The sequence below is a fragment of the Enterobacter asburiae genome (assembly GCF_008080435.1).
GTDB classification, from domain to species: Bacteria; Pseudomonadota; Gammaproteobacteria; order Enterobacterales; family Enterobacteriaceae; genus Enterobacter; species Enterobacter asburiae_C.
The window spans coordinates 228,332-285,011 of sequence record NZ_VRKN01000004.1; the positions used below are offsets into that span (position 1 = coordinate 228,332).

Annotated in this window: 55 protein-coding genes and 1 other RNA gene (2 of these 56 cut by a window edge); 29 read left to right on the forward strand and 27 right to left on the reverse strand. The window is 55.3% G+C overall.

Annotated elements, in window-relative coordinates; translation table 11 throughout:
• A protein-coding gene (locus FU672_RS09755; RefSeq protein WP_010430258.1) for an amino acid ABC transporter permease crosses the window boundary here: on the forward strand, positions 1–187 show its 3' portion. 500 nt of this gene lie to the left of the window's left edge; 187 of the gene's 687 nt are visible here — the last part of the coding sequence; its start codon lies off the left edge, out of view; its stop codon occupies positions 185–187.
• Here the strand turns inward: FU672_RS09755 and fumD are convergent.
• The 4 genes from fumD to FU672_RS09775 form a co-directional block, all read right to left on the reverse strand.
• Complete coding sequence (gene fumD, locus FU672_RS09760; RefSeq protein ID WP_008500615.1) at positions 168–377, reverse strand: fumarate hydratase FumD; 210 nt, start codon at positions 375–377, stop codon at positions 168–170. The genes FU672_RS09755 and fumD overlap by 20 nt on opposite strands.
• Positions 378–487: 110 nt before the next feature.
• Entirely contained in the window at positions 488–1,300 is an 813-nt protein-coding gene (locus FU672_RS09765; protein ID WP_148243105.1) for a MetQ/NlpA family ABC transporter substrate-binding protein, read from the reverse strand.
• Positions 1,301–1,328: 28 nt separating this feature from the next.
• Entirely contained in the window at positions 1,329–1,997 is a 669-nt protein-coding gene (locus tag FU672_RS09770) for a methionine ABC transporter permease (protein WP_008500617.1), read from the reverse strand.
• A complete protein-coding gene (locus FU672_RS09775; protein ID WP_148243106.1) occupies positions 1,990–3,012 on the reverse strand; it encodes a methionine ABC transporter ATP-binding protein in 1,023 nt (340 codons plus the stop codon). Before FU672_RS09775 ends, FU672_RS09770 begins: the two co-directional genes overlap by 8 nt.
• A 400-nt stretch (positions 3,013–3,412) precedes the next feature.
• On the opposite strand from FU672_RS09775, the gene FU672_RS09780 reads away from it, so the two are divergent.
• The 5 genes from FU672_RS09780 to lpp all read left to right on the forward strand — a co-directional run bounded on the left by FU672_RS09780 (position 3,413) and on the right by lpp (position 8,285).
• The gene (locus tag FU672_RS09780) at positions 3,413–4,783 is read left to right on the forward strand and encodes a pyridoxal-phosphate dependent enzyme (protein WP_148243107.1); all 1,371 of its coding nucleotides are present in this window, start codon (positions 3,413–3,415) and stop codon (positions 4,781–4,783) included.
• A gap of 11 nt (positions 4,784–4,794) precedes the next feature.
• Positions 4,795–5,940 (forward strand): trans-sulfuration enzyme family protein, encoded by a 1,146-nt coding sequence (locus FU672_RS09785; RefSeq protein WP_148243278.1) that lies wholly within the window; start codon positions 4,795–4,797, stop codon positions 5,938–5,940.
• Positions 5,941–6,115: 175 nt separating this feature from the next.
• Positions 6,116–6,310, forward strand: coding sequence for a protein YnhH (gene ynhH, locus FU672_RS25560; RefSeq protein WP_418721936.1), 195 nt, complete (start codon positions 6,116–6,118; stop codon positions 6,308–6,310).
• A gap of 7 nt (positions 6,311–6,317) precedes the next feature.
• Complete coding sequence (gene pykF / locus FU672_RS09790) at positions 6,318–7,739, forward strand: pyruvate kinase PykF (RefSeq protein ID WP_023335415.1); 1,422 nt, start codon at positions 6,318–6,320, stop codon at positions 7,737–7,739.
• Between the two features lie 309 nt (positions 7,740–8,048).
• A complete protein-coding gene (lpp, locus tag FU672_RS09795; RefSeq protein WP_001082307.1) occupies positions 8,049–8,285 on the forward strand; it encodes a murein lipoprotein Lpp in 237 nt (78 codons plus the stop codon).
• Between the two features lie 60 nt (positions 8,286–8,345).
• Here lpp and ldtE read toward each other — a convergent pair whose 3' ends face one another.
• From ldtE to sufA, 7 genes are all read right to left on the reverse strand, one after another.
• Positions 8,346–9,359, reverse strand: a complete 1,014-nt coding sequence (gene ldtE / locus FU672_RS09800) for a L,D-transpeptidase LdtE (protein WP_148243108.1) — start codon at positions 9,357–9,359, stop codon at positions 8,346–8,348.
• Positions 9,360–9,456: 97 nt separating this feature from the next.
• Entirely contained in the window at positions 9,457–9,873 is a 417-nt protein-coding gene (gene sufE / locus FU672_RS09805) for a cysteine desulfuration protein SufE (protein WP_148243109.1), read from the reverse strand.
• 14 nt (positions 9,874–9,887) lie between these two features.
• Entirely contained in the window at positions 9,888–11,108 is a 1,221-nt protein-coding gene (gene sufS / locus FU672_RS09810; RefSeq protein WP_148243110.1) for a cysteine desulfurase SufS, read from the reverse strand.
• Positions 11,105–12,376 (reverse strand): Fe-S cluster assembly protein SufD, encoded by a 1,272-nt coding sequence (gene sufD, locus FU672_RS09815; protein WP_148243111.1) that lies wholly within the window; start codon positions 12,374–12,376, stop codon positions 11,105–11,107. Before sufD ends, sufS begins: the two co-directional genes overlap by 4 nt.
• Positions 12,351–13,097, reverse strand: a complete 747-nt coding sequence (gene sufC, locus FU672_RS09820; RefSeq protein WP_148243112.1) for a Fe-S cluster assembly ATPase SufC — start codon at positions 13,095–13,097, stop codon at positions 12,351–12,353. The genes sufD and sufC overlap by 26 nt, the downstream gene beginning before the upstream one ends.
• 9 nt (positions 13,098–13,106) lie before the next feature.
• Positions 13,107–14,597, reverse strand: coding sequence for a Fe-S cluster assembly protein SufB (gene sufB, locus FU672_RS09825; protein WP_148243113.1), 1,491 nt, complete (start codon positions 14,595–14,597; stop codon positions 13,107–13,109).
• Between the two features lie 8 nt (positions 14,598–14,605).
• On the reverse strand, positions 14,606–14,974 hold the full coding sequence (gene sufA, locus FU672_RS09830; protein WP_148243114.1) for a Fe-S cluster assembly scaffold SufA: 369 nt from the start codon (positions 14,972–14,974) through the stop codon (positions 14,606–14,608).
• Between the two features lie 471 nt (positions 14,975–15,445).
• Here sufA and FU672_RS09840 point away from each other — a divergent pair, with 471 nt between their 5' ends.
• Genes FU672_RS09840 through FU672_RS09850 form a run of 3 tightly spaced genes read left to right on the forward strand, consistent with a single transcriptional unit; the run spans position 15,446 to position 16,704 of the window.
• Entirely contained in the window at positions 15,446–15,970 is a 525-nt protein-coding gene (locus FU672_RS09840) for a DUF2778 domain-containing protein (RefSeq protein WP_148243116.1), read from the forward strand.
• Positions 15,942–16,211: a hypothetical protein gene (locus tag FU672_RS09845; RefSeq protein WP_262349009.1), complete on the forward strand. Its 270-nt coding sequence runs from the start codon at positions 15,942–15,944 to the stop codon at positions 16,209–16,211. Before FU672_RS09840 ends, FU672_RS09845 begins: the two co-directional genes overlap by 29 nt.
• A gap of 1 nt (position 16,212) precedes the next feature.
• Positions 16,213–16,704 carry an Hcp family type VI secretion system effector gene (locus tag FU672_RS09850; protein WP_148243117.1) on the forward strand — a complete coding sequence of 164 codons (492 nt, stop codon included), beginning with the start codon at positions 16,213–16,215 and terminating at the stop codon, positions 16,702–16,704.
• Positions 16,705–16,893: 189 nt separating this feature from the next.
• Here FU672_RS09850 and FU672_RS09855 read toward each other — a convergent pair whose 3' ends face one another.
• On the reverse strand, positions 16,894–17,622 hold the full coding sequence (locus FU672_RS09855) for a MerR family transcriptional regulator (protein ID WP_148243118.1): 729 nt from the start codon (positions 17,620–17,622) through the stop codon (positions 16,894–16,896).
• Positions 17,623–17,810: 188 nt separating this feature from the next.
• Positions 17,811–19,031: a diguanylate phosphodiesterase gene (locus tag FU672_RS09860; RefSeq protein ID WP_148243119.1), complete on the reverse strand. Its 1,221-nt coding sequence runs from the start codon at positions 19,029–19,031 to the stop codon at positions 17,811–17,813.
• A 338-nt stretch (positions 19,032–19,369) separates the two neighbouring features.
• Here FU672_RS09860 and ycgZ point away from each other — a divergent pair, with 338 nt between their 5' ends.
• From ycgZ to fdhF, 4 genes are all read left to right on the forward strand, one after another.
• On the forward strand, positions 19,370–19,609 hold the full coding sequence (gene ycgZ, locus FU672_RS09865; protein ID WP_008500634.1) for a regulatory protein YcgZ: 240 nt from the start codon (positions 19,370–19,372) through the stop codon (positions 19,607–19,609).
• A gap of 4 nt (positions 19,610–19,613) precedes the next feature.
• Entirely contained in the window at positions 19,614–19,934 is a 321-nt protein-coding gene (locus FU672_RS09870; protein WP_148243280.1) for a hypothetical protein, read from the forward strand.
• 29 nt (positions 19,935–19,963) lie between these two features.
• Positions 19,964–20,242, forward strand: a complete 279-nt coding sequence (locus tag FU672_RS09875; protein WP_023311323.1) for a biofilm/acid-resistance regulator YmgB/AriR — start codon at positions 19,964–19,966, stop codon at positions 20,240–20,242.
• A gap of 190 nt (positions 20,243–20,432) precedes the next feature.
• Positions 20,433–22,583: a formate dehydrogenase subunit alpha gene (gene fdhF / locus FU672_RS09880; protein ID WP_148243120.1), complete on the forward strand. Its 2,151-nt coding sequence runs from the start codon at positions 20,433–20,435 to the stop codon at positions 22,581–22,583.
• Between the two features lie 44 nt (positions 22,584–22,627).
• Here fdhF and fliB read toward each other — a convergent pair whose 3' ends face one another.
• The 7 genes from fliB to FU672_RS09915 form a co-directional block, all read right to left on the reverse strand.
• Positions 22,628–23,845, reverse strand: a complete 1,218-nt coding sequence (gene fliB / locus FU672_RS09885) for a flagellin lysine-N-methylase (protein WP_148243121.1) — start codon at positions 23,843–23,845, stop codon at positions 22,628–22,630.
• A 108-nt stretch (positions 23,846–23,953) separates the two neighbouring features.
• Positions 23,954–24,595, reverse strand: a complete 642-nt coding sequence (locus tag FU672_RS09890; RefSeq protein ID WP_148243122.1) for a helix-turn-helix transcriptional regulator — start codon at positions 24,593–24,595, stop codon at positions 23,954–23,956.
• A 238-nt stretch (positions 24,596–24,833) separates the two neighbouring features.
• Complete coding sequence (locus FU672_RS09895) at positions 24,834–25,346, reverse strand: fimbrial protein (RefSeq protein ID WP_148243123.1); 513 nt, start codon at positions 25,344–25,346, stop codon at positions 24,834–24,836.
• 11 nt (positions 25,347–25,357) lie between these two features.
• Entirely contained in the window at positions 25,358–26,305 is a 948-nt protein-coding gene (locus FU672_RS09900; protein ID WP_148243124.1) for a fimbrial protein, read from the reverse strand.
• A gap of 11 nt (positions 26,306–26,316) precedes the next feature.
• Positions 26,317–28,845 (reverse strand): fimbria/pilus outer membrane usher protein, encoded by a 2,529-nt coding sequence (locus FU672_RS09905; RefSeq protein WP_148243281.1) that lies wholly within the window; start codon positions 28,843–28,845, stop codon positions 26,317–26,319.
• 44 nt (positions 28,846–28,889) lie between these two features.
• A complete protein-coding gene (locus tag FU672_RS09910) occupies positions 28,890–29,567 on the reverse strand; it encodes a fimbrial biogenesis chaperone (protein ID WP_148243125.1) in 678 nt (225 codons plus the stop codon).
• 79 nt (positions 29,568–29,646) lie between these two features.
• Complete coding sequence (locus tag FU672_RS09915) at positions 29,647–30,177, reverse strand: fimbrial protein (protein ID WP_148243126.1); 531 nt, start codon at positions 30,175–30,177, stop codon at positions 29,647–29,649.
• A 418-nt stretch (positions 30,178–30,595) separates the two neighbouring features.
• Between FU672_RS09915 and FU672_RS09920 the strand changes: the two genes are divergently transcribed.
• Together FU672_RS09920 and FU672_RS09925 are read left to right on the forward strand one after the other, a co-directional pair.
• Complete coding sequence (locus FU672_RS09920) at positions 30,596–31,255, forward strand: helix-turn-helix domain-containing protein (protein ID WP_148243127.1); 660 nt, start codon at positions 30,596–30,598, stop codon at positions 31,253–31,255.
• Positions 31,256–31,324: 69 nt separating this feature from the next.
• Positions 31,325–31,954, forward strand: coding sequence for a helix-turn-helix domain-containing protein (locus FU672_RS09925; RefSeq protein WP_148243128.1), 630 nt, complete (start codon positions 31,325–31,327; stop codon positions 31,952–31,954).
• 50 nt (positions 31,955–32,004) lie between these two features.
• Here the strand turns inward: FU672_RS09925 and FU672_RS09930 are convergent, their stop codons facing one another.
• The 3 genes from FU672_RS09930 to ydiJ all read right to left on the reverse strand — a co-directional run bounded on the left by FU672_RS09930 (position 32,005) and on the right by ydiJ (position 35,748).
• Positions 32,005–32,199, reverse strand: a complete 195-nt coding sequence (locus tag FU672_RS09930; protein WP_003857766.1) for a YdiH family protein — start codon at positions 32,197–32,199, stop codon at positions 32,005–32,007.
• 85 nt (positions 32,200–32,284) lie between these two features.
• Positions 32,285–32,695, reverse strand: coding sequence for a 1,4-dihydroxy-2-naphthoyl-CoA hydrolase (gene menI, locus FU672_RS09935; protein ID WP_148243129.1), 411 nt, complete (start codon positions 32,693–32,695; stop codon positions 32,285–32,287).
• Positions 32,692–35,748 (reverse strand): D-2-hydroxyglutarate dehydrogenase YdiJ, encoded by a 3,057-nt coding sequence (gene ydiJ, locus FU672_RS09940; protein WP_148243130.1) that lies wholly within the window; start codon positions 35,746–35,748, stop codon positions 32,692–32,694. Before ydiJ ends, menI begins: the two co-directional genes overlap by 4 nt.
• 199 nt (positions 35,749–35,947) lie before the next feature.
• Between ydiJ and ydiK the strand changes: the two genes are divergently transcribed.
• Positions 35,948–37,063: an AI-2E family transporter YdiK gene (gene ydiK / locus FU672_RS09945; protein WP_148243131.1), complete on the forward strand. Its 1,116-nt coding sequence runs from the start codon at positions 35,948–35,950 to the stop codon at positions 37,061–37,063.
• Between the two features lie 209 nt (positions 37,064–37,272).
• An RNA gene (rprA, locus tag FU672_RS09950) (antisense sRNA RprA) lies at positions 37,273–37,380 on the forward strand.
• Positions 37,381–37,385: 5 nt separating this feature from the next.
• Here rprA and FU672_RS09955 read toward each other — a convergent pair.
• From FU672_RS09955 to ppsA, 3 genes are all read right to left on the reverse strand, one after another.
• Positions 37,386–39,761 carry a glycoside hydrolase family 3 N-terminal domain-containing protein gene (locus FU672_RS09955; protein WP_148243132.1) on the reverse strand — a complete coding sequence of 792 codons (2,376 nt, stop codon included), beginning with the start codon at positions 39,759–39,761 and terminating at the stop codon, positions 37,386–37,388.
• Positions 39,762–39,764: 3 nt separating this feature from the next.
• Complete coding sequence (locus FU672_RS09960; RefSeq protein WP_148243133.1) at positions 39,765–41,165, reverse strand: MFS transporter; 1,401 nt, start codon at positions 41,163–41,165, stop codon at positions 39,765–39,767.
• Between the two features lie 232 nt (positions 41,166–41,397).
• A complete protein-coding gene (gene ppsA, locus FU672_RS09965; RefSeq protein WP_148243134.1) occupies positions 41,398–43,776 on the reverse strand; it encodes a phosphoenolpyruvate synthase in 2,379 nt (792 codons plus the stop codon).
• Positions 43,777–44,111: 335 nt separating this feature from the next.
• Here ppsA and ppsR point away from each other — a divergent pair, with 335 nt between their 5' ends.
• The 8 genes from ppsR (at position 44,112) to FU672_RS10005 (ending at position 52,242) form a co-directional block, all read left to right on the forward strand.
• Positions 44,112–44,945, forward strand: coding sequence for a posphoenolpyruvate synthetase regulatory kinase/phosphorylase PpsR (ppsR, locus tag FU672_RS09970; protein WP_148243135.1), 834 nt, complete (start codon positions 44,112–44,114; stop codon positions 44,943–44,945).
• Positions 44,946–45,097: 152 nt separating this feature from the next.
• A complete protein-coding gene (gene aroH / locus FU672_RS09975; RefSeq protein ID WP_148243136.1) occupies positions 45,098–46,144 on the forward strand; it encodes a 3-deoxy-7-phosphoheptulonate synthase AroH in 1,047 nt (348 codons plus the stop codon).
• 209 nt (positions 46,145–46,353) lie between these two features.
• A complete protein-coding gene (gene hemP, locus FU672_RS09980) occupies positions 46,354–46,536 on the forward strand; it encodes a hemin uptake protein HemP (protein ID WP_148243137.1) in 183 nt (60 codons plus the stop codon).
• 77 nt (positions 46,537–46,613) lie between these two features.
• On the forward strand, positions 46,614–48,596 hold the full coding sequence (locus FU672_RS09985) for a TonB-dependent hemoglobin/transferrin/lactoferrin family receptor (protein WP_148243138.1): 1,983 nt from the start codon (positions 46,614–46,616) through the stop codon (positions 48,594–48,596).
• Positions 48,597–48,631: 35 nt separating this feature from the next.
• Positions 48,632–49,660, forward strand: a complete 1,029-nt coding sequence (chuS, locus tag FU672_RS09990; RefSeq protein ID WP_148243139.1) for a hematinate-forming heme oxygenase ChuS — start codon at positions 48,632–48,634, stop codon at positions 49,658–49,660.
• Entirely contained in the window at positions 49,657–50,478 is an 822-nt protein-coding gene (locus FU672_RS09995) for a heme/hemin ABC transporter substrate-binding protein (protein WP_148243140.1), read from the forward strand. The genes chuS and FU672_RS09995 overlap by 4 nt, the downstream gene beginning before the upstream one ends.
• Positions 50,478–51,470 (forward strand): FecCD family ABC transporter permease, encoded by a 993-nt coding sequence (locus tag FU672_RS10000; protein WP_148243141.1) that lies wholly within the window; start codon positions 50,478–50,480, stop codon positions 51,468–51,470. Before FU672_RS09995 ends, FU672_RS10000 begins: the two co-directional genes overlap by 1 nt.
• A complete protein-coding gene (locus FU672_RS10005) occupies positions 51,463–52,242 on the forward strand; it encodes a heme ABC transporter ATP-binding protein (RefSeq protein WP_148243142.1) in 780 nt (259 codons plus the stop codon). Before FU672_RS10000 ends, FU672_RS10005 begins: the two co-directional genes overlap by 8 nt.
• On the opposite strand, the gene FU672_RS10010 is transcribed toward FU672_RS10005, so the two are convergent.
• Positions 52,209–53,132, reverse strand: coding sequence for a LysR family transcriptional regulator (locus FU672_RS10010; RefSeq protein WP_187360795.1), 924 nt, complete (start codon positions 53,130–53,132; stop codon positions 52,209–52,211). The genes FU672_RS10005 and FU672_RS10010 overlap by 34 nt on opposite strands.
• 140 nt (positions 53,133–53,272) lie before the next feature.
• Between FU672_RS10010 and FU672_RS10015 the strand changes: the two genes are divergently transcribed.
• The 4 genes in view from FU672_RS10015 to FU672_RS10030 are tightly spaced (at most 44 nt apart) and all read left to right on the forward strand, a layout consistent with a single transcriptional unit that may run on beyond the window.
• Positions 53,273–53,980 carry a CoA transferase subunit A gene (locus tag FU672_RS10015; RefSeq protein ID WP_148243143.1) on the forward strand — a complete coding sequence of 236 codons (708 nt, stop codon included), beginning with the start codon at positions 53,273–53,275 and terminating at the stop codon, positions 53,978–53,980.
• A 2-nt stretch (positions 53,981–53,982) separates the two neighbouring features.
• Positions 53,983–54,639 carry a CoA transferase subunit B gene (locus FU672_RS10020; RefSeq protein WP_148243144.1) on the forward strand — a complete coding sequence of 219 codons (657 nt, stop codon included), beginning with the start codon at positions 53,983–53,985 and terminating at the stop codon, positions 54,637–54,639.
• Positions 54,640–54,648: 9 nt separating this feature from the next.
• Positions 54,649–55,830, forward strand: a complete 1,182-nt coding sequence (locus FU672_RS10025; RefSeq protein WP_148243145.1) for an acetyl-CoA C-acetyltransferase — start codon at positions 54,649–54,651, stop codon at positions 55,828–55,830.
• 44 nt (positions 55,831–55,874) lie between these two features.
• Positions 55,875–56,680 carry the 5' portion of a GntP family permease gene (locus FU672_RS10030; RefSeq protein WP_148243146.1) on the forward strand. 586 nt of this gene lie beyond the right edge of the window, so the window shows 806 of its 1,392 coding nt (coding positions 1–806); it begins with the start codon at positions 55,875–55,877; the stop codon falls past the right edge of the window.

Here is a 56,680-nt window from a genome sequence, read left to right on the forward strand (position 1 = left end):
GAAGGATACGTCGCTGGCGTTTATCGTGAACGTACCGGAACTGACCACGGTGGCAGGACAGGTCAACAACCGGGTGCAAATCTACCCGGCGGCCATTTTTATCTTTACGGGCGTGGTCTACTACCTGCTCTGCTGCTCGCTTGAGCAGCTTGCGAAGCGCTGGCGCATTACCCGGCCAGCGCTTTAACCACCGTTTCCATCGCTTCGGTTGTCAATTCACTGCGCTTAACGCGCTGGTTCGCCAGCGCGGTACGCAGGACTCCGGCAATGACAATATGCTTTGGCTCCTGCCCTAAATCACGCATCTCAAGCACCACCTTCCCAACCACCCGGCACATCTCCTGATACAGCGCTTCATCTTTGGTCACGTTACCCATCGTCATCACTCCATTGCCTTTTAAACGTTGAGCTTAAATGATTCTCCTGCCGGATACAAAAAAGAAGCCCGGCGAGAGACTCACCGGGCTTCATCTGTAAAATCAGTAAATTAGTTGTTTACTGGAATGACCGCGCCTTTGTATTTGGTGCGGATCCAGTCCTGAATCTCTTTCGAGTGCAGCACGTCCACCAGCGCGACGATATCTTTCTTCTTCTCGTCACCGCGATGCACGGTAATGATGTTGGCGTACGGGTTATTTTCACCGCTCTCCACCGCAATCGGGTCGTGAACCGGATCCAGACCTGCGTCAATCGCGTAGTTGGCGTTGATCACCACCGCAGCGCCTTCATCGTTGTTGTACATCTGCGGCAGCAGGGACGCTTCAACGTTAGGGGTGAACTGCAGCTTTTTCGGGTTCTCGACGATGTCGCTGATGCGCGCGGTCACTTTATCGATGCCCGGCTTCAGCTTGATCACGCCCTCTTTCTCGAAGATGGAGAGAATTCGGCCCTCTTCAGAAACCGCGTCACGCATGATGATCTTGCCACCCTCCGGCAGGTCTTTCAGCGACTTGTATTTTTTGGAGTAGATGCCGATTGGCTCAATGTGGATCGCGCCTGCACTGACAAAATCGTAGTCTTTATCGCCCGCATGATCTTTCAGCACGCTGTTCAGGTAAGGAATGTGCTGGAAATAGTTCGCGTCGATGTCATGACCCGCCAGCGCGGTGTTCGGCAGAATGTAGTCCTGGAACGGTTTAATCTCCAGGTCGATACCCTGCTTCGCCAGAATCGGCTTTGCCTGCTCCAGAATTTCGGCGTGCGGCGTGTTGGATGCGCCCACGGTCAGGGTGTCGGCCCAGGAGGCGAAGCTCAGGGCGCTCAGGGTTGCGGCGGCGATCAGTGTCAGTGTCTTTTTCATGATGATGGTTCCTGTGTGTTATTAGAGATTATCTTTTGTCTAACAGTGAAGTAATGACATCGCCGCAGAACTGGATAATGAAAACGATGATTAAAATGGTCACCGTTGCCACCAGCGTGACGTCACCATGGTTGCGCTGGAATCCTTCCAGATAAGCCAGATTTCCCAAACCACCGGCACCAATCACCCCCGCCATTGCGCTGTAGCTCACCAGCGCAATCAGCGTCACCGTAATACCTGAAACCAGTGCAGGTGATGATTCCGGCAGTAAAACCCGAAACACTAACGTGCTCAGTCGTGCGCCCATCGAGCGCGTTGCTTCTATGACGCCTTTATCCACTTCACGCAGGGCGATCTCCACCAGGCGTGCGTAGAACGGTGCGGCGCCCACAATCAGCGCCGGCAGCGCCGCGTTCGCGCCAAGAATGGTGCCTACGACGGTCTTGGTGAACGGGATCAGCAGGACAATCAGAATGATGAACGGAATCGAGCGGAACACGTTCACCACAATCGAAATGACGCTGTAGACCGTGCGGTTGTGGAACAGCCCGCCGCGCGCGGTTAAAAACAGCGCCAGCCCCAGCACGATACCCAGCACAAACGTCGCCACGCCGGACAGTGCGGTCATATACAGCGTCTCCAGCGTCGCCGCCCAGAGCTGATCCCACTTGAGATGCGGAAAGAGGTTCTCAGCCATGTTTAATTACCTCGCCTTCAATATCGCTGTGCTGCAGGTCGGCGAGGATATTGTTCAGTTGTTCATCGGAAGCCACGACGTGAACCCAAAGCTGCCCGAAAACACCGTGGGCGGTTTGCGTCATTTTCCCGTGCAGGATGTTAAACGGCAGGCCGTAGCGCAGGGTCAGTTCACCCACGATAGGCTTATGGGTGCTGTGCCCGGTAAAGGTCAGTCTGATGACCGTGCCTTCCAGATCGTTTGCCAGTTCGGTATTGAAGGTTTCCTCTTCGGCATACTGGCTCACCTGGCGGACAAACTGCTGCGTAATCGGCTGCTGCGGATGGGTAAAGACGCTCAGCACGTCGCCCTCTTCCACCACTTTACCGTTCTCCATCACCGCCACGCGGTCGCAGATTTTGCGCACCACATGCATCTCGTGCGTGATCAGCACGATGGTCAGTTTGAAACGACGGTTAATATCCAGCAGCAGATCGAGGATCTGATCGGTGGTCTGCGGGTCAAGCGCGGAGGTGGCTTCATCGCAGAGCAGCACGTCAGGGTTGTTAGCCAGCGCACGCGCAATACCCACGCGCTGCTTTTGTCCGCCGCTCAGCTGGGACGGGTAGGCATTCTCACGCCCCTTCAGGCCAACCAGCGCCACCAGCTCGGCAACGCGCGTCCTGATGTTGGCTTTTGGCACACCGGCGATTTGCATCGAGAAAGCGATATTCTCGCTCACCGTGCGCGACCACAGCAGGTTGAAGTGCTGGAACACCATGCTGATTTTCAGACGCGCCTGGCGCAGCGCTTCACCCTTTGCAGCAGAGATATCCTGACCGTTAATGGTAACGCTTCCGGCGCTGGGTTTTTCCAGGCCGTTCAGCAGACGAATCAGCGTGCTTTTCCCGGCCCCGCTGTAGCCAATAATTCCGTAAATCTGTCCCTGCTCTATCGTCAAATTAACGTTATCAACGGCAGTCAGCGCGACCTTTCCGTTGTCAAAAACCTTCGAAATATTCCTGAGTACGATCATTCTTATTCTTTATCCGTTTCGCGCATGGCTGTTTAGCAGTATGGATGTCCAAACGATAGTAAACAGGCGTTATCAGCTTTTAAATGAACAAAAAAGAATTTGTTATAACTTTCGGAGATAAACAGGGGATTTACCGGGTGGGGAGCATTTAGACCAATTTCAGCAATGATTATCTGCCGGATGCATATCTGCTGGTAGATGCCCGCGAAAAATGGTCATTTTTTCAGCGTTTCATGCCGATATAGCCATCCTCACATCCAGACAACTTTACGTCTTGCTGTCCTGACTTCCAGAAATGGCATTTATATTCTTTTCTGTTCTAAAGGGCAGTGAATGGTTCTTTATTGAGAAAATTTCACCGCCCTATCATCCCGTCATGACATCCAGAAAGGAAAACATCATGACGATTTATCACTCCGTCACTGAACTGATTGGTCGTACCCCGCTTATCCAGCTGCATAAGCTTGATACCGGTCCCTGCTCGCTGTTTCTGAAGCTGGAAAATCAGAATCCGGGCGGTTCTATTAAGGATCGCGTTGCGCTGTCGATGATTAATGAAGCGGAGCGTACCGGACAGCTGCAGCCGGGCGGCACGATTATTGAAGCAACGGCGGGGAATACCGGTCTCGGCCTGGCGCTGATCGCCGCCCAGAAAGGCTACTCGCTGATCCTGGTGGTGCCGGACAAAATGAGCCGCGAGAAGATTTTTCACCTGCGCGCGCTGGGTGCCCAGGTGGTGCTGACCCGCTCCGACGTTAACAAGGGCCACCCCGCCTATTACCAGGATTACGCCCAGCGCCTGGCCAATGAACTGCCCGGCGCGTTTTACATCGACCAGTTCAATAACGAAGCCAACCCGCTGGCGCACCGCACCACCACGGCACCGGAACTGTATGAGCAGCTGGACGGCAGGATCGACGCCATCGTGGTGGGCGTCGGCTCAGGCGGTACGCTGGGCGGCCTGCAGGCGTGGTTCGCCGAGCACTCTCCGCACACGGAGTTTGTCCTGGCCGATCCGGCCGGGTCGGTGCTTGCCGACCAGGTGGAAACTGGACGCTACCACGACGCGGGCTCCTGGCTGGTTGAGGGTATTGGCGAAGACTTTATTCCGCCGCTGGCTCACATTGAAGGGGTGAATCGCGCCTGGCGCATCACCGACCGCGAAGCCTTCACCACCGCACGCGATCTGCTGAAAACGGAAGGCATTCTGGCGGGCTCCTCCAGCGGCACGCTGTTGGCGGCCGCGCTGAAATATTGCCAGGCGCAGACCACGCCGAAACGCGTGGTGACCTTCGCCTGCGACAGCGGCAACAAGTACCTCTCGAAGATGTTTAACGACGACTGGATGCGTCAGCAAGGGCTCATCACGCGCCCTCAGGTCGGCGACCTCTCCGACTACATCGCCCTGCGTCATGATGAAGGTGCCACCGTCACCGCCGCCCCGGACGACACGCTTTCCACCGTACTGGCACGCATGCGCCTGTATGACATCTCCCAGTTGCCGGTGCTGGAGAACGGCAAGGTGGTGGGCATTATCGACGAGTGGGACCTCCTGCGGCATATCGGCGGCGACGGCGATCGCTTCGCGCTTCCGGTGACGGCAGCCATGACGCGTCAGGTGGAGTTCCTCGATAAACACGCCCCGGAAAGCGCCCTGAACGCCATCTTCGACCGCGGTCTGGTGGCCGTGATTAATGACAACGACCGTTTTCTCGGTCTGATTACGCGCAGCGACGTTCTGACCGCCTGGCGCAACCGTCTTAAGCAATAAAGGAACAGATGATGAAAAACCTGGCTACCCTGAGCGTACACAGCGGCGAGTTCAACGACCAGCACGGCGCCGTCATGCCGCCGATTTACGCCACCTCGACGTTTGCACAACCGTCACCCGGCGAGCATACCGGCTATGAGTATTCCCGCAGCGGTAACCCCACCCGTCACGCGCTGGAAACCGCCATCGCCGAACTGGAAGGCGGCACGCGCGGCTACGCCTTCGCCTCCGGTCTGGCGGCCATCTCCACGGTGCTCGAACTGCTGGATAAAGACAGCCATATTGTTGCCATTGATGACGTTTACGGTGGGACGTACCGCCTGATTGAAAACGTGCGCAAGCGCAGCACCGGCCTGCAGGTCAGTTGGGTTAAACCGGACGACTTAGCCGGGCTTGAGGCCGCCATCCGCCCGGATACTCGTATGGTATGGGTCGAAACGCCAACTAACCCGCTGCTGAAGCTGGCGGATCTGGCGGCCATTGCGGCGATCGCTCGTCGTCATAACGTCATCAGCGTGGCGGATAACACCTTCGCGTCGCCGGTGATCCTCCGTCCGCTGGCGTCGGGTTTCGATATCGTGGTGCACTCCGCCACCAAATACCTGAACGGCCATTCTGACGTGGTGGCCGGGCTGGCGATTGTCGGGGACAACAAGGAACTGGCGGATAAGCTGGGCTATCTGCAAAACGCCGTGGGCGGCGTACTGGATCCGTTCAGCAGCTTCCTGACGCTGCGCGGTATACGCACGCTTGCGCTGAGGGTAGAAAAGCACAGCACCAACGCGCTGGCGATTGCGCAATGGCTCGATCAGCATCCTCTGGTCGAAAAGGTGTTCTATCCCGGCCTGGAATCGCATCCACAGTATCAGCTTGCCCGCACGCAGATGGCGCTTCCCGGTGGGATGATCTCTGTCGTAGTAAAAGGTGATGCGCAACGCGCCACCGAGGTGATTCGCAACCTGAAGTTGTTCACCCTCGCGGAGAGCCTGGGCGGCGTGGAAAGTCTGGTGAGCCAGCCCTACAGCATGACGCATGCCTCGATTCCGCTGGAGCAACGCCTGGCAAACGGCATTGTGCCGCAGCTGATCCGTCTGTCAGTCGGGATTGAAGATCCGAAAGACCTGATTGCCGACCTCAGCCAGGCGCTGCAAAAATAAGCAAAATGCGGCAGGTCAATCACCTGCCGCCATAAGTTGTCATCATGGCTTAACGCCTTGATAACAATATTATGTGAAACTGCATTGATTATTTCTGAAACAGCGTTTCCATTTTCCTTTTATCTTAAAATCAGCGTATAATGCGCGCCTAATCCCTGGTGAATGGTTTCAGCGCTTGGAATACAAAAAACAACGTACAACTTCTCCTCTCCTTCGTTGGGCTGTCACTCAGGCACACTTTCTTCTGCACGCTCATTTGATGTCTCCTATCCTTAGTGCGTGTCATATACTCTTTTGCAACACAGGTTTGACTCCGCGGCGGTGCGCCCCCGGAGCGAGATTTCCATATCCTTCCCAACTTAAAGACTAAGACTGTCATGAAAAAGACGAAAATTGTTTGTACTATCGGCCCGAAAACCGAATCTGAAGAGATGCTGACCAAAATGCTGGACGCCGGCATGAACGTGATGCGTCTGAACTTTTCCCACGGTGACTACGCAGAACACGGTCAGCGTATCCAGAACTTGCGCAACGTGATGAGCAAGACCGGTAAAAAAGCCGCCATCCTGCTGGATACCAAAGGTCCAGAAATCCGTACCATCAAACTGGAAGGCGGTAACGACGTCTCTCTGAAAGCGGGCCAGACCTTCACCTTCACCACCGACAAATCCGTTGTCGGCAACAGCGAAATCGTTGCAGTGACCTACGAAGGCTTCACCAGCGATCTGTCCGTCGGTAACACCGTGCTGGTAGACGATGGTCTGATCGGTATGGAAGTCACCGCGATTGAAGGTAACAAGGTTATCTGTAAAGTGCTGAACAACGGCGATCTGGGCGAAAACAAAGGCGTTAACCTGCCGGGCGTTTCCATCGCGCTGCCAGCCCTGGCTGAAAAAGACAAGCAAGACCTGATCTTCGGTTGCGAGCAAGGCGTTGACTTCGTTGCCGCTTCCTTCATCCGTAAACGTTCCGACGTGGTTGAAATTCGTGAGCACCTGAAAGCGCACGGCGGCGAGAAGATCCAGATCATCTCCAAAATTGAAAACCAGGAAGGCCTGAACAACTTCGACGAAATCCTCGAAGCGTCTGACGGCATCATGGTTGCACGTGGCGACCTGGGCGTAGAAATCCCGGTTGAAGAAGTGATCTTCGCGCAGAAGATGATGATCGAGAAATGTGTTCGCGCGCGTAAAGTGGTTATCACCGCAACGCAGATGCTGGACTCCATGATCAAAAACCCACGCCCAACCCGCGCAGAAGCAGGCGACGTGGCAAACGCCATCCTCGACGGTACTGATGCCGTTATGCTGTCCGGCGAATCCGCAAAAGGTAAATATCCGCTGGAAGCGGTGTCCATCATGGCCACCATCTGCGAACGTACCGACCGCGTAATGAAAAGCCGTCTGGACTACAACAACGACAGCCGCAAGCTGCGCATCACCGAAGCGGTATGCCGCGGTGCAGTAGAAACAGCTGAGAAACTGGAAGCACCACTGATCGTGGTTGCCACTCAGGGCGGTAAATCTGCTCGCGCGGTGCGTAAATACTTCCCGGATGCGACTATCCTGGCGCTGACCACCAACGAAACCACGGCCCGTCAGCTGGTGCTGAGCAAAGGCGTGATCCCTCACCTGGTGAAAGAGATCGCTTCTACGGATGATTTCTACCGTCTGGGTAAAGAAGTGGCGCTGGAGCTGGTTGATCGTGGTCTGGCACAGAAAGGTGACGTTGTGGTCATGGTTTCTGGCGCGCTGGTACCAAGCGGAACCACCAATACCGCATCTGTTCACGTGCTGTAATAATTCCCGAACGAATTAATTTTGATAAAAAGCGCCCTCCGGGCGCTTTTTTTATTCCTCGCATTAGCCAAAGTCATTCAAATTGCAAATCGGGTTTCTCTATTTAATTGCGAATTATCTAAGATGAATCCGATGATAAATGCCTTTTTTTACATAGATTTTTGCCCAAAAAGGGCTGATTCGATGCTTCTTTGAGCGAACGATCAAAAATAGGTGTATTCCCATCAAAAAAATATTCTCAACCCAAAAAACTTTGTGTAATACTTGTAACGCTACATGGAGATTAACTCAATCTAGAGGGTATTAATAATGAATCGTACTAAACTGGTACTGGGCGCGGTAATCCTGGGTTCTACTCTGCTGGCTGGTTGCTCCAGCAACGCTAAAATCGATCAGCTGTCTTCTGACGTTCAGACTCTGAACGCTAAAGTTGACCAGCTGAGCAACGACGTGAACGCAATGCGTTCCGACGTTCAGGCTGCTAAAGACGACGCAGCTCGCGCTAACCAGCGTCTGGACAACCAGGCTACTAAATACCGTAAGTAATAGTACCTGTTAATAAAATGGCGCACATTGTGCGCCATTTTTTTTGCCTGCATCAAACGGCTACTGCGTGACCTTCTCCCCTTCATCTTCCGCTACCGCTGCGGACACCCGACTGTTCTGCACCGACAACACGCTATTGCTGGCCGACGGGCCGCTTCCTGACGACACGATAACCGGTATCCCGGCACGGCGTGACAGGGCACGATCAATCAGCGCCTTATCGCTTCCCGCCTGAGAAACAAAGGTCGCAAAATCTGCGGAATGGGTAATGGGCGAGACCTGCGGGTTTTCGCCCTCAGCCTGCGCCAGCGGACGGTGGACTTCAATATAGCGTTTACCATCCGGCTCTACGGAGAACTTCACGGGTTCATTGATAATCTGTACCCGCGTGCCAACCCGCACCTGTTCGAACAGGGCTTTAATATCCGGGGCATTCATCCGCATACAGCCGGAGCTGACCCGCAGGCCAACGCTGTCCGGCGCGCTGGTGCCGTGAATGAGATATTCCCCATTACCCACGCCCAGACGCAGTGCGAAGCGTCCCAGAGGATTATTTGGCCCGGCAGGTACTACCGGCGGTAATTTAATTCCCTGCTCCAGAGAGCGTGCTCTGATGCCCGGCGTGGGTGTCCAGGTGGGATTAGGGATTTTCTGGCTCACGCGCGTGGTCGTGACCGGTGTTTCCAGCCCCAACTGTCCGATGCCGAGCGGGAAGACCTGAACGATGTTTTCTCCCGGCGGGAAGTAGTAGAGCCGTAGCTCAGCGAGGTTCACCACGATGCCCTCGCGCGGCGTGTCTGGCAGCAGCATTTGCGACGGGATGGTGATGACGGTTCCCGGCGCAGGGTTGACCGGCGCAATGGTATTGTTTGTTTCCAGGATCACCTGCGCCGCAGTATTAAACCGGCGGGCGATAGTCTGCAGCTTATTATCCCCTTCCTGTATCGTGTAGGTTTGATTTTGCCCAATCAGACGACTGCCTGCGGGCGGCAACGGATAGTCCATCGCGCGGGCCGAATTAAGTGCGCCGAGCGAACTGAGGAGTAATAGAGTTATTAGAGACGCGCGCTTCATGCTGAGATTCCTTATTCACTGACAGAACGCCAGAAAGCTGAAAAACCAGCGAGGCGGGAACCACCTCGCGAAACAGAATGAATGCTGTTCTGTAAGTCTAGCTAAGGAATGCCGCTTTGGCGCGAATGGCGCGAATCATCGCTTCCAGTCCCTGGGAACGAGACGGGGTGAGGTGTTGGGTCAGGGCCATTTTTTCAAACCACGGGCGGACATCGAACGCGACAATATCCTGCGCCGACATCCGGTGATAAAGAATAAAGACGACCGCAATAAGCCCTTTTACAATTGCCGCATCGCTGTCGCCGTGCAATTCGATAGTGCCGTCATCCGACTGCGTCATCACAATCCACACCTGGCTCTGACAGCCCTGAATACTATTCTCGGGAGTATACGCCTCTTCGCTGAGCGGCGGTAAGCGCTGACCCAGTTCAATGATATAGAGATACTTCTCTTCCCAGTTTGCGCAACGCGAGAAGTTACGCAGTAATTTATCTTTATCCGGCAGTTCCGCCATCTTTTGCCTCTCCGTTAGCCCAGTAGCTGATGGATGCGCTTAAGCCCCGCCACCAGCCTGTCGACCTCTTCCGTTGTGTTGTACATCACCAGCGACGCGCGGCACATTGCCGGTACCTGATAAAACGCCATCAGCGGCATGGCGCAGTGGTGCCCGGTACGGACAGCCACGCCGTAGTTATCGAGGAAACTGCCCACGTCATAGGCGTGATGTTTCCCGAGATTAAACGCAATCACCCCTTGCCGGTCGGCAGGCCCGTAGAGGGTCAGATCCGGCACGCTGGCAAGCTCCGCAAGCGCATAGTGCATCAGCAGCTGTTCGTACTCCTGAATGCTATCAAGGCCGATTGCGGAGACATAAGAAACCGCCGCGCCCAGCCCGATAATGCCGCCGGTGTTGGGCGTACCCGCCTCAAAACGCCACGGCGCGCGGGCATAGGTGGTACCTTCCGTCAGGCTAACGGTGGCGATCATCGACCCGCCCCCTTCCCACGGCGGCATCGCCTGCAGAATTGCCTCTTTCACGTACAGCACACCAATCCCGGTCGGGCCATAGAGTTTATGGCCTGAAAAGACGTAGAAATCACAGTCCAGCGCCTGGACGTCAACCGCGTGGTGCATCACCGCCTGAGCGCCGTCAATCAGCACCTTCGCGCCCGCAAGATGGGCCTTTTCGACAATCTCTGCCACCGGGTTTTCCGTCCCCAGCACGTTGGAGACCTGGGTGACCGCCACCAGCCGCGTGCGGTCATCCAGCAATGCGTCAAGCTGCTCGAGCTGCAGCGTCCCGTCGGCGTTCAGCGGGATCACCCGCAGCTGCGCGCCAATGCGCTCGCAGAGCATCTGCCACGGCACGATATTGGCGTGGTGCTCCATCTGGGTGATGATGATGTTATCCCCCGCGTGGACCTCCGCGTTGCCCCAGCTGTTCGCGACAAGGTTGATCCCTTCGGTGGTTCCACGTACGAAGACCAGCTCTTCAGGTGAACGTGCATTGAGGAAGGCGGCCAGCTGCGTACGCACGTTTTCCATACGCTGCGTCGCCTCGGCGCTCAGGGTATGAATACCGCGATGCACGGCAGCGTAGCCGTGGCGATAAAACTCGGCCTCCGCATCCACCACCTGATTCGGCTTCTGGGCGCTGGCCGCGCTGTCCAGATAGGCCAGAGGAAGACCGTTTACTTCGCGGGTCAGAACCGGGAAATCTGCCCGTACTTTCTCGACGGGAAAACTCATGCTTCGCCTCCAGGCAGACGCTGACCGATACGCGCCAGCACCTGCTGTTTTAACTGACCATCGTGCAGCGCTTCCGTCAGTTCGGCGGCAAACGCATAGATAATCATTTTCTGTGCCGCCTGCTTGTCGATGCCGCGGGAACGCAGGTAGAACATCTGCTCGTCGTCGATGCGCCCGACCGTCGCACCGTGGCTGCATTTCACGTCGTCGGCGTAGATCTCCAGCTGCGGTTTGGTGTCCACTTCCGCCAGGCGCCCTAACAGCAGATTATTGTTGGTCATCTGCCCGTCGGTTTTAATGGCGTGCTGCGCCACGTTAATCAGTCCGTTAAACACCGCGCGTCCTCTATCGCTGACGATAGTTTTATGTAGCTGACGGCTGTTGCAGTAGCCCTTGTTGTGCTCCAGCCAGGTGCGCGTGTCGCACACTTCTGATTTAACCGGCATCGCCAGGCTATTGATGCGCAGCGTGGTATTTTCACCGTTAAGCTGCGTGCTGGTGTTGTGGCGCAGCACCGACCCGCCGAGCAGGAAGCTATGGCTGTACGCCGCGGCATCCTGACCGAGCACAATGTCGTTATGGGCAAAGTGGTGGCTCTGCGCATTCTCAAACGCCAGCTTGATGTGGTGTAGCTGCGCATTCGCGGCAACATTCATTGTCAGACGCGACCCGGTAAAGTGTCGGGTATCGTTGAGGCTGACGTAATGTTCGATTACCGTGGCCTCCGCCCCCTCCGCCAGCTCAAGATGGTGCCGATAGTGCGCGGTATTGATTTCATCGCCGTCCAGCCCCTGGGTGATGTGCATCAGCAGCAGCGGTTTTGCAGGACGCTGATTACGCTTCACGCGGATGTGCGTCACGCCGCGGGCCAGGCTCTCGGTCAGGTGCAGGAAAACCTCAGGCTGAACCGGGGCGCTCAGAGGCTGGCGATCGTCGTTTATCTCAATCTCAAATCCGCTCGCCTGGAGAGCGTCGCTCAGATCCGAACGGAACTCGCCATCGACAAACACCAGGCGCACGGCATCCACGTGTACTGCCAGCGCATCACGCTGCGCAGAAGTGAGATCCGCCAGACGGGTCACAAACTCGCCGTTCAGCAGGCCATCAAGCGGGGTGTACTTCCAGTTCTCATGCTTACGCGTCGGCAGGCCGAGACGCAGCATCTGCTGCAGATGCTGCTGCGCCTGCTCAGAGCGCGTGCCGCCCTGGGTTTCAAACAGCCTGTGCCACTGCTGGAGCGCATTACTGCTGTTCGGTAAGCCAGCCATAACCCTGCTCCTCCAGTTGTTTAACCAGCGTGAAATCACCGGATTTCACAATACGCCCCTGGTAAAGCACGTGGACGTAATCCGGCTTGATGTAGTCCAGAATGCGCTGGTAGTGGGTGACGATAATGAACGAACGCTTGCCGTTGCGCAGGGAGTTCACCCCGTCAGCGACAATCTTCAGGGCGTCGATATCCAGTCCGGAGTCGGTCTCATCCAGAATGCACAGCTCGGGCTCCAGAACTGCCATCTGCAGAATGTCGTTACGCTTTTTCTCGCCGCCGGAGAAGCCAACGTTCACCGAACGGGTCAACAGATCTTCCGGCATTTTCAGCAGCTTGATCTTCTCTTCCATCAGGTCCTGGAAGTCGAATCGGTCCAGCGCCTCCAGGCCGCGATACTTGCGCACCGCATTCAGCGCCGTCTGCAGGAAGAACTGGTTGCTGACGCCCGGAATTTCGACCGGGTACTGGAAGGCCATAAAGATACCCTCCCCCGCGCGGTCTTCCGGTGACATCTCCAGCAGATCTTTGCCGTTAAACTCGACCGAGCCTTGGGTTACCTCATAATCTTCGCGTCCCGCCAGCGTCGCAGAAAGCGTACTCTTCCCGGAACCGTTCGGCCCCATGATGGCGTGGACTTCACCCGGCTTGACGTCAATATTGAGGCCACGCAGGATGGCTTTGTCTTCTACGCTAACCTGTAAATCTTTAATACGTAACATGTGCTTTCCTTAACCGACGCTGTGTTCAAGACTAATGGCGAGGAGTTTCTGGGCTTCAACGGCAAATTCCAGCGGCAGTTCAGAGAACACATCCTTACAGAAGCCGTTAACGATCATCGAGATGGCGTCTTCTTCGCTGATCCCGCGCTGCAGGCAGTAGAAGAGCTGATCTTCCCCAATCCGTGACGTCGTCGCCTCGTGCTCAAGCTGGGCCGTGTTGTTACGGCACTCAACGTACGGGAAGGTATGCGCCCCGCAGTCTGCGCCAATCAGCATCGAGTCACACTGGGTAAAGTTTCGCGCATTGGTGGCCGTCGGCATGATTTTCACCAGCCCGCGATAGCTGTTCTGGCTGTGCCCGGCGGAGATCCCTTTCGAGATGATGGTGGATTTGGTGTTTTTACCAATGTGGATCATCTTAGTGCCGGTATCGGCCTGTTGATGGCCGCTGGTCAGCGCCACCGAGTAAAACTCGCCGATGGAGTTATCCCCACGCAGAATGCAGCTCGGGTATTTCCAGGTGATGGCAGAGCCGGTTTCAGACTGGGTCCACGACATCTTGCTGTTTTCGCCTTCACACAGCGCGCGCTTGGTGACGAAGTTCAGGATACCGCCGGTATTGCCGTCACCCGGGAACCAGTTTTGCACCGTGGAGTATTTCACCTCGGCATCTTTGTGGATGATGACCTCCACTACAGCCGCATGCAGCTGGTAGCTGTCGCGAACCGGGGCGGAGCACCCTTCGATGTAGCTGACGTAGCTGCCTTCATCCGCGACCAGAATCGTGCGTTCGAACTGGCCGGTTTTTTCGGCATTGATACGGAAATAGGTGGAGAGCTCCATCGGACAGCGCACGCCTTTCGGCACATAAATAAAGGTGCCGTCAGAGGCTACCGCCGCGTTGAGCGCCGCAAAGAAGTTGTCGTTAGAGGGCACCACGGTCCCAATGTACTTTTTCACCAGTTCCGGATGCTCGTGAATCGCTTCACCGAAGGAGCAGAAAATGATCCCCTGCTCTGCCAGCTTCTCGCGGTAGGTGGTCGCCACCGAGACGGAGTCAAAAATGGCGTCCACCGCCACCTCTTTCCCCTCACGCACGGGCACGCCCAGCTGATTAAAGGCTTCTTCCACCTCTTTGCTGAGGAAGCTATTCTCCGCGCCGGTTTGCTGCACCGCACCGGGCTGCGAGACGCAGGTGTCGTCACAGCTGCCGCAGGACGGCGCAGAGTAGTAGCTGTAGTCCTGATAGTTCAGCTTGTCATAATGCGCTTTCAGCCAGTGCGGCTCTTCCATCTCCAGCCAGGCGCGGAAGGCGCTCAGGCGAAACGCCAGCATCCACTCAGGCTCGTTACGTTTCGCCGAGATCGCCCGCACGACATCTTCGTTAATGCCTTTCGCCAGCTCATCGGTCTGCAGTTGGGTGAAGAACCCCTCTTTATAGTTGAGGTGCCCACCGCTCCAGGTATTTACTTCACTCGTTGCTTCAGTATTACGAGACATAGTACCGCCTATACCCCAAAGCTTTCGCCGCAGCCGCATTCGTTCTGGGCTTTTGGGTTATGAAATTTGAATAACTGGTTTAAGCCTTCGCGGACGTAGTCCACTTCGGTGCCATCAATAAACGGCATGGCCTGCAGCGCGACGTACAGTTTCGCGCCGTCAGTCTCGAACACCAGGTCATCTTTCTCGGGTTCGGTGACGGTATCGAGCACGTAGCCGAAACCTGCGCAACCGGTCTGTTTGACACCCAACCGCACGCCGAGGAGCTCGGGCTTTTTCGCCACCAGCTCGTGAATATGTGCCGCCGCCGCTGGCGTGAGCGTTAAACCGCGCCAGGCAAAATCGGCAGGATTAAAGGTTTCTGAATGCAGTTCCATAGGTCCACCTCATCTGATAAGCCATCAGGGCATAACACCATGTTAGTGATAACGATTATCACTTCAACCCTCTGTCAGCAGGGGCATTCGGCTAAACCGCCCTTTTTGCCTACTTTTATTAAGCATAGACCCTATGGCAGGATGCAGTCAGGATGGATGTATTTGTTCAATGCATTGATTATTAATGCATTTCATCGCGGTATTTATGACGGAGAAGAGAAAAGTAAAATATGCATCGGAAATGCCTATTTTTGAGATAGCTTCTTTAACTGTAGTAAACACAGTTAAGCAGAAGCGATTTGGCGCACAGAAAGAAGGCAAGCCTCTCCAGGTGCGCAACGGGATAGCATTTCTCAGCAGTAAAAAACCGGGTAATTAGAGTCTTTTTCTGAAAATCATACACTCACTCTGGATCACATTATTAATCGCTGTAGCATTAACCACACACATTTCAAGGAAATTAGGTGTCATATGGCGTTACAGGGAAAGATGATTCTGAACGGCGCAGATTACGCGCCTTTCGATCTGTATGGGGTGGGCGTGTTCATGGCGCACTCCGGGTTGGGGACCAACAGAAACAATGCCAGTTGCGGACATGTCGCAAATATTGGCCCTATTCCCCCAGGGAAATACTGGATTGTAGATCGCAGGGAGGGTAACTGGTTTTCGCAAAAAAAAGAGGAGATTCACGATGAAGCTAACAGATTTATTGGCCGAAATGCTTTTGGTAAATCTGACTGGTTTGCTTTGTGGCGTGATGACTGGGGTATTGATGATTACACATGGATAGAAAGCGTAAAACGAGGAAATTTCCGACTACATCCCGGCACGGTTTCAAAAGGATGCATAACTATCGCCAACATATCTGATTTTGCGATGATTCATAACGCGCTAATGAGTACATCGCTTATTCAGGTTCCATGCATGCGGTCACTAATGGCGCGAGGGTGGGTGGAGGTAGTAGCTGGTGGCTACATTAAAAAACCTTGCTCATAGGGTAAGTAAAATTATTTATTTTCTCATTTTATTACTCACTGTTGGTCATATGCTACCAAGCGCTGAGTTATATATTAACTATGATTTAGCCAGAACAACAGCAATGATTATCACCGGAAATGAGAATGCAGAATCAATGTATGATGCCTATTCATTTATTGACTGGATTACAATGCTAATCATCATCATCCCTTTTTATATTTTAACAATGAATTTAATCAAAAAAATAAGGATAAAATAAAATGCCTATACCTCCATATATGTGGCTTAAAGACGATGGTGGTGCAGATATCAAAGGATCTGTTGACGTACAAGATCGTGAAGGAAGTATTGAAATTATCGGTTTGAGCCACGGTATAAATTTGCCCGTTGACAGCGCAAACGGCAAAATCACCGGCACCCGCCAGCACTCATCCATGATGATTGAAATAGAAGTTGATAGCTCTACGCCATATCTTTACAAGGCTGCAGCAACCGGGCAGACGCTGAAAAGCGCAGAAATAAGATTTTATCACATCAATGATGCAGGCCAGGAGGTTTGCTACTACACCGTTCTTATGGAGAATGTGAAATTAACTGGCGTCCACTGCAGCGTTCCGAATGTTAAGCTGGCGGGGAACGATAAAATGAATCACATTGAAAGTGTCAGCATTCAATATGAAAAAATTACCTGGAGAATTCTTGACGGTAATATTCAATTTTCAGATGCATGGAATGAGCGCCATACAAGCTGAGTAATAATAAGGGGGCACCGCCCCCTTTTCCACAATTTGCCGACAGCAAAGTCCCAGGAAAAAGATAGATTACGAAAAGTAGTTTAAAATTAGCCAGGTAAAGAACATCTGCGGGAATAATACCTATTTTTGAGATAGCTTTTGCACAGAAAATGACAAAAACAAAAAGGCCCTCAAGGCCTCGTACTCTCAGTGATGAAATGAGACAGCAAACCCCTGTTCACGCCAGTGATCGAGCTGTTCCTGCTGGCGAGGCGTTGGGGATTTCCCCGTCCAGACGAAGATTTTTTGCCCCGGGAAGAGTTCAGGACGCGGCGAATCAATAGGTTCCGCCAGGACGTCAATGTGCCAGCCTTTCTGCGATAAGCGCGCGGCTTCCAGCCACAGGTGGGTGCGGTCATCGCATTCCCAGCCAATCAGGAGAGCGTCTTTACCGGCTTTTTTGCGGGATTCCGCCAGGCTTGCAATCGCGAATTCGATCAGTACGCCATCAAACAGGCTCGCCATGTGACGCACGGTATTTTGATCCTGATTCATTCGCTGACGAACGGGAGAGATAATATTGTCAATCAGCGCATCTATCGCGTGATCGCGTCGGAATTCACTGATTTTGGCACGCAGCTTTGCCGGGCTGGCGTAACGCAAAACGGTCATCATCTCTTCCTGGAACGAAACCCAGTTGCCCTGAGTCAATACTTCCTTATTTTCCAGCAAGGCTTTGACTTTTCCGACCGAGACGCCGCTTTTCATCAGGCGTTTGATCTCTTCAATACGCAGGATATCTTCATCGTCAAACTGACGATGACCCCCTTCGCTGCGCTGCGGCTTCAACAATCCATAACGGCGCTGCCAGGCACGCAGCGTAACAGGGTTGATACCGCATCGTTCGGCCACTTCGCCGATACTGTAATAGGCCATTAACTCCCTCACGCTCAGAACTTCCATACCTAACTGCACCAACCTTATCAGATTGTACAAACCATTTGTATAACTAAGACCGCATTTTGAAAGGGTGAAAGAGATACTCTTCCCTTCACCTGTTAATACATTGTTGTATAAAATTTACCATTCGTACAGTTAAGTCTGCCGGAGTGTGTACAGCTTTATCAGTAGTCGAACTTTTTCTCCGGCCACGCAATTGCGGGAATACCGCCGTGCCGGGGGCTGGCAAAAAGATGTCCCTGGAACTGGGATATTCCCGCAGACTCCAGCCACATCCACTCTTCCGCCTTCTCTACCCCCACCGCGCAGAACTGAATCTCAAGCGAGGAACAGCATTTGATAATTGCCTGAATAATGGCCTGTCGGGGGCCACTTTTGTGCACGTTCGCGACCAGATCGCGATTAATCTTAATTCTGTCCGGCTGGAACTGAGCCAGCAGCTGTAACCCGGCAAAACCGGCACCAAAGTGATCGATCGTTACGCTGATGCCCGCACTTTTTAGCTGCCTGACCGAATCCGTGAATTCATCAAAACGGGAAATGGCTTCGCTCTCGGTAAACTCCACCACAATTTGCTCAGGTACAAACCCATTTGCTTCAATCGCGGTGAGCAGGAAATCCACGGCGTTGGGAATGTTGACCAGCGTCATGGGCAGCAGATTCAGGGATAACGTCTGGTCCTGTAATCCCAGCGCGCTGGCCATGGAGAGCGCCACCTGCTTGCTTTGTAAATCCGAGGCATACACGTCGTCACGCGGGCGGTTGGCGAAATAGGCCCCCGGCGGGTCGCCGTCAGGCGTGCGAAGAAGCGCCTCCCAGGAGACGACCTGCTGCATAAACGGATCGACTATCGGTTGAAACGCGAAGCTGCAATCCGCCCCTTTCGCGACAACCTCGGGCTGCGCGGACAAGCGCGTTTCTTCGGGAACAAAGTCCCACGAATCCGCAGGGGGCAGTTCAAAATAGTTCGCTTTTTCCGTGGCCTCGACAAAGGTGCGGAAAAACTGCAGCGGGCGGTCGTTATACGTCAGCTGGTAGCGCGTCGTTCCCTTATTGAGCACCTGCTGCAGTACCTCGTCCCTGTCGAAGTGGCGCAAATCAAAAAGCTCCATGCCCACATTGCCAAAGCGTCGAACAGGCCCGTGATCGCGCATCAGCTCCACCACGTTGTGGTGGCGCGGGTCGTTGCAGATCTGCTCATAGATGGCAGAAACGTGTTCCACTGGCCCTTCAAGCAATTGAAAAAAATGTGTGCCGTTAAACAGCAAGATCCCCGTCACATTGGCTTGCCGGTTTTTACTATTTGCAGCAGCGACCATTGCTTCCAGCGCTTTCACTGGAACGTCCTCGCAGATATGACTGCGGTAAATGATGGTTGTGAGCATGCGATTCCTGGGGGTTAGGGTTTTGGCCACAAAAAGGGTGGATAAGAATCATTTATAGCACATTAATTGCCTGACAAATAATTTACATCTCAACCATTTACGGCATTTAACGATACTTTTTCCTGGGCTGTACAACTTAACAGCGCCTGACCTTTTTGTACAATATATCCTGTAACGTTACCGGTTCACGACACCACTATAACGACATGAAAATAAAAAATTTTATAAAAAACACCACAAGAATATTAAAAATCTGTACATTTTTAATGTACAGATTTTGAAATTATGTATACCTTAAATGTAACGTTACTGATTACAAAATTTTACAGGAGCGAAACATGCAGCAGAAAGGTTACGTCGCAGATTCCGCAGCAGCAATCGCACAGTACTTCGAAAAAGCCGCGCTTCCTACCCAGCAGGAGACGCTGGGCCAGGTGGTTGTAGAAATTCTCAGCGACGGGCGAAACCTGAATCGCAAATCGCTCTGTACCAAACTGCTCAGCCGCCTCGAGAAGGCCGATGGTCCGGAAGAGGAAGAGCATTACCACATGCTGCTTGGTCTGCTCTTCGAACGGTAACATGATGAATAGCAGTGACGCAGACCGACTGATCGACATGCTTATCGGTGAAGCCGTTCTCTCTCTTCTGAAAGAGCGGGGGCCAGTGACAACCGAAGGATTGCTGCAGCGTCTGCGGGTAATGAAAGAACATGAAAAGGATCCCCGGCGGCGGGAGACACTGGCGGTGGTGATTGCCGACATCGGCTCAAACAGTATCGCCTTTACACGTCGCAGAACCGCGCAAGGACGAACGAACAGAGAGGGACCTCTCAACAATAACAGAGACAATGTAGTGCCGTTATTTGGAAGTGGAAAACCGTCCGACCCCAAAAAAATACATTGACTGCAATTTAACAGCTACGGTGAGAACAAATGAGACAAAATATTCAGCTTCAACCCGAATACCATTCTGCTTTTTTAGACAGTGCGTTGTCAGAATATTTCCGTCACGCAGGCGATCGTTTTGCTGAAGAGTCCGCTGTTTTTTCTACTGCAGTACGCTGTGTTCTGGCCTCTGAAGGCCATCTGTCCAATAAAGCGATCATTCTCTGGCTCATTCAGACGCTGGAAGCCACCCACGATGTGGTTCAGGCGGATGTAATTCGTAAGACCCTGGAAATCGTGGTGGGTTACACGATGGACGATCTGTAAGCTTCTGCTCTCAACGCCCCCTAACGTGTCATCGTCAAAACTGACGATCGGCCTGACGATGACACGCGCCCTCCCCCATAACACCCTGTAAAACAAGCAAAGCCAGGCTGGCACGGTTCCTGCTTAACTCCGCTTACGGGACTGGTTTTTCCAGTCAACTTTGCTTCATTTCTTAACAGGTCTGTTATTGATGAAAAAGATCGCCAGCGTCTGCCCTTACTGTGGTGCAGGCTGTAAATTAAACCTTGTCGTTGAAAATAACCGTATCATCCGTGCCGAAGCGGCAGAGGGCGTCACAAACCAGGGCACCCTGTGTCTGAAAGGCTTTTACGGCTGGGACTTCCTTAACGATACCCGTCTGCTCACCCCACGCCTGACCCAGCCGATGATCCGCTACCACAAAGGCGAGGCATTCACCCCCGTTACCTGGGAAGAGGCTATCCGCTACACCGCCCACAAGCTCAGCAGCATTAAAGCGCAGCATGGGTCACGGTCGATCATGACCACCGGCTCCTCCCGTGGAACTGGCAATGAAACAAACTATGTGATGCAAAAATTTGCCCGTGCGGTGCTGAACACCAACAACGTGGACTGCTGCGCGCGTGTCTGTCATGGCCCTTCCGTGGCCGGTTTACAGGAAACACTCGGCAACGGCGCAATGAGCAACTCAATCAACGATATTGAAAACTCAAAATGTCTGCTGGTGTTTGGCTATAACTGCGCGGACTCCCACCCTATCGTCGCCCGGCGCGTGCTGAAAGCGCGTGAAAACGGCGCAAAAATTATCGTCTGCGATCCGCGGCGCATTGAAACGGCGCGTATTGCCGACCAACATCTGCAGCTGAAAAACGGCAGTAACATGGCGCTGGTTAACGCCTTTGGCTACGTGCTGCTGGAAGAGGAACTCTACGACAAAAGCTACGTGGCGCGCTTTACGGAGGGGCTGGAGGCCTACAGGCAGACGGTGAAAGACTATGCGCCGGAGAAGGTCGAGCATCTTACCGGCATTCCCGCCCGCGACGTTCGCCAGGCAATGCGCACCTTCGCGGCGGCTCCTTCCGCCACCGTGATGTGGGGAATGGGCGTGACCCAGTTTGGTCAGGCTGTGGATGTGGTCAAAGGACTTTCCAGCCTGGCGCTGCTGACCGGCAACCTGGGCCGACCTGCCGTCGGCGTCGGGCCGGTGCGCGGTCAAAATAACGTACAGGGCGCCTGCGATATGGGCGTTCTGCCGAATATGTTCCCCGGCTATCAGGATGTTACCGATCCGGCGGTCAGGCAGAAGTTCGCCGATGCCTGGGGGATTGACGTCAAGGCGATGGACGATCGGGTCGGGACGCGCATTACCGAGGTGCCTCATCTGGCGCTGGAAGGCAAGGTCAAGGCCTATTACATCATGGGGGAAGACCCGCTTCAGACCGAAGCCGATCTCGGTCTCGTTCGCAGCGGTTTTGAGGCGCTCGACTTTGTCGTGGTTCAGGACATCTTTATGACCAAAACGGCAGAAGTGGCGGACGTTCTGCTCCCGGCCACCTCCTGGGGTGAACACGGCGGCGTCTTTACCTGTGCCGATCGCGGGTTCCAGCGTTTCGGCAAAGCCATTGAGGCCAGTGGCAACGTGAAGCGCGACTGGGAGATTATCAGCCTGCTCGCCACCGAGATGGGCTACCCGATGCATTATGACTCCAACCAGCAGATCTGGGATGAGATGCGCGAGCTATGCCCTCTCTTCTACGGCGTGACGTATGAAAAAATGGGCGAGATGGGTCACGTGCAGTGGCCGTGCCCGACGCTGGACCATCCCGGCACGCCGTACCTGTACAAAGACAATCAGTTCGACACCCCAACCGGTAAAGGGCAGCTCTTTGCCGCACCGTGGCGCGCACCGGCGGAAACCCCGGATGCGGATTTCCCGCTGGTGCTGTGTACGGTACGTGAAGTGGGACACTACTCCTGCCGCTCGATGACCGGGAACTGCGCCGCGCTGCAAAGCCTGGCCGATGAGCCGGGTCGGGTACAAATGCACCCTGCCGATGCGGAAAAACTGGGCATCACGGAGGGGCAACTGGTCTGGGTACGTTCGCGTCGCGGCAAAGTGATTACCCGTGCCAGCATTAGCGAGCGTATCAACGCCGGGGCCGTCTATATGACCTATCAATGGTGGATTGGCGCCTGCAACGAGCTGACCCAGGATAATCTCGATCCCATCTCCAAAACGCCGGAAACGAAGTATTGCGCGGTGCAGCTGGAGGCGATTGAGGACCAGCGCTGGGCGGAGGACTTTGCAGCGTCGGCGTATCAGTCCATGAAGTCGCGGCTGATTAGCGCGGTGAATGTCTGAGTAAAATGCCGGGTAACGCTGTGCGTACCCGGCCTCTTGCGGGTTTATCCAATCAACAACAAGCAGGATAAATCATCGCCGCCGTTGATTTTATCAATCGCAAAGTCCATGCGCGCATCTATGGTCTTATTGTGCATGGTCTTTTCTGAAAGGCTGGCGATGGTTTTCATCACTACCTGCTGGTCGATTTCACCCTGCATCGATTTTACGCTGAGAATGAATTTGACATAGAAGAAGTCCAGCACCATACGATAAAACTGACGCATGACGGTTGCCGTATTTTTGCCGGGGAAATAGCTACTGTAGAGTTTATACAGCAGATAATTGCGTAACACGTAAGGCTCTGACAAACAGGAATCCTCACACAGTTTATGCCACTGCTGATTAATCTTGTCGAATTTCGCCTCCAGTTCAGCAGCGTCATCTGAACCGGCAATATTCAGATACGAGGCAATTTGCTGATGCCCTTCAAGAATAAAACCGTCCCGGGCCGAATCTTTCGCTACGTTAGCCCCCATCACGGACAAGGCCAGATATTTCATCGCGTTTGAACTAGCCAGATGACCAGAATCGATAAGCGATTTTCCGCTTTGAAGCTCATTGAGCAACGCCCCGTAGAAATTTTCCACTTCAGAAAATTTATTATGCAAATCAAAGTTAACATGCTGAAGACAGAGAATAAACTGTGCCAGTGCCATTAAATTCTCTTCAATGTTACGGGAAGGCGATTGGATTATATTCCAGGCAAAAAGATGGATCACCTGCTGCGTCTGCGAGACAGACTGACGCTGCCCAATCAAGTTTGTTTTATAACGCGCCACTAACTCATCCTGTTCCTGAAGCAGCATTGCATCCGGGTCAAACAGCACACGTCGAACCACTTCCGGACAGGAGAGCGTCATCGTATGCCGTGTCTCATCCTGATAGCGGGTTGAACTCCGGGGATAGGTGCTACAGGTATGCGAGAGCGCTTCTTCCCCTAAATCGCGGTGTACCATGCACAGCTTGTTCTCATCGATAAAAGGACAGTCCCCTTTTTCGTTGAGCCTGACTCTGGAATAGTTGCTCTTACCCTTTCGCTGAAGGATGAGATTCTCTTTGGCAATGGCGGCAATGGCTGCGTGTGAGGAGAGGACATATTTCTGATGGGTTTTCTTATCAATATTGATCGTCCAGCCGCGACAGCATGACATTAAGCACTCTGGCCCAACACACTGAAACTTACAGACAAAAATCGGCTTGATGGTTTTATGAATTTGCATAGCGAAGGCGTCATTATATAAAGCATAAAAAGTACCATGACTCGCATATATTCTATAGGTGCATAACCGTGCATTATGTTTTGTAATTCACTGCATCAAAGGGGCACATTATCCGTAATTATTGACCAGATAGTCACGCAACATGTTCAGGTGACTCTTCTTCTCCATCATTTTGCGAATCAGAGCCATCAGTTCGAAATCATTTCGCAGATTGAATTTTTGCATCATTATATACTTATGCGTAAAGACGGTTTTATCGCTTATCTTCATCGCACGGGCAATCTGCACCACCGATAACCCCCTGTAAAAATTCATCATAATGCGAATTTGCTGTGGTGATAATATTTTACACTGACACTCGAAACAGCTTATTTTCCTCCAGATATAACAGGGAGATTGCGTACGATGCCAGGCGATAGACAGCACCTGGCGTAGATGGTCGAGCGAGGCGCTGCGGGGAATAAAAATAATATCCTGAAAACAGGATGGTAGCGCTTTTACCCGGGCATCATCTTCTACGATACCGATGATGATTCCTTGCTGGCGCGCCTGCAATTCGGGAAAACAGGTAAAGTATTCCCCCTGGCACAACGAAAGCACAATAACATCAGCCGCTCTGATACTATCCGCCGTAAAATCAAATGTAAATGCAACGTCCTGCTGCGCGACATGAGAGAAAAAACCCTTAAAAAAATACTGCAATCCGCACTGAAATAATATATCAGTCTCGCTTATTAAAATATTGACCATTTTTATACCAGAGCGTCGTTAAAATAAAGAGTAAAAGTAGATGTGTTATTTTTATTACAAGTCTGTCATCACATGGCACTCAATTTTCGCAAGCGCATTATCGCTTTGGCCCCAGTCAGCAGTTTTGATAACCGGCTCTTTAAAGGCCCACATAATAGACATTAACAGGATCAGTACGATACATCCCTTTAACACAAGGCGGATAAAATACATGTCATTTCCATCAGTCAAAAGCGTATCAGTTATACTGCATGGTAAGAACGACAACCGCGCTAATCGTCCCTGGCGTTGCACCACCCGCGACCGATTTAACCCTCGCCTGCATGGGTAAAGTAGCCGTTCTGTCTGCAGCAATATTTTGGCTGATGCTTGATCCCGTCCCCATGAGCGCATCGCTGCCCATCTCCGTCATAGCGATAGCAACGTTTTCTGCCGTACCGCTATTCTTGTAGTAGCCAACTCCGGCAACAGGATCGGGTGTTCCGCTAAAGGTTGCTGTTACGCTGCGGGTGCCCACAGGACAAAGGGTGAACAACAAATTAAACGCAACCGGATCGGAAAACGATCCCGGCGTCACCATATTTGTGGCCTGAATATTGCCGAGATTAACATCCAGATTGGTATTTCCCCCATTAAATACGCAGGGAGAGGCAACAATATTGCCGGTGACGCTGACGTTAACGTTATCCGCTGCAATAACGTTGCCGCTTATTACTGCCGCGATGAACGCTGCTGTGCGCATTATATTCATCGTCATCCCCTTTACTGGTAGGTCAAATTTAAGGTTGCTGACGCATTTGCGGTGCCGGGTTCTACCGTCGTTTGCGTCTGGTAATAACGCGCCGTTAAAGGGAACGCTTCCTGGCCACCCGCCGCGAGTTTTAATGGCAGACGCGTATTTAACGTCAACGGTGTACCGTTATAGAGCAACTGAACGCCAACCCCTTTCGCCGTGCCGGTATTACCCTGCCCCGTAAGCGCGAGCACGCTCGTTGTTGCCACGTCCGGGTTCTGAATGCCGCTGAGTGACACGTTGACGTTAGCCCCCGCATCGCAGTTAAGTCCGAGATTCTGCGTATTTTGGGCGCCCGCCGGTGTGGTGCCTACCGTTGAGCCAAAAACTGCGGCAGAAATATCACCTATCGGGAATGTCAGTTGCGGTGTTGTAATATTGCAGGCCAGTACGTTAATGGTTCCGCCCAACAGGGTGGTCGTCAGGCCGTCACGATAAACGCCGTCACTGCCCTGCAGCATCACCACACCCAGCACGCCCGGCGTCAGCGCCCCCGATGCGACCGGTCCGGTAACGATAAGTTCTATTTTACCGCCCCACCATTCGACATAATCAGACTGCGCGTTATAGGAAAAGGTATTGGTCGGGTTTTCAAAATAATTGCCCGATGAAAAGCGCACGCCTATACCGTTTACATTGGTGTTATAAACATGATTACCATAAGTACTCGGTGTCGCATTAAGGTAGCGCATGCTAAAACCCAGCATTAATGGATTGGCGCACCCCGTTAAATAGGAACCGGTTAATGTCGCGTTTCGCGAAAATAATACGGTTCCAACTGCCACGTCACGTTGAACCGTAATCGTGCCGATGGACAAGGTTGATTCCTGTGGCGTAATCGTAGTGCAGGTTCCTGCATGAGCACTGTTCCAGCCTGCTGCAATGCACAGCAGGAATATCATGTTAATTAAGCGCATGTTAAAAAACCCTAAAGGCAAGTGACGTTAATTTCGGTAATTCCACCAGCCGACGACTGCGGGGAAAGCGCGTACGGTGCGTGGCATTGCCGATCGCTTTCCGCTCCCCACGTGACGAAGACGGTACCCTGTGTATCCAGGCCGGTGAGATAAGCCTGACCTTTATCGCCAACAATAACGCTGCTGCTGTCGGCGCCTTTCAGGCTTGCTATTGCGCCAAAGGGAACAAAATGACCGTTATGCATTAAATTAAATAACACCCGTCGCCCCACCTTCGCCTTATAGTCGGCCAAAACGATTGCACCACGCGTCGGCGTCACCGTCCGGGTATTAATATCCAGCTCAACATCATCAGGCAGGCTCTCCGGGGCAAGGGTGATGTCATTTTTGCGGTATACGGAGAGATTACTGACCACCGTATATCCGCGGTAATCCGTTCTGACACCCGGCTGATTGCGAATATCTACGCCGTGCGCGCCCGGCGCGCTAATCAGAACATTGGTCTCACCCAGGGGCTGCGAAAGCGTGATCCCCTCTCTGTGTGCAAGAATGCCCCCCTGCAGACCGTAGTTAAGGCGCTCGCTGTTTTTGTCGTAGCTGTAGCCCGCCGTCACTTCGCCGTAGGTTCCCTTATAATCACCATTCATATTGCCCGTGTAGCCAATGCCGTCCGACCCGTATCCCTGCTGCACGTTCCAGTTCAGCGCGTGGTTTTCCAGCGCCACGCCGTTGAGACCGATGTTGTGGGTGGTGCCATTATTCTTGCTGGCACTTACGCCATAGTTAGCCCAGGTCTGCGGCAAAAACTTCTCCAGCGGAATACTGACGTTAAAGGCCAGCAGCTGATCTTTGTCGTATCGCTTATTGTCATCGTATGAACCCGCACTGCCGTTTTTACTGTACGTCCAGGTGAGTCCGTAACTGATGTTGTGCCAGTAGTTGTTGTAACCCAGGCTGTATGACGCCATCGTTTTACCCGAATTCCAGTAGTCTTCACGGGCCGCGCTCAGCGTCAGCGAGCCAAGATTACCGCCCAGCGTCTGGCTCATCGTGAGTTCGGCCCGGTTGCGGCGTCGGTCCTGAAGCGCGGAGCTGTCACCCCAGGAATCGAGGATCTCCTGCATGCCGTAGTAACCGCTGGTCGAGTAGCGGTAACCCGCAATCGAGAAATGGGTTCCGGTCCCAACAATGTTCTTGCTGTATCGCGCCCGCCAGGACTGGCCGTTGGATTTCTCACCGCCCTGCGGGGTGGACCAGGCCTGGGTCATGTCCGCAGAAATCGCGCCGAAATCACCCATATTTTTCCCGAGCCCGGTGGCGATCGACTGATATTTACTCGACTCCTGCAGCCCGCCATAGAGCGTTAGCCCATAGGGCAGACCATAGATCCCGGTGATTTGCCCAAACGGGGTCTTATCAACGCTGCTGCTATAAGAACGATACTGCCCTCCGGTCACCGCATATTTCAGGCGCCCTTCACGCTGCAAAACCGGTAGTGAGGCATAAGGCAGGGTGAAATGCTGCTCGCTGCCGTCAGCTTCCTTAACGGTGACATCCAGATCGCCCGCGCCGCCCGTGGGGTACATATCGGTAATCTCAAAAGCGCCCGGCGCCACGTAGGTCTGATAAATCTGGTAGCCATTCTGGCGAACAATTACCTGGGCATTGGTACGCGCGATACCCCGCACCACGGGTGCATAGCCTTTCAGCGAATCCGGGAGCATGTCATCATCAGAAGCCAGCTGTCCGCCGCGAAACGGCATACTGTCGAACACGTCGGCTGGCGCGGAGCTGTCCCCCAGGGTGAGCTGCGCTTTGAGCGGAATAATGGCCCGCTGTGCATAGGTGTAGACGGTATCCCATTTGTCCTGGCCGGTCTCATCCCGCGACCAGGTGGTGTAATTTCGCAGTCGCCACGGACCAACGTTGAGACCCGGGCGCAGGTTGGCATATTGACTGTCGCTGTTTTTACTGCCGTTTTGTTTTGCCCGGCTGTTTGCGCCACTCAGGCTGTAATTCAACATGGCGGCGGCGATCCCTTCATCCCATAGCGCTGGCGAGACATACCCGCGTGCCGGCAGGTCAATGGCGGCCTGAGGAATGCTGATAATCAGTCGCTGCGCGGCAAACTGAAAATCCGTGCTGGCGTGAGGAATAGCCTGCAGGTTGACACAGGACGCGCCCTGGCTTGCTAAGTCGGGAAAAAGCGCAGTTTTGACGCCCCATTTGTTGAGCTGTTCAATACTCAGACAAGGCTGGAGGCTATCGCCCTCTTCCCCACCTTTTACTGAGGTAAAATCAATATCGCTTGTCTCGATGAGTTGGTCGTCAAGGATGATGTCAACGTGGTATTTCCCTGGTGCCTGCGAACCTGATTCAAAAGCAGATAAATCAGCTTTACCTGTGCCCGGGTTGTCCAGCTCAACCAGTTCGGCGTTGAACGAATCACGGGCATAAACAATCTGCATTGCATTAACCAGCGCAAAGGCGATACAGATCGCCAGACGCGCAGGCTGCATTTTTTTAGTTTTCGTTGCCATCATCATTAACCTGACCTGATATGCGGATCGCCGCTTTTGATAAATTAAAAGCTGGCCTGATGTATTATTCCGGGGCTGCCGTAATCATTAATGACTTTGAATGAAATATGGTTGCCATCGGCACCTGCGGGTAAGGTAAATGCCGCCATCGCGCCAGGTGCAACCCAGGAGACCGCATCAAGTTTTTTATCGCCGACGCTTATTTCATTAAAATTGATAATATATTGCGTTGGATTGGTGACCATAAGCTTATTCCCACTACGCGACCAGGTTAATTTATTCGCTTGTTCTTCCGGTGTTGATGCCTTCAGACTTGTCGGGCGATAAATTAGCTTGATGCGCGTCTTGACGGCAATTTGCAGTGAGTTTTCCTGTTTTGAGGCAGACGGTATCGCTTTAATATTCAGCCAGAAAAGACTTTCTTTATCCTGGGGTAGAGAACCCGAGAGTAAAATACGCTCAATATTTTGCTGACCACCATCCAGTCGATATAAAGGCGGAGTAACAATGAAAGGCGCTTTATTAGTATTACCCTCTGGCATTTCAACCCAGGACTGGATTAAGTAAGGCATGCTATCGGCATTATTGATGCTGATGGATGCCTCTTTTTTCCCACCATCAAAAATGACGCGGGTGCCGCCAATAATGACCCCGGCATACGCGTTCGAAAACGATGCAGTCAGAGCGGCAGCAATGAGCAGGGTCTTGCTAATAAAATTCATTTTACACCTCTTGAAACACGGGGGCAGTGGCTGCCCCCACGCAGAACGTCGTGGAACCGACTCGGGTTCTGCTTAATGACTAGTTATAAACAACGGAGAAATTAGCCACGGAGTTTGCAGGACCGGCAGTCACCGATGCCGCCGTTGAAATATACTGCGCGTAGAAATTCAGCGTATTATCGGCGGTGCTGCTTAACGCATAGCTATAGCTGTTACTGCCGTGCAACGGCAGATCCGCTTTATCAGCGGTCATCAAATTGATAGCAACACCCGTTGCCGCACCGGCGACGGAGGTATCAATAGCCAGCAGATCGGCGTTAGTCAGGTCAGGCGTACCGTCAAAACGGACTTTGGCACTGGTGACCGTGACCGGGCAGTTCTTCAGGACAATATCGAATTTCGTTGCCGCAGTTCTGGAGCCTGTTGCCGGAAATTCTGTTTTATTGTAATCACCTAATACCACCACCTGATTTTGCGAGGCAACCGCGACATCGCAGGCTGAATCCAGGATGTTACCATTAAAATTAACGGTTCCTGCAGCAGCGAGTGCATTGCCCATCATTAAAGCAGAACCTGTCGCAATCATCGCTAAAATAATGTTCTTTTTCATAATCTTCATTTTCCTGTTTACGGGATAACTTTATTTATTATTGAAACTCAAACAGCAGAAAGTTGATAAATGAGTCGCTGTGGATTCATTTATTTTTTAATTAACGTCATAAGGTCTTTCTGACTGACCGGTTAAAATTTATATAATCATTTTGGTGAATACAACGTTTTGCTGGTCTAGCTGTAGACTCTGATTTAACGTAAATTCAACATTTCTTTCAGGATACGCTTACGCTTTATTTTCCTGGTCTATTAGTAGACTTGATCGTCTTTTTGTTTTCATTCAACACGTTAGATATCTGGCGCTCAACGGTCTACTTTTGGACCTTGCTGAAACATTCCCTGACTCCTTCATTTTTAAGATAATTCTCTGCGTAGATCAAAAAACGATCAGACCCGTAGTCGCTGTGAGGTATCATATGAATACGCGTTTAACCACGCCATTGAATAACCACGAATCAACCGTTCTTGGTTTAAAACCGTTTATCCATATAGACGCCCTGATTAAATCAGTGCTACCTGATGCGAACAGAATGATCATCTGTCGGGGAGAAACCGTACATTATTATAAAGATGATGTGCGCCAGTGTTTTTTACTTCTCCAGGGAAGCGTGGCGCTTCATCGTCGCGGCGATGGTATTGTTTTAAACTCTGAATCAGCGCCTTTTATTCTTGGCGTCAGCAGTCAATTTTCTTCGGAGCATCTCTACGTCAGAGCCCTGGAGACGGCAGAAATCGCCCGCGTGTCGCTGGAGACGTTTAATCAGATTGTTTCACAGCAGGATTTATGGGAGCACTTTTCAAAGCTGCTTATTTATACGGCCTCACGGGTCTATGAGCATTGCGCGCAAATATCGCAAATGTCTGCCTACGATATCATTCGTTTCCAGCTTGTTGAACTCATGCAGGAACCCGATGCCATACGGAAAAATACGACGGCGGCCGCGTACATCAAAAGCCGGACGTATCTTTCACGTAGTGGAATTATGCGTATTCTGGCAGAACTGCGGACCGGGAAGTACATCACCATGGAGCGTGGGGTGCTGCTTGACATTCACCATCTGCCACGAAAATATTGATAGCCAGCGTGCCTGTATCAAAGAGAAGCGCTATAATTAGCCAGGTCATTTTTAAGGTTGTCGGCTATCATGTCCCTTCCCGAAAAGTCTCAACGGGGTTCTCCCTACGCGCAAGAGCTTATTTCACACCTGTTGCCTGATTGCACAACGCACCGCACCGCCCGCGGCGAGCGGCTGGATCTGCAAATCAACGGTCAGGGGATGTGCTATTTAATTCTTGAAGGAACCATCGCCGTCTACAGAAGAAGCGATGACATGATGCTGTCTACGGCTCGCAGCCCCGCCGTGTTTGGCCTCGCTAACCTGACCGATATCTATTTTAATGATTATATTAAGACCGTCAGCCCTTGTCTGATAGGGACGCTCACCGCCGAGCGGGTGAATGAAATTATTAAAGAGAAGGCGCTGTGGGGACTGCTTTCTAAACAGCTCATGTTTGTATATAGCCGTCTTTATAACAACGTGATGCCGCAGGGTGCGCCGACGGCGTATGAGATGATTCGCCAGCAGCTGGCAACGCTGATGGAGGAAGATGAGAGTTATCGGCTCAGCGTGACGGCAGAAAGGTATATCAGGGAGAAAACCCAGCTCTCCCGCAGCGGCGTGATGCGCATTCTGGCGGATTTAAAAACCGGCGGATTTATCGAAATGGAAGAAGGCAGGCTTATTAAAATCAACAAACTCCCCGCCCGATACTGAATGTCAGACACAAAAAAGGCCGCACTCGCGGCCCTTTTATTCTCATGTACTCAATGGACGTGAACGCCCAACCGCCAGGCAAAGTAGATCTCTTCTTTTAGTTCATTCGAAGAGAGCGCCAGCAAATCTGTAAATTCCAGCTCAAGCTGTTTCAGCTTTTTCAGGTACTGCGCCGGAGACAGGTTGCTCTTATCGCGACGTAAATATTCAATTGCCAGCTGTGTTGGGGTTATTTCAGTATCCATGATGTCCTCGCTTATGTACAAAACCTGACCAGTATATCACAACGCACTGGCTAGTTTTTGACCAAAGGCAAAACATCTGAAAACTTTACACAACCGCCGTAGTCAGCCGCGACGAGCAGCACAGGCGATCCTGCTCATCGAGAATATCTATCTGCCACACCTGATGGCGGCTTCCTGCGTGCAGCGCGCGGCAAACACCGCGCACGCGCCCACTGCGTACCGAGCGAATGTGATTAGCATTCACCTCAAGTCCGACAACCTTCTGCTCCCCTTCGGTGCAGAGATATCCCGCCACCGAGCCCAGCGTTTCGGCCAGTACGACGGACGCTCCGCCGTGCAATAAGCCAAACGGCTGGTGGGTGCGATGATCGACGGGCATTGTGGCCTCAATCTCACCATCGCCAATGCGGATGAACTGGATATCCAGCAGCCCCACCATATTCCCCTCGCCCATGGCGTTCAGCGCCTGCAGCGTCACGGCACGTTTCCAGATCATCCAATTATCTCCAGTAAAGCCTGCAATGGGTGACGTACACCGTTACCTTCTACCCGTTTTACCTGGCTGCGGCAGGAGTAACCCGTCGCCAGACAGCGGTTTCGCGGCAAACGCTGCATCGCCTGATGCCAGGACAGCTCATAGATGCCGAGCGAGTTGGCGTGGTTTTTCACTTCGTGTCCATAGGTTCCGGCCATCCCGCAGCAGCCTACGTTGACGCTCTCCAGCTTCGCACCGAAGCGGGCAAAGACAGACGCCCACTGCGCAGGTGCACCCGGCAGCGCGGTCACTTCCGTGCAGTGACCGAACAGATACCACGGTTCACCGCTGACATCCTGAACCGCCTTATCTTCCAGCGCCACCGGCAGCCACTCGTGCACCAGCATCACGTTGAAATCGCCGCGCTTATCGCCCAGCGTCTGCTTGTATTCATCGCGATAGCAAAGCACCAGCGCCGGATCGACGCCGACCATCGGTATCCCGAGTTGCGCCACGCGATTCAGGAAGTCAGACGTTTTCTGCGCGGTCTTTGCAAATCGGTTCAGGAAACCCTTAATGTGCTGCGCCTTGCCATTCGGAGAGAATGGCAGCACCACCGGCTGGTAACCCACTTTCTCCGCCAGACGGACGAAATCGGCCACGACCTGGGCATCGTAGTAGCTGGTGAACGGATCCTGCACCACCAGCACCACATTCGCTTTTTGCTCCGGGGTGAGCGCCTCCAGCTGTTCCAGAGTCATATTTGCCGAACGGTGACCGACGAGCTGGCGCTGCAGAGACGGGACCGACAGCAGCGGCAGATCGACCATACCGATGTGTTTTTCGGAGAGCTTTCGCACCAGCGGCTGGTTGATAAAGAAGTTGAAGGTCTTTGGCGCACGCGCCATCAGCGGTGCGTAGCTTTCCACCGTCGCCACCAGATGGTCGCGCACCGGGCGGAGGTATCGGGTGTGGTAAAGTTGCAGGAAACGCGAGCGGAATTCCGGCACGTCGATTTTAATCGGGCACTGGGTGGAGCAGGCTTTACAGGCCAGACAGCCGGACATCGCCTCTTTCACCTCATGGGAGAAATCATACTCGCCTTTGTTGGCATGCCAGCTGTTGCGGGTGCGCTCAATCAGCGAGCGCAGGCTGGCCCGTTTTTCCGGCAGCTCCTGCTCCAGCTTGAGCGGATCCACCCCGCGGTCGGCCAGCAGACGCAGCCACTCGCGCACCAGCGTCGCCCGCCCTTTCGGCGAGTGGATACGGTTGCTGGTGATTTTCATCGACGGGCACATAGGGCTTTTCACATCAAAGTTAAAGCACAGGCCGTTGCCGTTGCACTCCATCGCGCCGCGCCAGGAAGCGCGCACCGCAATCGGGATCTGTCTGTCGTACGTGCCGCGCTTGACGGCATCCACCTGCAGCATTGGGGCATCAACACCCTCAGGCGGGCAGATTTTACCCGGATTGAGGCGGTTATGCGGGTCGAAAGCCGCTTTCACCTTACGCAACTCCGCGTAGAGCTGTTCACCGAAGAATGCCGGGCTGTACTCCGCGCGGAACCCTTTCCCGTGCTCCCCCCACAGCAGACCGCCATATTTGGCGGTTAAGGCCACCACATCGTCGGAGATCTGCTTCATCAGGATCTCCTGCTGCGGGTCACACATATCCAGCGCCGGACGCACGTGCAGTACCCCGGCGTCGACGTGGCCGAACATGCCATAGCTCAGGCCGTGGCTGTCCAGCAGGGCGCGAAACTCAACGATATAATCCGCAAGATGCTCAGGCGGCACGCAGGTATCTTCGGCAAAGGGAATCGGCTTCGCCGCCCCTTTCGCATTGCCGAGCAGGCCCACGGCTTTTTTACGCATCGCATAGATACGCTCAATTCCGGCCAGATCGTTACAGAGCTGCCAGCCGATCACACCGCCTTCACCCTGCGCAATCAGCTCATCCAGCCGCTGGCAGAGCGTGGTGACCTGGCGCTCAATCAGCTCCGCATCATCACCGGCAAATTCCACGATATTGAGACCGAGCATCTCTTTATCCGGCACGTCGGTAATCAGCTCGCTTACGGAGTGCCAGACAATATCTTCCCGGGCCAGATTGAGCACTTTAGAGTCGACGGTCTCCACCGACAACGCCTGCGCTTGCACCATAAACGGCGCATTGCGCAGCGCGGAGTCGAAGGAGTCATATTTGACGTTCACCAGACGACGCACTTTCGGCAACCGGGTAATATCCAGCCGCGCTTCGGTAATAAACGCCAGGGTTCCTTCGGAGCCGGTCAGAACGCGGGTTAAATCAAACTGGGTCAGGTCGTCGTTAAAGACATGTCGCAGATCGTACCCGGTCAGGAAGCGGTTCAGTTTGGGGAATTTATCGAGAATAAGCTGGCGGTTGTCGCGGCAGCGTTCCAGCACGGTGCGATAGATACGCCCGCTGGCGGTGTTATCTTTGCCCAGCGTTTCCGCCAGTTCGACCGGCATCGGCTGGGTATCGAGGATATCGCCGCCCAGCAGAACCGCACGCACGCCCAGCACATGATCGGAGGTTTTACCGTAGACCAGCGAGCCCTGGCCTGAGGCATCCGTGTTAATCATCCCGCCAAGGGTCGCGCGGTTGCTGGTGGAGAGCTCTGGGGCAAAAAAGTACCCGTAAGGTTTGAGATACTGATTAAGCTGATCTTTGATAACGCCCGCTTCGACCCGCACCCACCCCTCTTCGGGGTTGATCTCAATGATGCGGTTCATATAGCGCGACATATCAACAATGATGCCCTGGTTCAGCGCCTGACCATTGGTTCCGGTGCCGCCGCCGCGCGGCGTAAAGACCAGCGAGGCAAACCGCTCCTGCGTAGCCAGCCGGGCAATCAGCGCCACGTCGGCCGTTGAACGCGGGAAAACGACTGCATCGGGAAGAAGCTGGTAGATACTGTTATCGGTCGCCATCGTCAGCCTGTCGGCATAGTTCGTGGCGGTATCACCTGTAAAACCCTGTTGCTCCAGTGCCTGCAAAAAATTAAGCACCAGCTGAACGACGCCAGGTGCCTGAGAAATCTGTGGGATCATGACTGTCGACCCTAATTAGAGTTGTATGAAATCGTTTGCGTGTATCTTAAAAGTTTTATCACATTTTTTTCTTATAATCTCTGCTGAATTACAGGCAAAATCCGCCTGTCAAAAACCGCGGAGATCATTAATGATTAAAGAGACGCGGTTTTCCGTTCCCGCCAGTCGTACTGGCGTTCTTTTAAGGAAAGTTTCATTTATGGTCAATCTTCGCCAGCCCAGGGATGTTGCGCAAATTTTGCTGTCGGTGCTGTTTCTGGCCCTCATGATTATTGCGTGTCTGTGGATTGTTCAACCCTTTATTCTCGGCTTTGCGTGGGCTGCGACCGTTGTCGTCGCCACGTGGCCTTTGCTGCTGCGCTTGCAGAAGCTGCTGTTTGGCCGCCGCGGGTTAGCCGTGCTGGTCATGACGCTTTTGTTGTTCCTGCTGTTTATTATTCCTGTTGCCCTGCTGGTGAATAGCCTGGTGGATTCCAGTGGCCCGGTTATTCGTGCCATAACCAGCGGTGACCTGACGCTGCCGGATCTGGCCTGGCTGAACAGCATTCCGGTGGTGGGCTCAAAACTTTACAGCGGCTGGCATAGCCTGCTGGAGATGGGCGGCAGCGCGCTGATGGCAAAAGTCCGCCCGTACATTGGCACCACCACCACCTGGTTTGTGGGTCAGGCGGCGCATATCGGCCGCTTTATGATGCACTGTACCCTGATGCTGCTCTTCAGCGCCCTGCTTTACTGGCGCGGTGAGCAGGTGGCTTTAGGCGTTCGTCACTTTGCCACCCGCCTGGCGGGCAAACGCGGTGACGCGGCGGTACTGCTGGCTGCGCAGGCCGTGCGCGCAGTGGCGCTGGGCGTGGTGGTCACCGCGCTGGTGCAGGCGGTGCTGGGCGGTATCGGTCTGGCGATCTCCGGCGTACCGTACGCCACCATATTCACCGTTGTCATGCTGATGACCTGTCTTGCGCAACTCGGGCCTTTGCTGGTGCTGGTACCCTGCATTATCTGGCTCTACTGGACGGGTGATACCACGTGGGGAACCGTGTTGCTGGTCTGGAGCTGCGTGGTCGGCACTATGGATAACGTCATTCGTCCGATCCTCATCCGGATGGGTGCAGACCTGCCGCTGATCCTGATCCTCTCCGGGGTGATTGGCGGTCTGATTGCCTTTGGCATGATTGGCCTGTTTATTGGCCCGGTGCTGCTCGCCGTCACCTGGCGTCTGTTCTCCGCCTGGGTGCATGAAATTCCGCCTCCGGGAACTGACCCGGACGTGATTTTGAGCGAACTGGAAGAGCTGGAAGAGAAGAACACGCATTAAGTTTTTTTGCCGGGTGGCGCTAACGCTTACCCGGCCTACATTCCCCCTCAGAATACTTTAACGCTGCTAAAGTATTTATTCATTACCCACTGGTCAGACCCGCCCTTTTAGCAGTAAGTCTGCTATTAACCTCAAGAAATCTTTACGTCTCTTAAACTATTGAGACGAATCCGATCGACGCTAAATAACACAATGCCTACTATTAGCACACGGTTATAGATCAACACCTTGATTTATAAGCATGGAAATCCCCTGAGTGAAACAACGAATTGCTGTGTGTAGTCTTTGCCCATCTCCCACGATGGGCTTTTTTTTATCCTGACTACGCGCGCTTAACCTCACAGCTACTGAGCATCCGCCACTCAGCGGACAGCACCCGCGTTTCCCCTGTCACATTGACCGTTACCACATCACGGATATCCGCCGACGATGCGCCCACCTGTAGCTCAAACTCCCCCGGCTCAACGATGCGTTTCCCGTCGCGACGGGTAAAGTTAAACATCTCAACCGGCAGCGTAAAGGTGAGCGTGGCGGTTTCGCCCGGCGAGAGCGTGACGCGCTGGAAGGCCTTCAGCTCCTGAAGCGGCCGCACCTGGGTGGCGACCTTATCCCTGACGTAAACCTGCACCACCTCACTGCCGCTGCGCTCTCCGGTATTGGTGATATCCACACTCAGCGTCACCTCGCCGTCGACCGGCACGCGACTTTCAGCTACGCGGGCAGCCCCCCAGCAAAACGTCGTCCATCCAAGACCAAAACCAAACGGGTAGCGGGCACCGAAATGGAACGCAAACGGCGTGCCGCCGCTTTTCAGCTTGTGGTTGTAGTAATACGGCATTGCCCCAGCGCTTTTCGGCACGCTGACCACCAGCCGACCCTGCGGCTCCGCACGCCCCGTTAGCACGTCCGCAATCGCCCAGCCCCCTTCCTGCCCTGGCGCCCAGGCCATCATCAGCGCCGCGACCTTATCCTCCAGCCCCTGAAGGTTGTACGGGCGCCCCCCGGTCATGACAACGATCACCGGCTTGCCCGTCGCCACCAGCGCCTCGAGCAACTGCTGCTGCACGCCCGGCAGGTTTAATGAGTCGGTATCGGAGCCTTCACCGACCGTGCCGCTCTGGAACAGCCCGGCGAGATCGCCCACGCAGGCCACCACCACGTCACTCTCTTGCGCTGCGTTTACCGCCTCGGGGATCAGGACGGTACTTTGCGATACCGGCGACTGCTGCATCGGTTTGCCGCCGCTGTCGCCCGGGAAGACCGGCGCGCCCGCCATCCGTTTTTCGATGATGTGGCACCCTTTGGCATAGCGCACGTTCGATGCGCCAAGGTACCGCTCCAGGGCCGCGCGCGGGGTCGTGACCTGCGAGGTCTCTTCCACCATATCGCTGATGATCAAATGCACCGGGAAGCTGTAGCCGCTCAGTAACGCCAGCGGATCGTCTGCCGTCGGCCCCACCACCGCCACGCGGGGTTTGCCGCCAAGCGGTAAAATGCCGTTGTTTTCCAGCAGCGTGATAGATTTCGTCGCCACCTCCCGCGCGACCTGGCGGGTCATATCGTTTTGCAGATCGATACCGTTTTCATCCGCGTACGGTTTTTCAAACAGGCCAAGGCGGAATTTTTCGGTCAGCACGCGCGCCACGATCTCATCGACTTTCGCTATAGAGATCAGCCCGCGCTCTACCGCTTCCGCCAGATGCCGCGCGCAGTCGTCTTTCGGCAGCTCAACGTCCAGCCCGGCGTTAAACGCCAGCGCAGCAGATTCGGCCGCATCGTGGGAAATCCCATGATGCTGGTGCAGCAGGCTGACGCCGCCGTAATCCGCCACAATAATCCCGTCGAATCCCCACTGTTCGCGCAGGACGGTGGTCAGCAGGAAGCTGTCGCTGTGCCCCGGTTGGTTGTCGATATCGTGATAGGCCGGCATCACCGAACCGGCGTTTGCCAGCTTCACCGCCATTTCAAACGGCAGCAGGAAGGTGTCGTTCAGCTCGCTGAACCCCAGGTGGACAGGCGCATGGTTGCGCGCCCCTTCGCTGAACGAGTGACCCACGTAATGTTTCAGGGTCGCCAGCAGGTCGCGTTTATCGCCCTGTAAGCCCTTTACGTAGGCGGTCGCCATCACGCCCACCAGCCAGGGATCTTCCCCGAAGGTCTCTTCGGTTCGCCCCCAGCGCACGTCGCGGGACACGTCCAGCACCGGCGCCAGTCCCTGCTGGCAGCCGACGGAGCGCGCCTCTTTGCCAATCTGCTCTGCCGCTCGCTGCACAAGTTCCGGGTCCCAGGTCGATCCGTAATTCAATGACGACGGGAACAGGGTGGCGTCTTTGCACAGCAGCCCCACCAGACACTCTTCATGAAACAGCGCCGGGATGCCAAGACGCATCTCTTCCATCATCATGCGCTGCAGGCGGTTGGCGGCGCGCACGCCGGTTTTCGCATCAACGATGTGGGTACCCAGCGGACGCGTGATCTGCCCGACGCCCAGCTTCAGCCGTTCGCTGAGCGCAGCCTGCTCGCTCACGCCGGCAAATTCATCACTCAGATCGCTTCGCTCACGGTGGTTGCCGTTTTCATCGAGGATCAGCCAGTACGCATGCATCTGGGCGAACTTCTCTTCCGGGGTCATACGCGCCAGTAAATCGGCGACGCGTTCTTGCACGGGACGTCCCGCGTCCTTATAGATAGCCGTCATGTTTTACTCCTGTAGTGCGGAAGGGGTTGCCGGGCTGAGCTGCCCCGCTTCGGGTCTGACTTCACGCTTGCTGGCCAACTCCCGGGCGATGGAATCCACCAGCCGGCTGTTGAGCTTGTAGATGGCAAGAAGCGCGACCATGCAGAGGAACAACGCGCACGGGATAAGGGTGAACAGCGCGTTGATGGTCGAGAGAACATGCGGCGCCTGGGTAGCCTGTCCTGGGGCGTAATCCACCATGCCGAGCACCCAGCCGACCACCGCCCCACCTAGCGCCAGGCCAAACTTGATGGCAAACAGCGCGGTGGAGAAGACCAGCCCGTCCAGGCGGCGACCGCTGCGATGTTCTTCGTAGTCGACCACATCGGAGAACATGGTCCACTGCAGCGGCGTAGTGAGGTTTTGAATAAAGCTAAAGACGATGTTAAGGCCAAAAATCAGCCACACCTGCGAAGGAGGCAGGAAGAAAATCAGCGCGCCGAAGATGACGAAGGAAATTATCGTCCACTGATAGGCGCGTACGCGGTCAAATTTCCCCAGCAGCCGTTCAGATAATAATGCGCCGCTTAAGGAAGCCACCATCCCTGAAACAATAAAGGCAAAAACCAGATCCGGACGCAACAACACATAGTTCACGTAATACATAGTGGCGGAACCGCGCGTCACCACCGCCGTTAACAGCAAAATATTAAACAGGAACACAATGCGCCACTGGCTGTTCCCGGCCAGCAGCTTTAAATCGGTGAGCATGGAGCCGGAGGTATCATTGCGCGGGGAATAACGCTCGCGGGTCATCAGGAAGCAGCAGAAGAATAAAATAATGCCCAGCAGCCCCATCAGACTCATGGCATAGAAATAGCCTTTCTGTACGTTTCCTTGCCCCAGCTGCGCCACCAGCGGCAGAGCAATTACCGTCACAATCAACCCGCCGATAAACGACAACCCAAACCGCCAGGACTGCAGAGAGTGACGCTCGCGCGGGTCTAACGTCAGCGCACCAGGCATAGCGCAGTAAGGCACGTTAATCGCCGAGTAGATCAGGCTTAAGATGGCGTAAGTCACGCAGGCATAGACAATTTTACCTGTAGGCCCGACATCCGGCACATAGAACGTAATCAGACAACTGACGCCAAACGGAATCGCAAACCACAGCAGCCAGGGACGGAAACGTCCGTGACGCGTCCGGGTGCGGTCGACCAGCGCGCCAATGCACGGGTCAACAAGCGCATCGACCACGCGCACCACTAAAAACATGGTGCCCATAACCGCGGCGGGCAACCCAAAAACGTCGGTGTAAAAATAAGCGAGAAATAACGTTGCCGTTTGCCAGACCAGCGCGCTGGCCATATCGCCTAAGCCATAGCCTATTTTATCTTTGGTACGCAATACAGAGGAGAGTGTCATTGTTATTTGCCTTTTTATCAGGTTAAAACGTATTTCAACCAGTTGCGCATCATCTGAAGGGAAATGCGCAGTAAGGCTCAAGTATTAGCAACGGTTTGCGCGCTAACAATTGTCTAAATTGACAGACAAATTATGATATTTGGTTTTTTGTTTTATTTGTGATGAGGAGCAAATTCGGGGGAAATAAAAAAGGCGAGGAGATATCTCCTCGCCTTTTTAAGCTTGTCAGCGGTTACTTATTCAGTTCCGCCAGGCTCAGCCAGGTTTGCACCACGGTGTCCGGGTTCAGGGACAAACTATCAATCCCCTCTTCCATCAGCCATGCGGCAAAGTCTTCATGGTCGGATGGACCCTGACCACAAATCCCGACATATTTACCCTGCTTCTTCGCCGCGCGGATGGACATGGAGAGCAGCGCTTTCACCGCCTCGTTACGCTCGTCGAACAGCTCAGAGACCACGCCGGAGTCGCGGTCCAGACCCAGCGTCAGCTGCGTCATGTCGTTCGAGCCGATAGAGAAGCCGTCGAAATGCTCCAGGAACTGCTCGGCCAGCAGGGCGTTGGACGGGATTTCGCACATCATGATGATCTTCAGCCCGTTCTCGCCGCGCTTCAGACCCTGACGCGCCAGCTCGTCCACAACGGCTTTCGCCTGATCCACAGTACGCACGAACGGGATCATGATTTCGACGTTGGTCAGCCCCATGTCGTTGCGCACGCGTTTCACCGCCTCACACTCCAGCGCGAAGCAGTCGCGGAAGCTGTCGGACACGTAGCGTCCAGCCCCGCGGAAGCCCAGCATCGGGTTCTCTTCTTCCGGCTCGTAGCGCTCGCCGCCTACCAGGTTGGCGTATTCGTTAGACTTAAAGTCAGACAGACGCACGATCACGCGTTTCGGATAGAAGGCGGCGCCCAGTGTGGCGATCCCTTCGGTCAGACGGCCGACGTAGAACTCTTTCGGCGAGTCGTAGCCTTTCATCATCTCGCGGATTTCGTTCTGCAGCTTCGGATCCTGATCGTCAAACTCCAGCAGCGCACGCGGGTGAACGCCGATCATACGGTTGATGATAAATTCCAGACGCGCCAGGCCAACGCCTTCGTTCGGCAGACAGGCGAAGTCAAACGCGCGGTCCGGGTTGCCGACGTTCATCATGATCTTCAGCGGCAGGTCCGGCATGGTATCTACGCTGGAGCTCTTCACGCTGAAGTCGAGGATATCGGCATACACGTAGCCGGTATCGCCTTCGGCACAGGAGACGGTCACGTTCTGCCCGTCCTTCATGCGCTCGGTGGCATCACCGCAGCCGACAACCGCAGGAATACCCAGTTCGCGGGCAATGATCGCCGCGTGACAGGTACGACCGCCACGGTTGGTGACGATAGCCGCCGCTTTCTTCATGATCGGTTCCCAGTCCGGGTCGGTCATGTCGGTTACCAGCACGTCACCGGGTTCAATGCGGTTCATCTCGCTGATGTCGTGGATCACTTTGACCGGACCGGCACCGATGCGGTGGCCGATGGCACGGCCTTCCGCCACGATTTTGCCCTGCGCGTGCAGCGTATAACGCTCCATCACCTGACCGCGTGAGCGAACGGTTTCCGGACGCGCCTGCACGATAAACAGCTTGCCGGTGTTACCGTCTTTCGCCCATTCGATGTCCATCGGACGGCCGTAGTGTTTTTCAATCTGCACCGCCTGCTTCGCCAGTTCCTGCACTTCGGCGTCGGTCAGGGAGAAGCGGTCGCGCTGCTCCTGCGGTACATCTTCAATTTTAACCTGCTTGCCATGCTCCTGGGTCGGGGCATAAATCATGCGGATTTTTTTCGAGCCCATGGTGCGGCGCACCACCGCCGGACGGCCAGCGGCCAGCGTAGGCTTGTGGACGTAGAATTCGTCAGGGTTTACCGCCCCCTGGACTACCATCTCACCCAGACCCCACGCGGAGGTGATAAACACCACCTGGTCGAAGCCGGATTCGGTATCAATGGAGAACATCACGCCGGATGAACCCACGTCCGAGCGCACCATGCGCTGCACGCCAGCGGAGAGCGCCACGCCGCGATGGTCATAGCCCTGGTGCACGCGATAGGAGATGGCACGGTCGTTAAACAGGGAAGCAAACACATGCTTCACCGCCACCAGCACCGCATCGTAACCCTGGACGTTCAGGAAGGTTTCCTGCTGCCCGGCAAACGAGGCGTCCGGCATATCTTCTGCGGTCGCAGAGGAACGCACGGCAAAGGAGGCCTGCGCATCGTCAGCAGAGATCTGGTTGTACGCGTCGTGAATGGCTTTTTCCAGTTCCGGCTGGAAAGGTGTGTCGATGATCCACTGGCGGATCTGCGCCCCGGCTTTGGCAAGCTCGGTAACGTCATCAATATCCGTTTTATCCAGCAGGTCGTAAATGCGCTGGTTAACACCGCTCTGGTCTAAAAACAGGTTAAAGGCATCGGCGGTGGTGGCAAACCCGTTCGGTACGGAAACACCCATACCTGACAGATTTGTAATCATTTCACCCAGGGAGGCATTTTTGCCCCCAACTCTGTCTACATCATTCATGCCGAGTTGGTTATACCAAAGCACCAGCGGTGACGAGCCATTGTTGGACATCGAAACAATCCTTTTGTGATATTTGATCGGAGTAAGTAACACCTGACTACGTATTTATACTGGCATATTTATTAGCGCTAAAAAAACGGTGAATCGTGTAAGCAATTTAAAATTTCAACTTTTCGGATACTTTCCCACCAGGCATTAACCCGATGATTCCTATATATTCAGCCAGAAACCCCAAAAATAAAGTCGCTATTTGAAAAATGAAATCCACTTTTCAGGAAAATCAAAAACACCGTTTCATTTATAATTAAGATAAGTTCTTTGCTGTGTAATTTACTTTTTTAATTTATGCTTTCAGGCAATTAGGTCTGATATTCAGGGTGAATAAAATGGATAGTGCTGTCGATCGCCACGTTTTTTATATTTCTGATGGTACGGCGATCACCGCCGAGGTCCTGGGCCACGCGGTGATGTCGCAGTTTCCCGTTTCGATTAACAGCATCACGCTGCCGTTTGTCGAAAACGAGAGCCGCGCCAAAGCGGTGAAGGACCAGATTGACGCTATCTACCAGCAGACCGGCGTCCGCCCGCTGGTGTTCTACTCCATTGTTATCCCGGAAATTCGCAGCATCATTCTGCAAAGTGAAGGGTTTTGTCAGGATATCGTGCAGGCGCTGGTGGCACCGTTGCAGAGCGAGCTTAAGCTCGACCCGACTCCTATCGCTCACCGTACCCATGGGCTGAACCCCGGCAACCTGATTAAGTATGACGCGCGTATCGCCGCCATCGATTACACCCTGGCCCACGATGACGGCATTTCAATGCGCAACCTCGACCAGGCGCAGGTCATTTTGCTTGGCGTGTCGCGCTGCGGCAAAACCCCGACCAGCCTCTATCTGGCGATGCAGTTTGGCATTCGCGCGGCAAACTACCCGTTTATTGCCGACGATATGGATAACCTGGTCCTGCCCGCTGCGCTCAAACCGCTACAGCACAAGCTGTTTGGCCTGACCATCAACCCGGAACGCCTTGCGGCCATCCGCGAAGAGCGCCGTGAGAACAGCCGCTACGCCTCCATGCGCCAGTGTCGGATGGAAGTCTCCGAAGTGGAAGCGCTGTATCGCAAAAACCAGATCCCGTGGCTGAACAGCACCAACTATTCGGTTGAAGAAATTGCCACCAAAATTCTCGACATCATGGGGCTTAATCGCCGCATGTACTAATATGCTAGTACATTAGCTCAGATTCAGGTATCATCATCTGCAACCACGGGGCGGTGTCGCCCCGAACTTGAAATCAGCAGGGATTGGTTTAAGGTGATGCCCATCACTTCCCGGTAGTCTGCCGATGAAGCAAAAATTTTCTGAGACATTCCATGAATAAAACCGATGAACTCCGCACTGCGCGCATTGACAGCCTGGTCACGCCGGCTGAACTGGCACAGCGGCATCCTGTTTCCGCCTCCGTCGCGGAACATGTGACGGCCTCCCGCCGCCGCATTGAAAAAATCCTGAATGGTGAAGACAAACGTCTTCTGGTGGTGATTGGGCCTTGCTCCATCCACGATCTGGATGCAGCGATGGATTATGCAAAACGGCTTCAGGGACTGCGGGATAAGTACCAGCATCGCCTTGAGATCGTCATGCGCACCTACTTTGAAAAACCACGGACCGTGGTGGGCTGGAAAGGACTGATTTCCGATCCTGACCTCAACGGCAGCTATCGCGTTAACCACGGTATCGAGCTGGCGCGGAAGCTGCTTTTACAGGTCAACGAGCTGGGCGTTCCGACGGCGACCGAGTTTCTCGATATGGTGACCGGGCAGTTTATCGCCGATCTGATCAGCTGGGGCGCGATTGGCGCACGCACTACCGAAAGCCAGATCCACCGAGAGATGGCCTCCGCCCTCTCCTGTCCGGTCGGCTTTAAAAACGGGACCGATGGCAACACCCGTATCGCGGTTGACGCCATCCGCGCAGCCCGTGCCAGCCACATGTTCCTGTCGCCGGACAAAAGCGGTCATATGACCATCTACCAGACCAGCGGTAACCCTTACGGCCATATCATTATGCGCGGCGGGAAGAAACCCAATTACCATGCAGAAGATATTGCGGCGGCCTGTGAAACGCTGGCCGAGTTCGACCTGCCGGAACATCTGGTGGTGGATTTCAGCCACGGCAACTGCCAGAAGCAGCATCGCCGCCAGCTGGACGTCTGCGATGCGATCTGCCAGCAGATCCGCAGCGGTTCAACCGCCGTTGCAGGGATTATGGCCGAGAGTTTCATCAAGGAAGGCACGCAGAAAATTGTTGCCGGACAGCAGATGGTTTACGGTCAGTCGATCACCGACCCGTGCCTGAGCTGGGAAGACAGCGAACTGCTGCTGGAAAAGCTGGCTTCAGCCGTGGACACGCGCTTTTAAAATCCTGCCGGGTGGCGCTGCGCTTACCCGGCCTACGGTTCGTGCCCTTCTCCCTCTCCCTGTGGGAGAGGGTCGGGGTGAGGGCATCAGACCGCACCTCTCCCCCAAATTTGATCCCCTCACCCTTTTTTCACAAAAACGCTTGCCGTGAATTTGCAGTTTATTGATAATGATTATCATTGTCACATTAATTGCTATTTATAAACATTATGTCACGTACGGATAACAGCGCGGCAACGCCAGCAAAAACACACACAGCGCCAGCCCCCGCCGAGCGTCGGATTGACAGCAAAGCCCTGCTCGGCGATGAGGGGCGGGTCATTATCGAGCATGACGGCCAGCGCTATCTTCTGCGTCAGACCCATGCCGGAAAACTGATCCTCACAAAATAAACAACACCTAAAAATACGCCAGCCACCCAGGTGACCCCCAGGCAGCCAGCGCTTTTCACTTCTTATGGAGAGTTGCTATGCCACACCTGCCTTCCGCATCTTTACGTCCGTCACTTCTGGCGCTGGCGATTGTCAGTGCCCTGCCGGGCATCGCGTTCGCCGCCACAGACGACATTACCGTCACCGCCACGGGCAACGCCCGCAGCACCTTTGAAGCGCCCATGATGGTAAGCGTAATTGACGCCAGCGCGCCGGAGAAACAAACCGCAAGCTCAGCGGCCGACCTGCTGCGTAACGTCCCCGGTCTGACGCTGGACGGCACCGGGCGCACCAACGGGCAGGACGTCAACCTGCGCGGCTATGACCGTCGCGGCGTGCTGGTGCTGGTTGACGGCGTGCGCCAGGGAACCGATACCGGCCACCTGAACAGCACCTTCCTCGACCCGGCGCTAATTAAACGTATCGAGGTGGTTCGCGGCCCGTCGGCCCTGCTGTACGGCAGCGGCGCGCTGGGCGGCGTGATTTCCTATGACACCGCCGATGCGAAAGATCTGCTCGAACCGGGTAAAAACAGCGGCTACCGCGTGTTTGGTACGGGTGCGACGGGCGATCATAGCCTCGGGATGGGGGCCAGCGCCTACGGCCGCACCGATACGCTGGACGGTCTGGTCTCCTGGTCCAGCCGGGATCGCGGTGATATCCGCCAGAGCGACGGTGCAACCGCGCCTAACGACGAATCCATCAATAATATGCTGGCGAAAGGCAGCTGGAAAATCGACCCGGCCCAGACCCTGAGCGGCTCCCTGCGCTACTACAACAACGCCGCTCAGGAACCGAAAAACCCGCAAACCGCCGGGGCGGACAGCAGTAACCCGATGACCGACCGCTCCACCATTCAGCGTGACGCGCAGCTGGGCTACCACATTGCTCCGGAAGGGTACGACTGGCTGAACGCCGACGCGAAGGTCTACTGGTCCGAAGCGCGCATTAATGCCCAGAACATCGACAGCAGCGGCGAGTTTCGCAAGCAGACCACCAAAGGCGGCAAGGTGGAAAACCGCACCCGCCTGTTCAGCGACACCTTTGCAGCACACCTTCTGACCTACGGCGGGGAATACTATCGTCAGGAGCAGCATCCGGGCGGGGCAACCACCGGCTTCCCGGACGCGAAAATCGACTTCAGCTCCGGCTGGCTGCAGGATGAGATCACCCTGCGCGATCTGCCTGTTACCCTGCTGGGCGGTACACGCTATGACAACTACCGCGGCAGCAGCGACGGCTACAACGATGTGGATGCCGATAAGTGGTCATCCCGCGCCGGGTTAACCGTTAGCCCCACCGACTGGCTGATGCTGTTTGGCTCTTACGCGCAGGCCTTCCGCGCACCCACCATGGGTGAGATGTATAACGACGCCAAACACTTCTCCATTGGCCGCTTCTATACCAACTACTGGGTGCCAAACCCGAACCTGCGCCCGGAAACCAACGAAACGCAGGAGTTTGGTTTTGGCCTGCGCTTTGACGATCTGATGCTTGCCAACGATGCGCTGGAGTTCAAAGCCAGCTATTTCGACACCAAAGCTAAAGACTATATCTCCACCACCGTCAATTTTGCCGCGGCGACCACCATGTCCTATAACGTCCCGAACGCCAAAATCTGGGGTTGGGACATGATGGCAAAATACTCTGCTGACCTCTTCAACCTCGACCTGGCCTATAACCGCACGCGCGGAAAAGACACCGATACGGGTGAGTATATCTCCAGCATTAACCCGGATACCGTCACCAGTAAGCTGGACATTCCGGTGGCGCAAAGCGGTTTTTCTGTCGGCTGGATCGGCACCTTTGTCGATCGCTCAACGCATATCAGCAGCAGCTACAGCAAACAGCCGGGCTATGCGGTCAACGATTTCTACGTGAGCTACAAAGGCCAGGAGCGGCTCAAAGGCGTGACCACGACGCTGGTGCTGGGCAACGCCTTCGACAAAGCGTACTGGTCACCTCAGGGCATTCCGCAGGACGGTCGTAACGGCAAGATTTTCGTAAGCTATCAGTGGTAATTCCCTTCGGGGCAACTATTCAGAAGGATAAGAAAATGAATCACTACACACGCTGGCTTGAGCTAAAAGAAGCCAATCCGGGTAAGTACGCGCGCGACATCGCGGGGTTAATGAACATCAGTGAAGCAGAGCTAACCTTTGCCCGCGTGGGTCACGACGCCTGGCGATTGCGCGGTGAAATCCGCGAGATCCTGGGCGCGCTGGAGGCGGTGGGCGAAACCAAATGTATCTGTCGCAACGAATACGCCGTGCACGAACAGGTAGGGAACTTCACCAACCAGCACCTGAACGGCCACGCCGGGCTGGTGCTGAACCCGCGCGCGCTGGATCTACGCCTGTTCCTCAACCAGTGGGCGAGCGCGTTTCACATCAGTGAAGCCACCGCCCGCGGCGAGCGGCAGAGCATTCAGTTCTTCGACCACCAGGGCGATGCCCTGCTGAAGGTCTACACCACGGATAACACCGACGTTTCCGCCTGGGGCGACGTGCTGACCCGCTTTATCTTTGCCGATAATCCGCCGCTGGCGTTGAAGATGGCCGATACCCCGGCTCACGGCGCACATGCGGAAGCCACTCTTGTGGATAAAGAATGGCGCGCCATGACCGATGTTCATCAGTTCTTCAGCCTGCTCAAGCGCCACAGCCTCAGCCGCCAGCAGGCATTTCGCCTGGTGGGTGACGATCTGGCCTGCCGGGTAGAGAACACCGCGCTGGCGCAGCTTCTGGAGACGGCGCGCCGGGACGGCAACGAAATCATGGTCTTTGTGGGCAACCGCGGCTGCGTGCAGATCTTCACCGGCGTGGTGGAAAAGCTGGTGCCGATGAAAGGCTGGCTGAACATCTTTAACCCAACCTTTACCCTGCATCTGCTTGAAGGGGCCATTGCGGAAACGTGGGTCACGCGCAAGCCGACGGCTGACGGGCATGTCACCAGCCTGGAGCTGTTTGCCGCCGATGGAACGCAAATCGCCCAGCTGTACGGCCAGCGTACGGAAGGCGAACCGGAGCAGAGCCAGTGGCGCAGCCAGATTGACGCCTTAACGGCGAAAGGGCTGGCCGCATGAAACGGTGGCTTGCCCTGCTCAGCGCCCTGCCCCTGCTGGCGCTTGCTGCGCCGCAGGAGAAAATCGTTACCCTCGGCGGCGACGTCACCGAGATTGTCTACGCCCTCGGCGCGGAATCTTCGCTGGTGGCCCGCGACAGCACCAGCCAGTGGCCGCAGGCGGCGAATTCGCTGCCTGACGTGGGCTATCTGCGCCAGCTCAATGCAGAAGGGATCTTATCCATGCGCCCCACGCTGGTACTGGCCAGCGCCCAGGCGCAGCCGTCTCTGGCGCTAAAGCAGGTTGAGCAAAGCCACGTCAGGGTGATCGCTGTTCCTGCCAGTCACGACCTGAGCGTCATTGACGAAAAGGTGCGGATCGTCGCTGAAGCGACGCACCGCGAGGCCGAGGGGGAGGTCCTGCGCAACACGCTGCGTCAGGCGATGTCGGCGCTGCCCGCGTCACCACTCAATAAGCGGGTACTGTTTATTCTCAACCACGGCGGGATGACCGCAATGGCTGCCGGACAACAGACCGGCGCGGATGCAGCCATTCGTGCGGCGGGGCTGCAGAATGCGATGCAGGGGTTTACCCGCTATCAGCCGCTGTCGCAGGAGGGCGTGATTGCCAGCCAGCCCGACCTGGTGGTGATTTCTCAGGACGGTCTCAACGCCCTGGGCGGTGAAGCGAATCTGTGGAAGCTGCCCGGTCTGGCGCAAACCCCGGCGGGACGGAATAAGCAGGTGCTGGCGATTGACGATATGGCCCTGCTGGGCTTTAGCGTGCGTACGCCGCAGGCCATCCAGCAGCTGCGTGCCAAAGCGGAGCAACTGCCCTGATGTCCCGGCGAGCCGCATTGTCATTGTGGATGCTGGCCGCGCTGCTGGTTGTCATGACGCTGACAGCCAGCGGTATTGGCGCGCTGCGTCTGCCGGTCAGCCTGCTGTGGAACGGCACCGACGAGGCGCTGCGTCAGATCTGGCTGACGATCCGCCTGCCTCGCGTGCTGCTGGCGCTGACGATCGGCGGTTCACTGGCGCTGGCGGGCTGCGTGATGCAGGGGCTGTTTCGAAATCCGCTGGCGGACCCGGGGCTGCTCGGTATCAGCAGCGGCGCGGCTCTTGCCGTTGCGCTGTGGGTGGTGCTTCCGCTCTCGCTGCCTGCACTGGTGATGCTGTATGCCCCGATGCTGGCGGCGTTTCTCGGCGCGCTGGCCGCCACCCTGGTGATTTTCCTGCTCAGCCGGCAGCGTGACGTTTCCCTGTCGCGCCTGCTGCTGGTGGGAATTGCCATCAACGCCCTGTGCGGCGCGGCCGTCGGCGTGCTGTCATGGCTCAGCAATGATGCCCAGCTTCGTCAGCTTTCGCTCTGGGGAATGGGCAGCCTCGGCCAGGCGCAGTGGTCAACGCTGCTGGCCGTCACCTCGCTGATGGTCCCCACCGCGCTGGTTATCTGGCGTCTGGCAGGCGCCCTCAACTTGTTGCAGTTGGGCGACGAAGAGGCACATTACCTCGGCGTGGAGGTTGCCGCCGTGCAGCGGATCCTGCTGCTGTGCAGTGCCCTGCTGGTGGCTGCCGCCGTTGCGGTCAGCGGCGTGATCGGCTTTGTCGGCCTGGTAGTACCGCACCTGGTGCGCATGTGGCTGGGAGCCGACCACCGGGCCGTGCTCCCTGGCTCGGTGCTGGTCGGTGCGTTGCTCCTGCTGGTTGCCGATACGCTGGCGCGCAGCCTGGTCGCCCCGGCGGAAATGCCGGTCGGCTTATTGACCAGCCTTCTCGGCGCGCCGTGGTTTCTGTGGCTGATCTTTCGTCGCGGAGGTGCGCATGGCTGAACGCTATTGTGCAGAAAACATTGTTTTTCGCGCCGGGCATCGCACGCTGATTAACGACGTGTCGCTGACCTTATCTCAGGGCGAGCTGGTGGCGTTGATTGGCCCTAACGGTGCCGGGAAATCAACGCTGTTGCGGCTGCTTACCGGCTATCTTAAACCCACGGGCGGACGGTGCAGCCTGGCGGGCACACCGCTTGCGGCCTGGCAGCCGGACAGACTCTCCCGCTACCGGGCGGTGATGCGCCAGAACACGCAGCTCGGATTTGACTGGCCGGTTGAGGCGGTAGTCGGTATGGGGCGCGCGCCCTGGACCCGCACGCCTGAAGCGTCAGTTATTGAGGAGGTCATGGCCGTCACCGGCTGTTTACCGCTGGCGGGCAGGCAGTTTGCCGCACTCTCCGGCGGCGAGCAGCAGCGCATCCAGCTCGCCCGCGCGCTGGCTCAGCTCTGGTGCGACGGTGCGCCGCGCGGCTGGCTGTTCCTCGATGAACCTACCTCCGCGCTGGATCTCTATCACCAGCAGCATCTGCTGCGCCTGCTGAAATCCCTGACCCGTCGAGGACATCTGCATGTTTGCGTGGTACTGCACGATCTCAATCTGGCGGCGCTGTGGGCGGACCGCATCCTGCTGCTGCATGGCGGCAGAATCGTGTCCCAGGGAGCACCGGAAACCGTTTTGCAGGCCGATGCGCTGGCGCGCTGGTACGGCGCGCAGGTCATCGTCGGCAGGCATCCGGCTCACGCCGCGCCGCAGGTGTTTCTCGCCCCGTGATCGGGCTGGTAAAAATCTTTCAGTGTTTCCAGCAGGACATGCGCCGCTTTAGAGAGCTGCGTGTGCCCTGGATGGATCACCCCGATGCACTTTTCAATGGGCGGGCTGTCCAGCGGAATACAGACCGCGCCCAGCGACGCCATCTGCGTCTCGCACAGCGCCGGTACGGCACTGCCGCCCAGGCCACTCGCGACCATTCGCCCGACCGTCACCAGTTGATGACTCTCCAGCGCGACGTCCAGCTTTCTGCCGCTTCGCGCCAGCTCTTCTTCCATCATCAGACGCACCGCAGAGGGGCGCTGGAGGGTGATGAAATCCAGCGTCAGCAGCTCTTCCCATGTCAGGCGCTTTTTGCCTGCCAGCGAGGACGCTTTCGGCACAATGGCAACAAACCTGTCGAGGCCCAGCGGGGTAAACAGCAGGTTGTGCGTGGGCGCGGGCTCAAAGGCGATGCCCATCTCAACCCGCCCTTCCCGCACCATCTCGATCACCTGCTCGTTAATGACATCGTGCACGGTGACGTTGACCCCGGCGTGACGATCGCGAAATGCTTTTAGCACTTCGGGCAGGACATTCGCGGCAAACGACGGCATGGCCGCGACCGAGATTTTACCGCGCTGCAGGGTAAAACACTGATGCATCGCCTCTTCGACGTTATCCCAGTCGGCAAGCAGCTGACGCGCCATGGGCAAAAACGTCTCTCCCTCCTGCGTCAGCGCGACCTTGCGCGTGCTCCGCTGCAGCAGCGGTCCGCCGAGCGTGTCCTCCAGCGCTTTAATCGTCAGGCTCAGGGCTGGCTGGGAAAGATTCAGCCGTTCGCTGGCGTGCGCAAAATTCAGAGTGTGAGCTACCGCTAAAAACGCGCGTAACTGTTTGACACTCATTCTCATTTTTCATCCTGTTAACTAATTGAAAAAATTTAGTTAACAGGAAATTAATAAAAAAACCAAATGAGTGAGTCACAAATTCAAAATTAACAAATGAGTCGCCGCCCCTAATGATACCGGCACGGTTAACGGGAGGGATAACTATGGCGGGACTGGATAAGCGCGTCGGCAGCTATGCGCAGGCGCTGGATGGGCTGACGGACGGGATGACCTTGCTGGCGGGCGGCTTCGGCCTGTGCGGTATTCCGGAGAACCTGATAGCCGAGGTCAGACGCCGTCAGGTGAAAGATCTGACGGTGATATCAAACAACTGCGGCGTGGACGGTTTCGGTCTCGGGATACTGCTCGAAACGCGGCAGGTTCGCAAAGTGGTGGCCTCTTACGTCGGCGAGAACGCGCTGTTCGAGCGGCAGGTGCTGAGCGGTGAACTGGAGATTGAACTCACTCCTCAGGGCACGCTGGCGGAAAAGGTGCGCGCGGGCGGCGCGGGCATTCCGGCATTTTACACGGCCACCGGCTATGGCACGCCCGTGGCTACCGGTAAAGACGTACGCCAGTTTGCGGGGAAGCACTACATCCTTGAAGAGGCCATTACCGGTGATTTCGCGCTCATCAAAGGCTGGAAAGCGGACTGGTACGGCAACGTTATCTATCGGCACACCGCGCAAAATTTTAATCCGCTGATGGCAACGGCGGGACGGATAACGGTTGTGGAAGTGGAAGAGATTGTTCCCCCGGGAGAACTGCCTCCGTCGGCCATTCATACCCCGGGAATTTACGTCGACAGGCTGATTGTTGGCCAGTTTGAAAAACGCATTGAACAGCGCACGCTGCGCGCGGAAGGAGTGTGACGATGTTAACCCGTGAACAGATGGCCATGCGCGTCGCGCGCGAGCTGCGCGACGGGTATTACGTCAACCTGGGGATTGGTATCCCCACCCTGGTGGCGAACTACATTCCGGCGGGAATGGACGTGATGCTTCAGTCGGAAAACGGGCTGCTGGGGATGGGGGCTTTTCCTGACGAGCAGAGCCTTGACGCTGACATGATCAACGCCGGTAAACAGACCGTGACCGCAAGGACAGGCGCGGCCATTTTCGACTCGGCCCAGTCGTTTGCCATGATCCGCGGCGGTCATGTCGACCTGACCGTGCTGGGCGCGTTTGAAGTGGACGTCGAGGGCAATATCGCCTCGTGGATGATCCCCGGAAAGATGGTGAAGGGCATGGGCGGCGCGATGGATCTTGTCGCCGGGGCGCAGAACATCATTGTGGTGATGACCCACGCGTCAAAAAGCGGTGAGTCAAAGCTGCTGCCGCGCTGCACGCTGCCGCTCACGGGCGTGGGCTGTATCCGCCGGGTCTTAACCGACCTCGCGTTGCTGGAGATCGAGGATGGCGCATTCATCCTGCGGGAATACGCCCCAGGCGTCAGTATCGATGAAATTGCGGCTAAGACAGCCGGGAAAATGACCGTGGCGGACGACGTTCGCGAGATGCGCTTCAACTGAGGACTCACGATGAAAGAGGTCATGATTGTCGGGGCTACGCGAACCCCCATTGGCAGTTTTCGCGGATCGCTATCGTCCCTTTCAGCGGTTGAGCTGGGAGCCGTAGCGGTGCGGCACCTGCTGGAGAACAGCGGTCCTGGTGCAGTACAGGTAGATGAACTGATTTTCGGACAGGTGCTGACGGCGGGATGCGGACAAAACCCTGCGCGCCAGACGGCCATCGCCGCCGGATTGCCCGTCAGCACACCGGCAACCACGGTCAACCTGGTGTGCGGCGCGGGCTTAAAAGCGGTCCAGCTCGCCGCGCAGGCGATCCGCTGCGGCGATGCGGATGTGGTTATCGCTGGCGGTCAGGAGAGCATGAGCAGCGCCCCCTATCTGCTGGACGGCGCACGTTCAGGGCTGCGTTTTGGCCATACGGGCCTGCAGGACAGCATGATTACCGACGGTCTGTGGGACGCGTTCAACGATTACCACATGGGGATCACCGCGGAAAACGTCGCCCGTGAGAATGACATTTCCCGCGAGCAGCAGGACGCCTTCACCGCCCGGTCGCAGCACAAAGCGGCCTTTGCCATCGAAGCGGGTCGGTTTGACGCCGAGATAGCGCCGGTGACGGTGAAACAGGGTAAAAAAGCGCCGCTTATCGTCAGCCGTGACGAACAGCCCCGGCCAGGCACCACCGTTGAGCAGCTGGCACAGCTGCGCCCCGCCTTTTTGCAGGAGGAAGGCACGGTCACGGCCGGAAATGCGTCAACGCTCAACGACGGTGCCGCTGCGGTGCTGCTGATGAGCGGCGAAAAAGCGCGGGAGAGCGGTTTGCCGATCCTCGGTCGCATCGTGAGTTACGCCGTGACGGGCGTCGATCCGTCGGTGATGGGTATTGGTCCGGTCAGCGCCTGTCAGACGGCGCTGGCGCGGGCGGGCTGGACGCTGGATGACGTGGATCTCATTGAAGCCAATGAAGCCTTTGCCGCCCAGGCGCTGGCGGTGGGCAAGCAGCTCGGCTGGGATGAGCGCAGGGTGAACGTTAACGGCGGCGCTATCGCCCTGGGTCATCCGATTGGCGCCTCCGGCTGCCGCATCCTCGTGACGCTGCTGTACGAAATGCAGCGCCGTGACGTTAAAAAAGGGCTCGTCACCCTGTGTGTAGGCGGCGGGCAAGGCATTGCTCTGACCGTCGAGCGTTAAGCATCTCGTTGGTACCCGAATAATAATTAAAGTGAGGAGTCGTAATGAGTGTGTTAATTGCCCTGGCGGCGCTGGCACTGCTGATGCTGGCGGCCTATCGCGGATATAGCGTTATTTTGTTTGCGCCGATTGCGGCGCTCGGCGCCGTGCTGTTGACCGATCCGGGTGCCGTCGGCCCGACGTTTACCGGCCTGTTTATGGAAAAGATGGTGGGCTTCGTCAAGCTCTACTTCCCGGTGTTCCTGCTGGGGGCCGTTTTTGGCAAGCTGATTGAGCTTTCCGGTTTCTCACGCTCCATCGTCGCCGCCGCGATTCAGATCCTCGGTCGTCGCCACGCCATACCCGTGATTGTCCTGGTGTGTGCGTTGTTAACCTATGGCGGCGTTTCGCTGTTCGTGGTGGCGTTTGCGGTTTACCCTTTCGCAGCGGAATTGTTCCGCCAGAGCGGCATCCCTAAACGGCTGATCCCGGCCACCGTGGCGCTGGGGGCATTCTCGTTTACCATGGACGCCCTGCCCGGCACGCCGCAGATCCAGAATATCATCCCCACCAGCTTCTTTGGCACGAACGCCTGGGCCGCGCCGTGGCTGGGGCTTATTGGCTCTCTGTTTATTATCGTCTTTGGCCTGCTCTGGCTGGAACGCCAGCGTCGTAAGGCATTCAATAACAATGAAGGTTACGGCACGGATCTGAAAAATGAACCCGAGACGCCGGATAACATTAACCTTCCGCATCCGCTGATTGCCCTCTCCCCGCTGCTGGTGGTGGGCATACTTAACCTGCTGTTTACCCGCTGGATCCCCGGCTGGTACGGCACGACCCACGAGCTTACGCTGCCAGGTCTGGCGAA

Excerpts from the sequence above, each read along its gene's own strand:
- FU672_RS09960 (WP_148243133.1), bottom strand. The coding sequence starts at position 41,165 with ATGACACTCTCCTCTGTATTGCGTACCAAAGATAAAATAGGCTATGGC.
- FU672_RS09905 (WP_148243281.1), bottom strand. The coding sequence starts at position 28,845 with ATGGCAACGAAAACTAAAAAAATGCAGCCTGCGCGTCTGGCGATCTGT.
- FU672_RS09770 (WP_008500617.1), bottom strand. The coding sequence starts at position 1,997 with ATGGCTGAGAACCTCTTTCCGCATCTCAAGTGGGATCAGCTCTGGGCG.
- FU672_RS09955 (WP_148243132.1), bottom strand. The coding sequence starts at position 39,761 with ATGACGGCTATCTATAAGGACGCGGGACGTCCCGTGCAAGAACGCGTC.
- FU672_RS09780 (WP_148243107.1), top strand. The coding sequence starts at position 3,413 with ATGACGATTTATCACTCCGTCACTGAACTGATTGGTCGTACCCCGCTT.
- FU672_RS09785 (WP_148243278.1), top strand. The coding sequence starts at position 4,795 with ATGAAAAACCTGGCTACCCTGAGCGTACACAGCGGCGAGTTCAACGAC.
- FU672_RS09860 (WP_148243119.1), bottom strand. The coding sequence starts at position 19,031 with ATGCTCACAACCATCATTTACCGCAGTCATATCTGCGAGGACGTTCCA.
- sufD (WP_148243111.1), bottom strand. The coding sequence starts at position 12,376 with ATGGCTGGCTTACCGAACAGCAGTAATGCGCTCCAGCAGTGGCACAGG.
- FU672_RS09995 (WP_148243140.1), top strand. The coding sequence starts at position 49,657 with ATGAAACGGTGGCTTGCCCTGCTCAGCGCCCTGCCCCTGCTGGCGCTT.
- FU672_RS09985 (WP_148243138.1), top strand. The coding sequence starts at position 46,614 with ATGCCACACCTGCCTTCCGCATCTTTACGTCCGTCACTTCTGGCGCTG.
- FU672_RS09930 (WP_003857766.1), bottom strand. The coding sequence starts at position 32,199 with ATGGATACTGAAATAACCCCAACACAGCTGGCAATTGAATATTTACGT.
- FU672_RS10025 (WP_148243145.1), top strand. The coding sequence starts at position 54,649 with ATGAAAGAGGTCATGATTGTCGGGGCTACGCGAACCCCCATTGGCAGT.
- fumD (WP_008500615.1), bottom strand. The coding sequence starts at position 377 with ATGGGTAACGTGACCAAAGATGAAGCGCTGTATCAGGAGATGTGCCGG.
- FU672_RS09890 (WP_148243122.1), bottom strand. The coding sequence starts at position 24,595 with ATGGTCAATATTTTAATAAGCGAGACTGATATATTATTTCAGTGCGGA.
- FU672_RS10000 (WP_148243141.1), top strand. The coding sequence starts at position 50,478 with ATGTCCCGGCGAGCCGCATTGTCATTGTGGATGCTGGCCGCGCTGCTG.
- FU672_RS09775 (WP_148243106.1), bottom strand. The coding sequence starts at position 3,012 with ATGATCGTACTCAGGAATATTTCGAAGGTTTTTGACAACGGAAAGGTC.
- ppsR (WP_148243135.1), top strand. The coding sequence starts at position 44,112 with ATGGATAGTGCTGTCGATCGCCACGTTTTTTATATTTCTGATGGTACG.
- FU672_RS09840 (WP_148243116.1), top strand. The coding sequence starts at position 15,446 with ATGGCGTTACAGGGAAAGATGATTCTGAACGGCGCAGATTACGCGCCT.
- ydiJ (WP_148243130.1), bottom strand. The coding sequence starts at position 35,748 with ATGATCCCACAGATTTCTCAGGCACCTGGCGTCGTTCAGCTGGTGCTT.
- sufA (WP_148243114.1), bottom strand. The coding sequence starts at position 14,974 with ATGGAACTGCATTCAGAAACCTTTAATCCTGCCGATTTTGCCTGGCGC.
- FU672_RS09870 (WP_148243280.1), top strand. The coding sequence starts at position 19,614 with ATGAATAGCAGTGACGCAGACCGACTGATCGACATGCTTATCGGTGAA.
- FU672_RS09875 (WP_023311323.1), top strand. The coding sequence starts at position 19,964 with ATGAGACAAAATATTCAGCTTCAACCCGAATACCATTCTGCTTTTTTA.
- FU672_RS10010 (WP_187360795.1), bottom strand. The coding sequence starts at position 53,132 with ATGAGAATGAGTGTCAAACAGTTACGCGCGTTTTTAGCGGTAGCTCAC.
- FU672_RS09850 (WP_148243117.1), top strand. The coding sequence starts at position 16,213 with ATGCCTATACCTCCATATATGTGGCTTAAAGACGATGGTGGTGCAGAT.
- FU672_RS10020 (WP_148243144.1), top strand. The coding sequence starts at position 53,983 with ATGTTAACCCGTGAACAGATGGCCATGCGCGTCGCGCGCGAGCTGCGC.
- FU672_RS09915 (WP_148243126.1), bottom strand. The coding sequence starts at position 30,177 with ATGAAAAAGAACATTATTTTAGCGATGATTGCGACAGGTTCTGCTTTA.
- sufE (WP_148243109.1), bottom strand. The coding sequence starts at position 9,873 with ATGGCGGAACTGCCGGATAAAGATAAATTACTGCGTAACTTCTCGCGT.
- FU672_RS10005 (WP_148243142.1), top strand. The coding sequence starts at position 51,463 with ATGGCTGAACGCTATTGTGCAGAAAACATTGTTTTTCGCGCCGGGCAT.
- ydiK (WP_148243131.1), top strand. The coding sequence starts at position 35,948 with ATGGTCAATCTTCGCCAGCCCAGGGATGTTGCGCAAATTTTGCTGTCG.
- FU672_RS09900 (WP_148243124.1), bottom strand. The coding sequence starts at position 26,305 with ATGCGCTTAATTAACATGATATTCCTGCTGTGCATTGCAGCAGGCTGG.
- FU672_RS09920 (WP_148243127.1), top strand. The coding sequence starts at position 30,596 with ATGAATACGCGTTTAACCACGCCATTGAATAACCACGAATCAACCGTT.
- hemP (WP_148243137.1), top strand. The coding sequence starts at position 46,354 with ATGTCACGTACGGATAACAGCGCGGCAACGCCAGCAAAAACACACACA.
- sufC (WP_148243112.1), bottom strand. The coding sequence starts at position 13,097 with ATGTTACGTATTAAAGATTTACAGGTTAGCGTAGAAGACAAAGCCATC.
- sufS (WP_148243110.1), bottom strand. The coding sequence starts at position 11,108 with ATGAGTTTTCCCGTCGAGAAAGTACGGGCAGATTTCCCGGTTCTGACC.
- sufB (WP_148243113.1), bottom strand. The coding sequence starts at position 14,597 with ATGTCTCGTAATACTGAAGCAACGAGTGAAGTAAATACCTGGAGCGGT.
- FU672_RS10015 (WP_148243143.1), top strand. The coding sequence starts at position 53,273 with ATGGCGGGACTGGATAAGCGCGTCGGCAGCTATGCGCAGGCGCTGGAT.
- ldtE (WP_148243108.1), bottom strand. The coding sequence starts at position 9,359 with ATGAAGCGCGCGTCTCTAATAACTCTATTACTCCTCAGTTCGCTCGGC.
- fdhF (WP_148243120.1), top strand. The coding sequence starts at position 20,433 with ATGAAAAAGATCGCCAGCGTCTGCCCTTACTGTGGTGCAGGCTGTAAA.
- fliB (WP_148243121.1), bottom strand. The coding sequence starts at position 23,845 with ATGCAAATTCATAAAACCATCAAGCCGATTTTTGTCTGTAAGTTTCAG.
- FU672_RS09895 (WP_148243123.1), bottom strand. The coding sequence starts at position 25,346 with ATGAATATAATGCGCACAGCAGCGTTCATCGCGGCAGTAATAAGCGGC.
- FU672_RS09765 (WP_148243105.1), bottom strand. The coding sequence starts at position 1,300 with ATGAAAAAGACACTGACACTGATCGCCGCCGCAACCCTGAGCGCCCTG.
- FU672_RS09855 (WP_148243118.1), bottom strand. The coding sequence starts at position 17,622 with ATGGCCTATTACAGTATCGGCGAAGTGGCCGAACGATGCGGTATCAAC.
- ycgZ (WP_008500634.1), top strand. The coding sequence starts at position 19,370 with ATGCAGCAGAAAGGTTACGTCGCAGATTCCGCAGCAGCAATCGCACAG.
- lpp (WP_001082307.1), top strand. The coding sequence starts at position 8,049 with ATGAATCGTACTAAACTGGTACTGGGCGCGGTAATCCTGGGTTCTACT.
- FU672_RS09910 (WP_148243125.1), bottom strand. The coding sequence starts at position 29,567 with ATGAATTTTATTAGCAAGACCCTGCTCATTGCTGCCGCTCTGACTGCA.
- menI (WP_148243129.1), bottom strand. The coding sequence starts at position 32,695 with ATGATCTGGAAACGTGCCGTGACGCTGCAGGCGCTGAACGCCATGGGC.
- aroH (WP_148243136.1), top strand. The coding sequence starts at position 45,098 with ATGAATAAAACCGATGAACTCCGCACTGCGCGCATTGACAGCCTGGTC.
- FU672_RS09925 (WP_148243128.1), top strand. The coding sequence starts at position 31,325 with ATGTCCCTTCCCGAAAAGTCTCAACGGGGTTCTCCCTACGCGCAAGAG.
- ppsA (WP_148243134.1), bottom strand. The coding sequence starts at position 43,776 with ATGTCCAACAATGGCTCGTCACCGCTGGTGCTTTGGTATAACCAACTC.
- chuS (WP_148243139.1), top strand. The coding sequence starts at position 48,632 with ATGAATCACTACACACGCTGGCTTGAGCTAAAAGAAGCCAATCCGGGT.
- pykF (WP_023335415.1), top strand. The coding sequence starts at position 6,318 with ATGAAAAAGACGAAAATTGTTTGTACTATCGGCCCGAAAACCGAATCT.